This is a genomic window from Paraburkholderia tropica, from assembly GCF_900109265.1.
GTDB classification, from domain to species: Bacteria; Pseudomonadota; Gammaproteobacteria; order Burkholderiales; family Burkholderiaceae; genus Paraburkholderia; species Paraburkholderia tropica.
Genome location: NZ_FNZM01000022.1, coordinates 1 through 57671, shown reverse-complemented (window position 1 = coordinate 57671; position 57671 = coordinate 1). Strand labels below are relative to the sequence as shown.

53 protein-coding genes and 1 pseudogene are annotated in these 57671 nt (G+C 62.4%); 45 read left to right on the top strand and 9 right to left on the bottom strand.

What is annotated here, in order from left to right:
* Window positions 1–706: 706 nt before the first annotated feature.
* Complete coding sequence (locus BMY06_RS40305) at window positions 707–907, bottom strand: hypothetical protein (RefSeq protein ID WP_244144264.1); 201 nt, start codon at window positions 905–907, stop codon at window positions 707–709.
* On the opposite strand from BMY06_RS40305, the gene BMY06_RS30850 reads away from it, so the two are divergent.
* From BMY06_RS30850 to BMY06_RS30815, 9 genes are all read left to right on the top strand, one after another.
* Window positions 885–2510, top strand: a complete 1626-nt coding sequence (locus BMY06_RS30850; protein ID WP_390970704.1) for a phospholipase C — start codon at window positions 885–887, stop codon at window positions 2508–2510. The genes BMY06_RS40305 and BMY06_RS30850 overlap by 23 nt on opposite strands.
* 100 nt (window positions 2511–2610) lie before the next feature.
* Window positions 2611–4041 carry a cytochrome-c peroxidase gene (locus tag BMY06_RS30845; RefSeq protein WP_074986916.1) on the top strand — a complete coding sequence of 477 codons (1431 nt, stop codon included), beginning with the start codon at window positions 2611–2613 and terminating at the stop codon, window positions 4039–4041.
* 47 nt (window positions 4042–4088) lie between these two features.
* On the top strand, window positions 4089–4493 hold the full coding sequence (gspI, locus tag BMY06_RS30840; protein WP_074986915.1) for a type II secretion system minor pseudopilin GspI: 405 nt from the start codon (window positions 4089–4091) through the stop codon (window positions 4491–4493).
* Window positions 4471–5157, top strand: a complete 687-nt coding sequence (locus tag BMY06_RS30835) for a PulJ/GspJ family protein (RefSeq protein WP_074986914.1) — start codon at window positions 4471–4473, stop codon at window positions 5155–5157. The genes gspI and BMY06_RS30835 overlap by 23 nt, the downstream gene beginning before the upstream one ends.
* Before the next feature lie 2 nt (window positions 5158–5159).
* On the top strand, window positions 5160–6254 hold the full coding sequence (gene gspK / locus BMY06_RS30830) for a type II secretion system minor pseudopilin GspK (protein ID WP_074986913.1): 1095 nt from the start codon (window positions 5160–5162) through the stop codon (window positions 6252–6254).
* A 163-nt stretch (window positions 6255–6417) separates the two neighbouring features.
* Window positions 6418–6609 (top strand): hypothetical protein, encoded by a 192-nt coding sequence (locus BMY06_RS39065; protein ID WP_124263269.1) that lies wholly within the window; start codon window positions 6418–6420, stop codon window positions 6607–6609.
* Window positions 6610–6803: 194 nt separating this feature from the next.
* Window positions 6804–7361 (top strand): sugar dehydrogenase complex small subunit, encoded by a 558-nt coding sequence (locus BMY06_RS30825; RefSeq protein WP_074986912.1) that lies wholly within the window; start codon window positions 6804–6806, stop codon window positions 7359–7361.
* A gap of 12 nt (window positions 7362–7373) precedes the next feature.
* Entirely contained in the window at window positions 7374–8975 is a 1602-nt protein-coding gene (locus BMY06_RS30820; protein ID WP_065058816.1) for a GMC family oxidoreductase, read from the top strand.
* 10 nt (window positions 8976–8985) lie between these two features.
* Entirely contained in the window at window positions 8986–10323 is a 1338-nt protein-coding gene (locus BMY06_RS30815; RefSeq protein WP_080180899.1) for a cytochrome c, read from the top strand.
* Between the two features lie 96 nt (window positions 10324–10419).
* On the opposite strand, the gene BMY06_RS30810 is transcribed toward BMY06_RS30815, so the two are convergent.
* Window positions 10420–10917, bottom strand: a complete 498-nt coding sequence (locus tag BMY06_RS30810; protein ID WP_074986911.1) for a GNAT family N-acetyltransferase — start codon at window positions 10915–10917, stop codon at window positions 10420–10422.
* A gap of 116 nt (window positions 10918–11033) precedes the next feature.
* Between BMY06_RS30810 and BMY06_RS30805 the strand changes: the two genes are divergently transcribed.
* Window positions 11034–11984 (top strand): LysR family transcriptional regulator, encoded by a 951-nt coding sequence (locus BMY06_RS30805; RefSeq protein WP_074986910.1) that lies wholly within the window; start codon window positions 11034–11036, stop codon window positions 11982–11984.
* Between the two features lie 140 nt (window positions 11985–12124).
* Here BMY06_RS30805 and gcvA read toward each other — a convergent pair whose 3' ends face one another.
* Window positions 12125–13033 carry a transcriptional regulator GcvA gene (gene gcvA, locus BMY06_RS30800; protein WP_074986909.1) on the bottom strand — a complete coding sequence of 303 codons (909 nt, stop codon included), beginning with the start codon at window positions 13031–13033 and terminating at the stop codon, window positions 12125–12127.
* Between the two features lie 153 nt (window positions 13034–13186).
* On the opposite strand from gcvA, the gene BMY06_RS30795 reads away from it, so the two are divergent.
* The 5 genes from BMY06_RS30795 (at window position 13187) to BMY06_RS30775 (ending at window position 17723) form a co-directional block, all read left to right on the top strand.
* On the top strand, window positions 13187–14029 hold the full coding sequence (locus BMY06_RS30795; RefSeq protein ID WP_065058820.1) for a DMT family transporter: 843 nt from the start codon (window positions 13187–13189) through the stop codon (window positions 14027–14029).
* A gap of 35 nt (window positions 14030–14064) precedes the next feature.
* A complete protein-coding gene (locus tag BMY06_RS30790; RefSeq protein ID WP_244144263.1) occupies window positions 14065–14535 on the top strand; it encodes a GFA family protein in 471 nt (156 codons plus the stop codon).
* Between the two features lie 68 nt (window positions 14536–14603).
* Window positions 14604–15605, top strand: coding sequence for a hypothetical protein (locus BMY06_RS30785; protein ID WP_074986908.1), 1002 nt, complete (start codon window positions 14604–14606; stop codon window positions 15603–15605).
* Between the two features lie 262 nt (window positions 15606–15867).
* Window positions 15868–16176, top strand: a complete 309-nt coding sequence (locus BMY06_RS30780) for a hypothetical protein (protein WP_074986907.1) — start codon at window positions 15868–15870, stop codon at window positions 16174–16176.
* A gap of 272 nt (window positions 16177–16448) precedes the next feature.
* The gene (locus tag BMY06_RS30775; RefSeq protein WP_080180877.1) at window positions 16449–17723 is read left to right on the top strand and encodes a hypothetical protein; all 1275 of its coding nucleotides are present in this window, start codon (window positions 16449–16451) and stop codon (window positions 17721–17723) included.
* 31 nt (window positions 17724–17754) lie between these two features.
* On the opposite strand, the gene BMY06_RS30770 is transcribed toward BMY06_RS30775, so the two are convergent.
* Together BMY06_RS30770 and BMY06_RS30765 are read right to left on the bottom strand one after the other, a co-directional pair.
* Window positions 17755–18369 carry a carboxymuconolactone decarboxylase family protein gene (locus BMY06_RS30770; RefSeq protein WP_074986905.1) on the bottom strand — a complete coding sequence of 205 codons (615 nt, stop codon included), beginning with the start codon at window positions 18367–18369 and terminating at the stop codon, window positions 17755–17757.
* 38 nt (window positions 18370–18407) lie between these two features.
* The gene (locus tag BMY06_RS30765; RefSeq protein WP_074986904.1) at window positions 18408–19754 is read right to left on the bottom strand and encodes an MFS transporter; all 1347 of its coding nucleotides are present in this window, start codon (window positions 19752–19754) and stop codon (window positions 18408–18410) included.
* A 408-nt stretch (window positions 19755–20162) separates the two neighbouring features.
* Between BMY06_RS30765 and BMY06_RS30760 the strand changes: the two genes are divergently transcribed.
* The 4 genes from BMY06_RS30760 to BMY06_RS30750 all read left to right on the top strand — a co-directional run bounded on the left by BMY06_RS30760 (window position 20163) and on the right by BMY06_RS30750 (window position 22301).
* Entirely contained in the window at window positions 20163–20678 is a 516-nt protein-coding gene (locus BMY06_RS30760; protein WP_074986903.1) for a PAAR domain-containing protein, read from the top strand.
* Window positions 20679–20680: 2 nt separating this feature from the next.
* A complete protein-coding gene (locus BMY06_RS38225) occupies window positions 20681–21193 on the top strand; it encodes a PAAR domain-containing protein (RefSeq protein WP_082991773.1) in 513 nt (170 codons plus the stop codon).
* A 114-nt stretch (window positions 21194–21307) separates the two neighbouring features.
* Window positions 21308–21811, top strand: a complete 504-nt coding sequence (locus BMY06_RS30755; RefSeq protein ID WP_074986902.1) for a lysozyme — start codon at window positions 21308–21310, stop codon at window positions 21809–21811.
* Complete coding sequence (locus tag BMY06_RS30750; RefSeq protein ID WP_080180873.1) at window positions 21798–22301, top strand: lysozyme inhibitor LprI family protein; 504 nt, start codon at window positions 21798–21800, stop codon at window positions 22299–22301. Before BMY06_RS30755 ends, BMY06_RS30750 begins: the two co-directional genes overlap by 14 nt.
* Window positions 22302–22649: 348 nt before the next feature.
* On the opposite strand, the gene BMY06_RS30745 is transcribed toward BMY06_RS30750, so the two are convergent.
* A complete protein-coding gene (locus tag BMY06_RS30745; protein WP_074986901.1) occupies window positions 22650–23441 on the bottom strand; it encodes an AraC family transcriptional regulator in 792 nt (263 codons plus the stop codon).
* Between the two features lie 322 nt (window positions 23442–23763).
* Between BMY06_RS30745 and BMY06_RS30740 the strand changes: the two genes are divergently transcribed.
* Genes BMY06_RS30740 through fhuB form a run of 3 tightly spaced genes read left to right on the top strand, consistent with a single transcriptional unit; the run spans window position 23764 to window position 29003 of the window.
* Complete coding sequence (locus BMY06_RS30740; protein WP_244144262.1) at window positions 23764–26013, top strand: TonB-dependent siderophore receptor; 2250 nt, start codon at window positions 23764–23766, stop codon at window positions 26011–26013.
* Between the two features lie 34 nt (window positions 26014–26047).
* Window positions 26048–26986, top strand: a complete 939-nt coding sequence (locus BMY06_RS30735; protein ID WP_161495608.1) for an ABC transporter substrate-binding protein — start codon at window positions 26048–26050, stop codon at window positions 26984–26986.
* Window positions 26979–29003, top strand: coding sequence for a Fe(3+)-hydroxamate ABC transporter permease FhuB (fhuB, locus tag BMY06_RS30730; RefSeq protein ID WP_244144261.1), 2025 nt, complete (start codon window positions 26979–26981; stop codon window positions 29001–29003). The genes BMY06_RS30735 and fhuB overlap by 8 nt, the downstream gene beginning before the upstream one ends.
* A 28-nt stretch (window positions 29004–29031) precedes the next feature.
* Here the strand turns inward: fhuB and BMY06_RS30725 are convergent, their stop codons facing one another.
* On the bottom strand, window positions 29032–29382 hold the full coding sequence (locus BMY06_RS30725) for a VOC family protein (RefSeq protein ID WP_065058830.1): 351 nt from the start codon (window positions 29380–29382) through the stop codon (window positions 29032–29034).
* Window positions 29383–29583: 201 nt separating this feature from the next.
* Here BMY06_RS30725 and BMY06_RS30720 point away from each other — a divergent pair, with 201 nt between their 5' ends.
* Complete coding sequence (locus BMY06_RS30720) at window positions 29584–31650, top strand: M3 family metallopeptidase (RefSeq protein ID WP_074986898.1); 2067 nt, start codon at window positions 29584–29586, stop codon at window positions 31648–31650.
* A gap of 213 nt (window positions 31651–31863) precedes the next feature.
* Complete coding sequence (trpS, locus tag BMY06_RS30715) at window positions 31864–32880, top strand: tryptophan--tRNA ligase (RefSeq protein ID WP_065058832.1); 1017 nt, start codon at window positions 31864–31866, stop codon at window positions 32878–32880.
* Window positions 32881–32944: 64 nt separating this feature from the next.
* Here the strand turns inward: trpS and dinB are convergent, their stop codons facing one another.
* On the bottom strand, window positions 32945–34099 hold the full coding sequence (gene dinB, locus BMY06_RS30710; protein WP_074986897.1) for a DNA polymerase IV: 1155 nt from the start codon (window positions 34097–34099) through the stop codon (window positions 32945–32947).
* Between the two features lie 358 nt (window positions 34100–34457).
* On the opposite strand from dinB, the gene BMY06_RS30705 reads away from it, so the two are divergent.
* The 13 genes from BMY06_RS30705 to BMY06_RS30650 all read left to right on the top strand — a co-directional run bounded on the left by BMY06_RS30705 (window position 34458) and on the right by BMY06_RS30650 (window position 47084).
* Window positions 34458–35912, top strand: a complete 1455-nt coding sequence (locus tag BMY06_RS30705) for an MFS transporter (RefSeq protein ID WP_065058834.1) — start codon at window positions 34458–34460, stop codon at window positions 35910–35912.
* A gap of 16 nt (window positions 35913–35928) precedes the next feature.
* Window positions 35929–36102 (top strand): hypothetical protein, encoded by a 174-nt coding sequence (locus tag BMY06_RS39740; protein WP_156773668.1) that lies wholly within the window; start codon window positions 35929–35931, stop codon window positions 36100–36102.
* 137 nt (window positions 36103–36239) lie between these two features.
* Window positions 36240–36941, top strand: coding sequence for an energy transducer TonB (locus BMY06_RS30700; RefSeq protein ID WP_074986896.1), 702 nt, complete (start codon window positions 36240–36242; stop codon window positions 36939–36941).
* An 88-nt stretch (window positions 36942–37029) separates the two neighbouring features.
* Window positions 37030–37818 carry a MotA/TolQ/ExbB proton channel family protein gene (locus BMY06_RS30695; RefSeq protein ID WP_074986895.1) on the top strand — a complete coding sequence of 263 codons (789 nt, stop codon included), beginning with the start codon at window positions 37030–37032 and terminating at the stop codon, window positions 37816–37818.
* A gap of 19 nt (window positions 37819–37837) precedes the next feature.
* Entirely contained in the window at window positions 37838–38263 is a 426-nt protein-coding gene (locus BMY06_RS30690) for an ExbD/TolR family protein (protein WP_065058837.1), read from the top strand.
* Window positions 38264–38284: 21 nt separating this feature from the next.
* Entirely contained in the window at window positions 38285–38713 is a 429-nt protein-coding gene (locus BMY06_RS30685) for an ExbD/TolR family protein (protein WP_074986894.1), read from the top strand.
* A gap of 259 nt (window positions 38714–38972) precedes the next feature.
* Window positions 38973–39263 carry a co-chaperone GroES gene (gene groES, locus BMY06_RS30680; RefSeq protein WP_065058839.1) on the top strand — a complete coding sequence of 97 codons (291 nt, stop codon included), beginning with the start codon at window positions 38973–38975 and terminating at the stop codon, window positions 39261–39263.
* A 14-nt stretch (window positions 39264–39277) separates the two neighbouring features.
* Window positions 39278–40912, top strand: a complete 1635-nt coding sequence (groL, locus tag BMY06_RS30675; RefSeq protein ID WP_065058840.1) for a chaperonin GroEL — start codon at window positions 39278–39280, stop codon at window positions 40910–40912.
* A gap of 260 nt (window positions 40913–41172) precedes the next feature.
* Window positions 41173–42213, top strand: coding sequence for an ABC transporter substrate-binding protein (locus BMY06_RS30670; RefSeq protein WP_065058841.1), 1041 nt, complete (start codon window positions 41173–41175; stop codon window positions 42211–42213).
* An 89-nt stretch (window positions 42214–42302) separates the two neighbouring features.
* Window positions 42303–43337, top strand: a complete 1035-nt coding sequence (locus tag BMY06_RS30665) for an ABC transporter ATP-binding protein (RefSeq protein WP_244144260.1) — start codon at window positions 42303–42305, stop codon at window positions 43335–43337.
* The gene (locus BMY06_RS30660; RefSeq protein ID WP_074986892.1) at window positions 43334–44224 is read left to right on the top strand and encodes an ABC transporter permease; all 891 of its coding nucleotides are present in this window, start codon (window positions 43334–43336) and stop codon (window positions 44222–44224) included. Before BMY06_RS30665 ends, BMY06_RS30660 begins: the two co-directional genes overlap by 4 nt.
* Before the next feature lie 245 nt (window positions 44225–44469).
* A complete protein-coding gene (locus BMY06_RS30655; protein WP_321869720.1) occupies window positions 44470–45657 on the top strand; it encodes a porin in 1188 nt (395 codons plus the stop codon).
* Between the two features lie 287 nt (window positions 45658–45944).
* Entirely contained in the window at window positions 45945–47084 is a 1140-nt protein-coding gene (locus BMY06_RS30650) for a porin (protein WP_074986890.1), read from the top strand.
* A 66-nt stretch (window positions 47085–47150) separates the two neighbouring features.
* Here the strand turns inward: BMY06_RS30650 and BMY06_RS30645 are convergent, their stop codons facing one another.
* Window positions 47151–48167 carry an ABC transporter substrate-binding protein gene (locus BMY06_RS30645; RefSeq protein ID WP_074986889.1) on the bottom strand — a complete coding sequence of 339 codons (1017 nt, stop codon included), beginning with the start codon at window positions 48165–48167 and terminating at the stop codon, window positions 47151–47153.
* A gap of 326 nt (window positions 48168–48493) precedes the next feature.
* Between BMY06_RS30645 and BMY06_RS30640 the strand changes: the two genes are divergently transcribed.
* The 8 genes and pseudogenes from BMY06_RS30640 to BMY06_RS30605 form a co-directional block, all read left to right on the top strand.
* Complete coding sequence (locus BMY06_RS30640) at window positions 48494–49408, top strand: LysR substrate-binding domain-containing protein (protein ID WP_231957476.1); 915 nt, start codon at window positions 48494–48496, stop codon at window positions 49406–49408.
* A gap of 300 nt (window positions 49409–49708) precedes the next feature.
* On the top strand, window positions 49709–50740 hold the full coding sequence (locus BMY06_RS30635; RefSeq protein ID WP_244144257.1) for a Bug family tripartite tricarboxylate transporter substrate binding protein: 1032 nt from the start codon (window positions 49709–49711) through the stop codon (window positions 50738–50740).
* A gap of 117 nt (window positions 50741–50857) precedes the next feature.
* Window positions 50858–51712 (top strand): amidohydrolase family protein, encoded by an 855-nt coding sequence (locus BMY06_RS30630; RefSeq protein ID WP_065058849.1) that lies wholly within the window; start codon window positions 50858–50860, stop codon window positions 51710–51712.
* Window positions 51713–51856: 144 nt separating this feature from the next.
* Window positions 51857–53836, top strand: coding sequence for a tripartite tricarboxylate transporter permease (locus tag BMY06_RS30625; protein WP_237181539.1), 1980 nt, complete (start codon window positions 51857–51859; stop codon window positions 53834–53836).
* 46 nt (window positions 53837–53882) lie between these two features.
* On the top strand, window positions 53883–54413 hold the full coding sequence (locus tag BMY06_RS30620; protein ID WP_074986886.1) for a carboxymuconolactone decarboxylase family protein: 531 nt from the start codon (window positions 53883–53885) through the stop codon (window positions 54411–54413).
* Between the two features lie 97 nt (window positions 54414–54510).
* Window positions 54511–55482: a LysR substrate-binding domain-containing protein gene (locus tag BMY06_RS30615; RefSeq protein ID WP_074986964.1), complete on the top strand. Its 972-nt coding sequence runs from the start codon at window positions 54511–54513 to the stop codon at window positions 55480–55482.
* Window positions 55483–56314: 832 nt separating this feature from the next.
* Window positions 56315–57286, top strand: a complete 972-nt coding sequence (locus BMY06_RS30610) for an ABC transporter substrate-binding protein (RefSeq protein WP_065058852.1) — start codon at window positions 56315–56317, stop codon at window positions 57284–57286.
* 71 nt (window positions 57287–57357) lie between these two features.
* Window positions 57358–57671: pseudogene (locus BMY06_RS30605) on the top strand (amidohydrolase family protein); the annotation flags it as partial.

Genomic DNA, 57671 nt, shown 5'->3' with positions numbered 1-57671 from the left:
AATCTAATCGGACATGCGCGGCGTAACTGACTGAATTCTCTGGAGCGACGAAGTCTATTTTTTTCGCGTGGCTGAACAGTGACGATTCGTGGGAATGAAAATTAATGAATATTTCTATCCACGATGATTTCGCCCGCTATTTATTACGCGGATGTAGTGAATAGGTGGAAAGCGTAAGCAGGTGTCCAACGCCGACCGGTGCGGTCGGCGTGCGCTTCAATTCGCGCTCTGGTGGCAATCGGGCGGCGGCCCGTTGGGCGGAGGACCATCCGGATGATGCGGCGGCGTGGCGCCGTCGAAATGCGAGTTGGCGTCGTCGGACGGCGGGTGGCCCGGCGGCGGTCCAGGCGGCGGAACACCGCACGGCGGACGCGGCGGCGCACCGTTTGAATCGCCGCCGCCCGGATAGGACTGGGCCATGGCGCTCACGGCGGCACCGCCCAATACAACGCATGCAATCAAGGCTTTGAACTTCACGAGACGCTCCTCCTGATTGATTAACTCGTGTTCTTACGTCGTTGATCGCGCAACGGTTTAAATCTCGTTGCGCGAAGCGCAGTATTGCTTGGAAACATGACAACGCGCAGCACGCTTTTACGCTTTCAAACCCGTATTTTTTTGGAAGGAATGCATCTGGAAAGAATCGTGAATAACCGGTGTTGTACCTGAAATATTCGATACGTTTCGACGTCACATTGGCAATGCATCATTCCCGCGCTGCGAAAAGAGCGAAGCAGTGGTCATTCAAAAACAGTAAATCAACGTAAAAGAAGGGGATTTTGATGCGCCGAAAAGTGACAGCCATCGCACTGGCTGCGATTGCAAGCTGGCTAGCCGCGTGCGGCAGCAGCACGAACAGCACCACCGTCAGCGCGCAAGATGCGTTGACCACCGCGACGCCGATCAAGCATCTCGTGGTGATCTACGGTGAGAACCAGTCATTCGATCATTACTTCGGGACTTATCCGAACGCGGATAATCCGTCGGGCGAGCCGGCCTTCACGGCGGCTTCCGGCACGCCGACGGTCAATGGCCTGACCACCACGCTGCTGACCGACAACCCGAATTCATACAATGCCACGAATCTCACGATTTCGGGCATTACGGCCGCCTATCTCGAGCCGTTCCGTATCGACCGTTCGCAGGCGAATACCGCTTCGCAGAACCACAATTACAGCCCCGAGCAGGAAGCCGAAGACAACGGCGCGATGGACGAATTCCCGTATTACACGGGTAAAGCCACCACGACCGGCTCCGGCGTGTTCGACACGAAGGGCATGGTGATGGGCTATTTCGACGGCAATACCGTCACCGCGATGTGGAACTACGCGCAGCAGTTCGCGATGAACGACAACGCCTATACGGGCACGTTCGGTCCGTCCACGCCGGGCGCGCTTGAAGTCATCTCCGGTCAGACCAACGGTGTGACCTTGACGACGGGCACGAGCACCAACAGCACGACCATTTCGAGCGGCACGTCGCTGAGCACGCAGGCGATTGCCGACGGCGCGGACGGCTTCTCGCTGATTGGCGACCTCGATCCCACCAACGACGCCTGCACGATCTCGAACGACAGCAGCACGACGGTCACGGCCGCGATGTCGTCGTCGAACAAAAATATCGGCGATCTGCTGAATTCGGCGGGCATTACGTGGGGCGGCTTCATGGGCGGCTTCAATCTGGACACCGTCAACGCGAACGGCACGACCGGCTGCACGCGCAGCACGTATTCGTCGGTGCTCAATTCGTCGATTGTCGATTATGTGCCGCACCACGCGTGGTTCCAGTACTACACGACGACCTCGAATCCCGCGCACACGCGCCCGACCTCGACGGCCTATATCGGCTACACCGAACCGAAGGACAGCACGTCCACGCCGGTGCATCACCAGTACGACATCAACGACTTCTACACGGCGGTGAAGGCCGGCAATTTCCCGTCGGTGAGTTTCCTGAAGGCGCCGGCGGTGCAGGACGCGCACGCGGGTAATTCCGATCCGCTCGACGAGCAGGCGTTCGTGACCAACGTCGTGAACTTCCTCGAAGAACAGCCGGACTGGAAGAACACGGCCGTCATCATCGCCTATGACGATTCGGACGGCTGGTACGACCACCAGTACATCACGCCGACGAGTTCCTCGTATTCGAGCAACGACTACCTGAACGGCACGAGCACCTGCGGTACGGGCACGGCGCCGCTGGGCGTGACGGGTTCGCCGGTCAACGGCCGTTGCGGCCCGGGCACGCGCACGCCGTTCATCGTGATTTCGCCGTGGGCGCGCAGCAATTACGTGGATAGCACGGCGATTACGCAGGCGTCGGTCACGCGCTTTATCGAAGACAACTGGCTGGGCGGCACGCGCATCGGCAGCGGTTCGTTCGACGATACGGCGGGCAGTATCACCGCGATGTTCAATTTCAGCGGCAGTGGCAATACCGGCAAGCTGTATCTGGATTCGAACTACGGCACGAAGCTGTCTTCGGCGCCGGCCATATCGGTGACGAACTAGCGGCACGGCCACGCTCGACGCGTGGTCTGAGCAGCGGGTTGGCGCAGGACGCCGACTCGCTTTTCGCACTTTTGCTGTTTATCTTTTCGTTGTTCTCGCCATGAATTCAAGCTCGAATGTTGTTCCGCCGTTGACCGCGCATGGCTCGCAGAATGCGGGCGCGCCGCGCCGATATCGCCTCGTGCTCTGGAGCGCGCTGGCCGTTCTGCTGATGATGACGTGCGCGGCCTACGCGTTCATGCATCCGGAGCGTATGCCGAAAGCCGTCGGCGAAATGCTCGAAAACGAGTTTGGCGTGAATCCCCACCCGGTTCATCTGATGCGGCCGCAGAATGCGCCATTGAGCTTGCTGGCGCAAATCGGCAAACAGATTTTCTACGATCCGTCGCTCTCCGCGTCGGGTACGCAGTCTTGCGCGTCGTGCCATAGCCCTCAGCATGCTTATGGTCCGCCGAACGCGCTCGCCGTGCAGTTGGGCGGCGAGCATCTGACGCTCGAGGGTTACCGGCCGCCGCCGTCGCTGACCTATCTGTATCGTCAGGCGAACTTCAGCATCGGCCCCGATCCCGTGGATATGGACACGACGCCGGTGAGCCTCACCGATACGGCACAGCAGGCGCAAGGCGTGGCGCGCGCGCAGAAGAACGCCGGCGTCGCGCCCGCCGCACCCGCGATGGTGCCGCAAGGCGGGCTGTTCTGGGACGGCCGCGCGGATACCTTGCAGGCGCAGGCAATGGGGCCGCTGTTCAATCCGGTGGAAATGGCGAATACGAGCGAAGCCGAAGTCGCTCAAAAATTATTGCGCGGCGGTTATGCCGAGAAACTGAAGAAGCTCTTTGGACCGGCGATGCTGCATTCGCCGATGATGTTGGTCGATGAAGCGATGTCGGCCGTCAGTCGCTATCAGATCGAAGATGCCTCGTTCCATGAATTCAACAGCAAATACGACGAATGGCTCGAAGGCAAAGCGCGTTTGAGTCCGGCGGAATTGCGCGGTCTGCGTCTGTTCAACAATCAGGACAAGGCGAATTGCGCGGGTTGCCATTTGAGTCAGCCGGGTCGCGATGGATTGCCGCCGCTCTTTACCGATACGCAATACGAGGCATTGGGCGTGCCGCGTAATCCGGCGCTTGCGCAGAACAAGGACGCGAAGTTTTTCGACATGGGCGTTTGCGGTCCCTATCGTCATGATCTCGCCACTCAGACGCAGTATTGCGGCATGTTCCTGACGCCGACGCTGCGCAATGTCTCGACGCGTCAGACGTTCTTCCATAACGGCGTGTATCGCGACCTCAAACAGGTGATGGATTTTTATAATCTGCGCGAGACGAGCCCGGAAAAGATCTATCCGCGCGATGCGGCGGGCAAGGTGGAAAAGTACAACGATATTCCGCCGAAATACGCGGCGAATATCGATGTGGCGGACGCGCCGTTCGATCGTAAATTCGGCGACAAACCCGCGATGTCCGAGCAGGATATCGACGACATCATCGCGTTCCTGAAGACGTTGACGGACGGGTACAAGAATTGAGCGCAGTGTGTTCGAGTGCGGTTTCCGTAAAGGCCACGTCGGGATCCGTGGCCACGCGCGCATCCCGGCGTTTCAATCGACGCGCGCGCGGTTTCACGATGATCGAAGTGCTCGTCGCGCTTGCGATTATTGCCGTGGCGCTCGCGGCTTCGCTGCGCGCGGTCGGCAATCTGGCGTCGAGCGATGCCGAATTACATCGGCGCATGCTCGCGGGCTGGACGGCCGATAACGCCTTGACGGAATTGCGCCTCACGCACGCGTGGCCCGCGCCTGGTGTGCGGCAGTTCGATTGCTCCGAAGGCAATCTCGCGCTGATGTGTACGCAGCGTGTGAGCACGACGCCCAACGCGCAATTCCGGCGCGTGGAAATATCGGTCACGACGCCAGGCCGCAAAGAAACGCTGGCGCAAGTCATGACGATGCTCGACGATGAAAATAACCGCTCGCTCTAGACGCCGCGCCAAACCGCGTGCGCGTACGCGCGGCTTTACGCTGATCGAACTGATGGTGGCTATCGCGATTCTCGCGGTGGTCGCCGTGCTTTCCTGGCGCGGACTCGACGCCATCGCGCGCGGCCGCGATGCGATCTCGCGTTCGATGGACGACGAGCGCGTATTTGCGCAGTTGTTCGATCAGATGCGCATCGACGCGCGGCAAGCGGTCTCCGATGACGAAACCGGCGGCAGTGCGATCGTCGCCGAACGCTCGGGCCTGCAGATCGTGCGCACGTATGCGGTCGGGCAGGATCGCGCGCCGCGTCTTCAAGTGGTGCGTTATGAGGTCGCCAATGGGCTGGTGACGCGTTATGCGTCGCCGCCGCTGCGCAATTTCGGCCAGGTGCGTCGTGCGATGCGCAGCGGCGCGGACAGCACGTGGACGGCGGTGCCGCTCATGAGTGGCGTCGGCGAGATTCAGGTCCGTATGTTCGTGCCGCCAGGCGGCTGGACGATGCAGATGGCAGACGTGCGCAACGCCATCGAAACCAACGACAACAATCTGACGATTCCGCAACTGGCCGCGATGCCGTTGCCGCGCGCCGTGGCCGGGTTCAAGGTCAGTATCCGGTCGTCGTCGCTCGCGCGGCCCATCGACCGCGCGTTTCTGGTGGGAGAGTGACGATGCCGCTAAAGCAGCGCCTGAAAAAGCGGCGCGAACGCGGCGCAGCCATCATCACCGCGCTGCTGGTCATGGCGCTATCGGCGGTCATGGTGTCGGGCATCGTGTGGCGCGAGCAGGTGCAGGTCCGCCGCATCGAGGACCAGCGGCTGATCGTGCAGGCGCAATGGGTCGCGCGCGGCGCGCTCGACTGGACGCGGCTGATCCTGCACACCGAAGCCGACACCATGCCGACCGCAACTTATCTGGGCGGCTTGTGGAGCACGCCCGTGGCGCGCACGCGGTTGAGCCATTTTCTCGGCGGGATGGAGAACGAGGGTAGCGGCCAGGTCGGATCGACCTGGCTGTCGGGCTCGGTCGAAGACGCGCAATCGCGTTTCAATCTGCGCAGCCTCGTGTCGAATCCGTCGCCGGGCGTGCTGCAGGTGAACGTCACGCAACTGGAGGCGTTCCAGCGCTTGCTGCAACTGCTCGGCATCAACCAGCAACTCGCGAACAAGACCGCGTTGGCGGTGCGCTCGGGGCTTTCTCATTCGGCCACGCGCTTCGAAAATGCGAGCACGTCGGGCGGCAGCGCGTCGACGGCGCAATCCTCGCAAACGCAAGGTGACGGCGACAGCTTCACCGATCAACCCGGCATCGACGATGACAACGACGAACACAGCGCAACGGCATCGCTGCTGATGACCGATGTGAACGCGCTGCTCGATATCCCCGGTTTCACGCCGGGTGCGGTGGCGCGGCTGCGTCCGTTCATTACGGTACTGCCGAACGCGACGCCGGTGAACATGAACACCGCGAGCGCCGAGGTGCTGGCCGCGATCGTGCCGGGCATGACGCTGGCGAAAGCGCAGACCTTCGTCGCCGCGCGCCAGACCGTGTTTTTCCGCAACATGAGCGACGTGACGCTCGCGCTCGAGGCGGCGGGCATGGACGGCGTGTCGCTCGATTCGTCGCTGTACGACGTCACCACCAGTTATTTCTTTATTCACGGCAGCGTGCAGCAGGAACGCGCGGAGGTGGACCGGACCACGCTCGTCTGGCGCGATCCGCAGACGCACAAGACGCGCATCGTGCGGGTGCAGGATGCGCCGTGAATCAGATCGGCAGGATAAAGAAAGCTAATTGCAAGCGACGGGAAATGTTTGGTAAGTAGTTTCGTTTCTCGCTTGATGATTGCGATTTCGTCCGCGCGACGCGCGCGTATGCTGAAACTACAAAAAAGGACGTCACGAACTCCCTTTCTAACAGGCTACCCCCGTGTCTCGAACAATCGTCGGTCTACCGCTGCGTAGGCTTCTCCTGCTGCTGCTTATCGCTTCTTCCACTCTGTTTCAGGGTTGCTCGTCGACGCTGGGCAATATCGCGCTCGGCATGGGACTGGGCACCGTCGGCACCGTGAGTGCGCTGGGATGCGCGCTGACCTGCCAGGGCGGCGACCCCGGCTGGTAATGCCATCGCTGATTTACGGCGCCAATGAAATGGGGTTTGGCGCTTTGGTGGAATTGCACTACGCTGTTCTGTAAGCGGGAGTGCGCCAATCCGCCACATCGAGTACACTGCACGCGTTTTTAACTAGTTAGTACAGATTTGACAATTCGGACGAGGCGCCGTGGCGCAGCCGGAATGCACAATCTGGAAACGTGATGACGTCCCCACAGCAACCTCCGTCCCAGCCGTTCGCGCCTTCGCGGCGGCAATTCCTGATCGGCACGACCGTGCTCGCGACGCTGAGCGTGGCCGGCCTCGGTGCGATCGCTTCGATCGGCGCGGCCCACGCGCAAGCCGCCGCCGCGAACGCCGATGCCGACTTCGCCGCTTTCATCAAGCTTTCGCAATACCTGACCGGCAAGACTTCGCTCGACGTCGAAATCGGCCGCGCGATTCTCGCCGGACTCAAGGTCGACGATGCCAACGCGAGTGCGATCATCGCACAGCTCAACGACTTCGTCGTACGCACGAATACCCCTGCAAACGGCCTGCAAACGGTGCTGGACGCCTCGCAGCCCGCGCTCGCCAAACTGCCGAAGAAAGTGATGACCGCGTGGTATCTCGGCGTGGTCGGCAGCGGCAAGAACGCACGCACCGTCGCCTACGAACAGGCGCTCATGTATCCGCCGATCGCGGACGTCATCGTCATGCCGAGCTATGCGCGCGGCGTGCCCGGCTACTGGGCCAAGCCCCCAGTGCTGTCCCATTCCTGATCCCTGCATCCCATGGCAACGAATCAATCCGCCGACGTCGTGATCGTCGGCGCCGGCATCGCGTCCGGTCAGATCGCACAGAAGCTCGCCAAGGCGGGCATCGACGTGCTCATGCTCGAAGCGGGGCCGCGCATCGAGCGCTGGCGCATCGTAGAAAATTACCGGAATAGTCCATTTAAGTCGGATTTCCAGTCGCCGTATCCGCCCACGGAGCACGCGCCGCATCCGCAGTATTCGCCGAGCAACGACTATCTCGTGCAGCGCGGCCCGGAACAGTACAAGGCCGGTTATCTGCGCATGGTCGGCGGCACGACGTGGCATTGGTCCGCGCAGTCGTGGCGTCTGCTGCCCAACGACATGAAGCTGAAAACGCTGTATGGCGTGGGCCGCGACTGGCCGATCAGTTACGACGATCTCGAACCGTATTACTACGAGGCCGAAGTCGAAATGGGCGTGGGCGGTCCCGAGGACCTCGGTTCGCCGCGCTCGAAGCCGTATCCGCATCCGCCGCTGCCGCTCTCGGACTTCGACCAGAAGTTCAAGGACGTGGTCGAGAAGGCGGGCTACAAGCACGTAACCGAACCGGCGGCACGCAATACCGCGCCGTTCGACGGCCGTCCCGCGTGCTGCGGCAACAGCAACTGCATGCCGATCTGCCCGATCGAAGCGCAATACACGGGCGAAACCGCTATCCGCAAGGCCGAAGCGGCGAAGGCGCGTCTGCTGCCGAACGCCGTGGTGTATCGCATCGAGCACGATGAAAACGCGCGCATCGTCGCGGTCCATTACAAGGACCCGGACGGCAATACGCAGCGCGTGACCGGCAAGATTTTCGTGCTGGCGTCGAACGCGATCGAAACGCCCAAGCTCATGCTGATTTCGAAGAGCGACAAATTCCAGAACGGGATTGGCAACAGCTCGGACCAGGTGGGCCGCAATCTGATGGATCACCCGGGCACGACGGTGACGTTCCTGTCCGCGGAACCGATGTGGCCGGGTCGTGGCCCGATGCGTCTCTCGTGCATCAACAATCTGCGCGACGGTGCATTCCGTTCGGAATATTCGGCGATGAAACTCAACGTCGGCAATTATTCGCCGATGCGCGCCGTGAGCGATTATCTGATTTCGAAGGGCGTCTACGGCGCGGAACTCGACGAGAAGATTCGCGACTACGCTTCGCGCTGGGTCGTGGTGAACAGCTTCTTCGACATTCTGCCGGACCCGGAAAACCGCATTACAGCGAGCACGGAATTCAAGGACAAACTGGGCATCGCGCGTCCGGAAGTGCATTACCGCATCGACGATTACATCAATCGGGCGGCGAAGGTCGCGCGCGGTCATTACGCGCATATCGCGGACCTGTTCGGCGGCACGGAAGTGCGTTTCGACGATTCGTACTTCAACAACAATCACATCATGGGCACGCTCATCATGGGCGACGATCCGCGTGATTCGGTGGTCGACAAGGATCTGCGTTCGCACGATCACGAGAATCTCTTCATCGCGTCGAGCGGCACGATGGCGAGCGCGGGCACGGTGAATTGCACGCTGACGCTGTGTGCATTGTCGATGCGTCTCGCCGACAAGCTGATCGACGAAATGAAGCATGCTTGAGGCGCGCGCGATGAAACTGACCCACACAACGACAACCCACACGCGCCGCATCTTCAACGTATTGCGCAAATGGCTGCCCGCCGGCGCGCTGGCCTTGAGCGGTGCGCTGACCGGCACGCTCGCGCACGCGGCCAGCGCGAGCGACGACGCTGCGCTCGTCAAGCGCGGCGAATATCTCGCACGCGCGGCGGACTGCATTGCGTGCCACACGTCGAACAAGGCAAAGCCTTATGCGGGCGGCGTGCCGTTCGATCTGCCGTTCGGCACGATTTATTCGACGAATATCACGCCGGATAAAACCTATGGCATCGGCAATCTGAGCGATGCGGACTTTATCGGCCTGGTGCGCGAAGGTAAATCGAAGGACGGCAAGCGTCTGTATCCGGCCATGCCGTATACGTCTTATACGCAATTGACCGACGACGATATTCTCGCGATCCGCGCGTATCTGCGTACGATTGCGCCGGTCGCGAAGGCCGTGCCTGCGAATACGCTCGGCTTCCCGTTCAACCAGCGCTGGGCGATGGTGTTCTGGAATCTCTTCAATTTCGACTCGGGCCGTTTCCAGCCCGATCCCGCGAAGAGCGCCGAATGGAATCGCGGTGCGTATCTGGTCGGTGCGCTCGCGCATTGCCAGGAGTGCCATACGCCGCGTAATTTCATGCAGGGCTTGTCGAGCCAGTCGCTCGCGGGCGCGCAACTCGGCAACTGGACGGCGTATAACATCACGCCGGACCGCGTCGCCGGGATCGGCGGCTGGACCGACGAGGAGTTGATCGCCTATCTGCGTGACGGCGCGGCGCCCGGCAAGGCGAACGCGGCGGGACCGATGGCGGAAGTCGTCGAGAACAGCACGCGCTTTCTTTCGGACCAGGACCTGCGCGCGATGGCGACGTATCTGCGCACGGTGCCCGCGCAGAACAATGGCATGAGCGCCACGAGCCTGCCGCGTTATGGCTGGGGTTCGCCGGTGCAGAGCGTGACCGCGTTGCGCAATCAACCGCTGACCGTGCTCGGTGGCGGCGCGGCAGCGGACGGCCGCACGCTCTTCAACGCCAATTGCGCGAGCTGTCACGGCTGGCAAGGCACGGGCGTGGGCGGCAAGGATGCGGGCGCGTATCCGTCGCTGCTGCATAACACCAGCGTGGGCGCGTCGAATGCCGACAATCTCACGATGGTCGTGCTGCACGGCGTGAGCCGCCAGACCAACAACGGTCATATGTCGATGCCGGCATTCGCGGGCGAGTTGAGCAATAACGAAGTCGCGACGCTGGTGAATTACGTCACCACGCAATTCGGCAATCCGTCCGCGACGATTACGGCGGATAAAGTCGCGAAGATGCGTTAAGTGCGTACGTATGACGCCAATGCAAAAAGCGGGCTTCGGCCCGCTTTTTTTTCGACCGCTCGGGTCGTCCGCTTAACGCTACAGTTGCATGGCGATCTACGCGGCAATTTCCGGCGACTGCAATGCAAGCGCGCGAATCGCTTCATCCTCGACGCGATAACGAATCCATTCGGCCTGCGGTTTCGCCCCCAGCGATTGATAAAACTCGATTGCCGGCGTATTCCAGTCGAGCACGCTCCATTCAAAACGGCCGCAACCGTTTTCCACCGCGATACCGGCGAGATGCTGCAACAGCCGCTTGCCAGCGCCCTGGCCGCGCGCATCGGGCGAAACGTAGAGGTCTTCCAGATATAAACCGGATTTCGCCTGCCACGTCGAATACGAAAAGAAATACACGGCATAACCCACGGCGCGGCCGTCGAGTTCGCAGATCAACGCTTTAGCGGGCGATTGCGGACCAAACAGCGAGGACGTAATAGTTTCCGTGGTCGCGGCAACCTGATCTTCGGCCTTTTCGTAAATCGCGAGTTCGGTAATGAAATGAAGAATGAGGGCCGCGTCGTCGGCGGTGGCGGGCCGGATGGTCAGTGCCATAAGCGTAATCGGGTTCCAGATGAGCAATAGAACTGCTGAGAACAGCAACGGACTCACGATGGTAGTCGATATCCAACCTGCGTATACTGCATTGTTGTCATCATAGATTGAACGTTATGCATCGTGATCTGCGCCGGCTCGACCTGAACCTGTTGCTGGTTTTCGACGCGCTCGTGCGCCATCGTTCGGTCACGCTGGCGGCGGAAGAACTGGCGATGAGCGCGTCGGCGTTGAGTCACGCGCTCGCGCGTCTGCGCGACGCGATGGCCGACGAACTGTTCGTGCGCATCGGCAATGAAATGCGGCCCACGGCCACTGCCGAAGGCATGATGCGCCCCATCGGCGAGGCGCTCGATCTGCTGCACGCGGGGCTCGCGCCCGCGCGGCAGTTCGATCCCGCCGCGAGCGAGCGCACCTTCATCTTCGCCGCCACGGACTACACGGCGTTCGCCATGCTGCCCGCGTTCATGGCGCGGATGCAGCAGGTCGCGCCCGGACTGCGCTTCAAGGTGGTGTATTCGCGGGGCCGCGAATCCGCAGACGAACTCGCGTCGGGCCGCATCGACTTCGCGCTTGGTTACGACGAGGAAGCGTTGCCGTTGCCTGCGGGCGTCGAAAGCACCGACTGGTTTTCGGACAACTACGTGGTGATCGCGAGCCGCAAGCATCCGGCAATTGGGCGCAAGCTGACGATGACGCAGTATCTCGCCGCGCAACACGTGGTGGTGACGCCGTGGGACGAATCGCGCGGCTCGATCGATCTCGTGCTTGACCGGCTTGGCGTGATGCGTGACGTGGCGTTGCAGTTGCCGAGCGTGCTCGTCGCGCCGTTTATCGTCGCGCGTTCGCATTTGCTGATGACGATCCCCCATCGCGCCGCACTGATCCTGCGCGATGCCGCGCCGGTTGCGATCTATCCGACGCCGTTTGATGCGCCGCGTTATACGCTGAAAATCTATCAGCACACGCGGCATGCGGGCACGCCTGCGCACCGCTGGATTCGCGATCAGTTGCTGCAATCCGTGCCGGATTCGCGCGGATCGACGGCGCGCAAGGGGCGTGATTAAGCGGCCGGAATCACGAATACAGGAACGGGCGCCGTCGACGCCCAATTCGACGATCTCCCAAGTGAGCATGCCGACGTTGGTTTTCGCGGCAGTCTTTCGCCCGCCGAAGCAACCCGCGTCGTAAAGGCACGCGAGCCGCTTCACCCATTGCGTCCCATCGACGACGCCGAGCCTTCGCGTTCGAGCCACGCGCGAAACAGCAGCACGCGCTCGTCGTTGGCCTTTTCATCGGCGACATAGGTGCAATAGCTGCGCGACGGCAGACGCGGACCGGCGAAGGGCGCGACGAGGCGGCCCGCCGCGAGATCGTCGGCGACCAGCGCGGTCGGTCCCATTGCAATGCCGATGCCGTCGATGGCCGCCTGCAAGGTCAGATAGAAGTGATCGAAGGTCAGCGTGGCGGCGGGCGCGAGCGCGGGAATCTGCGCGCTTGCGAGCCAGTCGGGCCAGAGCCGCGGCAGGCTCGACGTGTGCAGCAAGGTGTGCGCGCGCAGGTCGCCGGGCGTGCGCAGCGGCGCGCGCTGCAACAGCGCGGGGCTGCAGACCGGCAGCCGCTCCTCGGTCAGAAAGGGGCGCATGGCGTAACCGTAAAACGTATCCGGGCCGCCGCGAATGATCACGTCGTAACCGTCCTTGAGACTCTCCGGCGGCTCGTTCGAGGTCTCCACCTTCACTTCGATGTCGGGATGCGCGGCGCGGAACTTCGCCAGACGCGGCACCAGCCAGCGCAAGGTGAAAGTCGCGAGCGAACTGACGGTAAGCGTGCGCGGCACCGCGCGCGGCGCGCCGTATTTCGCCGTGGCCTGCGAAAGCTGTTCGAACAGCGGGCCGATTTCGTCGAGATACACCTGCGCCGCCGGTGTGAGCTGCACGCGCCGGTTGAGCCGTTCGAACAGCGGCGCGCCGAGCCATTCCTCGAGCAGCCGCACGTGCTGGCTCACCGCGCCAGGCGTGACGTGCAGCTCCGCTGCCGCTTCCTTGAAGCTGCCGAGCCGTCCCGCCGCCTCGAAGGCGCGCAGGGCATTCAGCGGGGGCAAGACCGGTTTCATTCGAATTAGTCTAACTGGTTCGAAAGCGCAATTTATCTGGTTTGCCGGTCACGGACAAGATAGTTATCCTTCGTGCTTCTCGGCGCGGGTCGTCGCTTCGCTGGCGCCTCGTTCGCTGTCTCACGTCCTTCCGGCCATCGCGCCGCCACGCCCATGCTCAGTTACACCGGCGGTATCGTGCTGCTCGCCGCCATGCTCCACGCGACCTGGAATGCGATGCTGCACGGCAACCGTGACCGTTTTCTGTCGATGACGTGGATGAGCATCGCCATCGCGGCGGTCGCGACGCTCGTCATCGTGGCGAGTCCGCTGCCGGCGCGCGCGTCCTGGCCGTATATCGTCGCCTCGGGGCTCGTGCATGGCTTCTACAACGCGAGCCTGGTGCGCTCGTATCGACGTAACGATCTGGCGCTCGCGTATCCGATCGCGCGCGGATCGTCGCCGCTGCTCGTCACGCTCGGCGCGGCGCTGTTCGCGCATGAAGCGATCGGCCCGGTGCACGCGCTCGGGATCGCGATGATTTCGGGCGGCATTTGCGCGATCGCGCTGCTGGGCCGCCGCGTGTCGCGCTCGGGCGCACTGGCCGCGCTGACGACCGGCGCGACGATTGCGCTCTACACGGTCATCGACGGCATGGGTGTGCGCGTGTCCGATGGCCAGTCGGTGGCCTATACCGCGTGGATGTTCCTGTTCTACTGGCTGACGCCGGTCTATTTCATCGCGCTGCGCGGCGTCGCGCCGCTGCGTGCGTCGTTGCGCGACGAGCCGATGGCGCTCGGTTCATCGCTCATGGGCGGGCTGGTCTCGATTGCGGCGTATGGCATCGTGATCTGGGCGCTTCAGTCGGGCGCGATGGGTACGGTGTCGGCGTTGCGCGAAACCAGTGTGGTGTTCGCGGTGCTGATCGGGCGCGTGTTTCTGCGCGAAACGGTGAGTGTCACGCGCTGGATCGCGTGTTTGATCGTGGCGGCGGGCGCGGTGTGTCTCGGGATTTAATGCTCGGGCTTTGACGCCTGATTCAAGGTTTGCAAATGACTTTCGGCATGAGGTATTTTCATATGATTAGTGATCCGAATAAAATGAAAGGGCAGTGCCATTGCGGTGCGGTGCGTTTCGAAGCGACGCTCAATGACGGCTTCAACGGCATTCGTCGCTGCAATTGCTCGTATTGCCGGATGCGTGGCGCCGCTGTCGTGCCACTCGCCACGAATGGACTGTGTTTTTTACAGGGCGAGGACGTGCTGTCCGCTTATCGCTTCAATACCGGCGTTGCGCAGCACTTCTTTTGCTCGCGATGCGGTATTCACACGCATCTTCAACGCCGCTCGAATCCGCAGCTTTACGCGGTGAATGTGGCGTGTCTCGACGGCGTCAGCCCGTTCGACTTTGCCGAGGTGCCGGTGACGGACGGCATCCATCATCCGGGCGATACCGGCGAGCCCGCGCGTCAGGCGGGCGTGATGTGTTTCATCGCGCAGGAGTCAAGGAGTAACAATCGGTAAATTGCTTGTCGGGGCACTGAAATCGCGGTGCCGTAGAATCGGTCGCGCTCACTTGCCCTTTTTCTACGATGCTCCGCTCTTTCGAATCGACCGCGCGTCGCGCCGCGCGCTGGCTGGCCGTCGCGCTGACGATGCTCACGGGCGCTTATATTCCGCTCGCGCACGCCGATTGCCGTCCCACGGCGCAGCCCGGCGCGGTGGTGCTGCCGCTGTCGCCCGCGCAGCTTTCGGTGCCGCTCAATGCGCCGGTGGGCACGGTGCTCGGTTCGGCGCACGTGGCCGCGCTCAACGACATTCCTTTCACCTGTAGCGGCCCGGACAACGCGCGCGAACTGCGCGTGCTCGCGCCCGCCGACACGGGTTCGGGGCTCGGCAATGTCTACGCGACGAATCTCCCCGGCATCGGCTTTCGCATCGTGACGCGCGGCGGCAGTTTCGCGGGCATCGACGACGGCCCGCGCGATGCGGCTTATCGCGTCACGCTGCCGCCGCACGCGGCGCGGCTCACGGGTTTTACCGCCGATGTCGAGTTCATCACGACGGGCCCGAGTCATGGCGGCGTGCTCGCGCCCGGCAAACTGGCGAGCGTGATGATTGGCGGCACCGATTTTATCGATGTCGTCGTGCCGGAGAATGGCGTCGTGATCGACGCGATGCAATGCGCGCCGGTGTCGGTGAGCGGCGAAATGTCGGCGGGCGTGGGCACGATGGGCTCGTTCACGCAGGAAGCGGCGGTCATCAGCACCGGTTGCGGGCCGGTGGGCGTGAGCCTCGCGATCGGCGTGGGGCAGGGCTACGTGTATGGCGCGCATCCCGCGCTCAATGCGAATGCGCCGCCGGCGCATCACCCGCATGATGCCGGCGGTTTCGCCGCGCTCGACGCGGCGCATGGGCCGAATGCGGCGGGCGTGACGCTCACACGCAATCGCAGTACCGCGCGCGCGACGTCGCTCGACGACAGCCAGTCGGACAGCGCTGAATCGGGCACGACGCAGAGCTCGGGCAGCACCGGCTGGTCGGGCGGCAGCTTCGGCGCCGGTGGCGCAATGGGCGGCGGAATGCGGCGCTGAGCGTTGCGCCGCGGTTTGAATGGCGGCTTCTCCCGCTCGATGGCGTGATCTTCTTGCCGATTATTAACGGCGCTCAGTTTGTGCTCGGGCGCGCTCCGCCGCGTTCAAACGATGCCCGAACGGTGCCTGATCGCCGCGCGATTCGAATCTCTCCGTATCGATATGAAGAATTGACTCGCCGCTGAGATAGAATCGGCGTCGGCCAGGCATGCCGTATGAATCTGGAGACAATGAACCTTGTTGGAAGTGTGAGGGAGAACCTATGAAGAAGGACAGGCTCGTGGCATTCGCGCTGATCGCCGCTGCGTTGGCGCTCGCAGGCTGCACGTCCGTAGCCCAGAAAAATACCGATCAGTGCGTGGATAAAATGCAGGCGTCCGCCGAACCCGCGCTCGTCTCGGTCAGCGACAAGCGGCCCTCGGCGGATGGCCGCTCGATCACCGTCAGCGGCATGATGGAAGACCGCCGCTCGCAATCGCTCGTGCCCGCGCAAGTCGAATGCCAGTTCCAGGGCAAAGTCCTGACCGGTTTCCGCTGGCTCGTCCCGGCGAATTTCGTATCGCAGCACTGAGCATTCGCGCCATTCAAGCGCGCCGCGTGCGCTTTGCGTTGCGTTGCAAAAAAGCCCAGGCCTGATCCGCCTGGGTTTTTTGCTTGTTGGTGCGAGTCGACCCTGACCGCGTTGAACGTGGCCGCGTCAGCCGGTTGAATTCAATTCGTAATCGTCCGTAATGTTGGCTGTAACCTGAGTAAGTTTTACCCGGCCTACACTCCAGCGTTTTAACGCTGGTCTGTCGTCGGATACATTCGGCAACGGGCAATTGAATTCATTACCGAGGTCGCATGAAGCCCGAACCCCAAGCCATTTTCCTGCATACCGGATATCGAACGGCGGGGACGTGGTTATGGTCCTGTTTTCGCAATCTGGATCAGGTGACGGGATATTACGAACCGCTGCATGAAATGCTCGCGACCATCGATCGCGACATGCTCGACAAAAGCACGTCGAGCAGCTGGCGGTCGGGGCATCCGAATCTGGAAAGCCCGTATTTCGCGGAGTTCGCGCATCTGCTCGATGGCGATCAACCGGGGATCGCCGGTTACGACGAAGTGTTTTCGATCGACAGTTTTTCCGGCGATGCACCCGAAGCGGCGCCGCGTATCGTCGATTATCTGAATACGCTCGCGCAGACTTCGCGCGCAAAAGGGCGCGTGCCGGTTTTCAAGTTCTGCCGCTCGCTGGGACGGCTCAAATGGTTTTACGAAACGTTTCCCGACGCGGTGCATATCGTCGTTCTGAAGAATCCGATTACGCAATGGCAATCGTGCTGGGAATTGCTGGCGAAACATCGCAATGCGCATTTCGTCGCCATTCCGTTTGCCGTGCTCGATTTGAACCGGCATGTGCCGCTCGCACGCAAGGTGATGGACGCGCTGCGCATTACGCTGCCGGAGATGCCGGAAAGCGGCGAAGCGATCACGCTTGAAGAGCGCCTCACGTTCTTCAAGGAATACGTGGCGAAGATCGATCCCGCCGACGCTTATCGCGGCTTTCTCGCGCATTGGTTGCTGACGTTGCGCCATGCGTTCACATCGTCGGATGCGGTGTTCGATTGCGATCTCGCCGCGCGTTCGCCCGTGTATGCGCAGGCCGCGGAGCAGTGGATCGCGGAGATGTCGGGCTTGAGCCCGTCGTTCGGCAGCGTGCAGCCCGCCGATGGTCCGCGCCAAAGCGGTTTCGACGCAACGCGCGGTCTGGAGATTCACCTCGACGCGCTGGCGCTGTCGCGCGCGCTCGCCGAATCGGGCGAAATCAGCGGGGAAACGCAATCGTTCTGGACGAGCAAACTCGCGCAGGCGACGCAGGTGCTCGCCTTCGGCCCCGACGTGAACTGGCCGCACGGCGCCGTACCGCTGCATCGCTCGACGCGCGTGGTGGATATCGCGCTGATCGACGGCATCGCCGCGGACGCCGCACTCGTGAACGAACTGGCGGCTACGCGTAGCGCGCTGGAAAGCGCGCGTCGGCAGATGAAGGCGCTCAAGCGCGCGCCCTTGCGTCGGCTTGGCACGAAGGTGCGCAAGCTGTTCGCGTCGAATGGGCGTCGCGCGGTCTGAGCCGCGCAGCTTTATCCGCGTCGCGCGCGGGTCAGGCGTGCTGGTCGCGAAACGCGTCGGTGACGTGCAGCGTGTGAGCGTAGACCGCCCCGGCGCGTAAGACGACGGCGATCGCATACGCCTCGTCCAGTGCTTCGGGAGGCGCATCGGCGGCCAGCGCCTGCTCGTGCAGCGTCTGGCGGCGCGCGTCGTCGGACTGCGCATAGGCGACGGCGGCGGCGGTGATCCACACCAGCGCCGGTGCGATCGCATCGGTGGCGAACACCGCCTGGGCGAACGCGAGGCGCGCCCGCGCGATGGCCGTGTTGCGCACGGCGGTTTCGTCCTCGATCGCGAGCGTGCCGTGCGCGACGCTCAGCGTACCTTCGCCGATCGATTCCAGCGCCGCGCTCACGTAGCTCACCGCCAGCGCTTCGGCTTCGGTCGCGCCGCACTTGCGCGCGAGCGCGGCGTGATGCTCGATGCAGAACGCGCAGCGCGTGATCTGTGCAATCGCCACGGCGACCAGATGCTTGTCCTTCTCCGATAAACGGCCCGCGCGCCAGACCGGCGCGGACAGCGTGCGGAAGGCTTTCGGACCGGCGTGGCTGCGTTCGAGTGCGCCCACGATGCGGGCTTCTTCGTCGTGTGTGCGGAGTTCGCTCATCGAAATTGACTCTTTAAAAATGGGCTCGGCGCGAGCAATCAACGCGGGCTCGCAATGGCGGCGTCACTCGGCGCAGACGCGTTGCGCGCGTCGCGCAACCGGCGCGCGGGGTCGGCCGCCGCCAGCACGGCGATCAGACTCAACACGCCCAACGCGCTGATATACGCGCAGATGTACCACGGCGAACCGTTGCCCAGCACGAGCAGTGCCGCGGCGACGAAAGGCGTCAGGCCGCCGGAAATCAGCGTGCCGATCTGATAACCCAGCGAAATGCCGCTGTAACGCACCTCGACGGGAAACTGCTCCGCGAACCAGGCCGCGCCGGGCGCGTAGATGGCCGCGTCGAACAGCGCGAGTTCGATGGCGAACACCACGGGCAGATAGCGCAGATCGCCGTGATCGAGGAACCAGAAGAACGGCCACACGAGCAGGCTGATGCCGACCACGGCCCACACCGCAGGACGCCTGCGGCCGATGCGGTCGGACAGCGCGGCCCATAGCGGCGTCGCGACGATGGCGAACGCCGAGCCGATGATCACCGCGCTGAGCGCGAACGACGCGCCGCCGCGCTTCAGGTTCAGATAGCTGATCGCGTAGGTGGTGACGATGGCGTACATGGCCGGTTGCAGCAGGCGCAGGCCGATCGTCACGAACAGCGCGCGGCGATGATGGCGGAACACGTCGGCGACCGGCAGGCGGCGGAGCTTGCCTTCGGCTTGCGCGTCGAGAAACGGCGCGGGCTCGTGAATGCGCGCGCGCACGAACACGCCGACGGCCACCAGCACCACGCTGAACAGGAACGGCAGACGCCAGCCCCACGCGGCGAAGTCATCGGCGGACAGCCACTGCCGCACCGTGAGGAAGGTGCCCGACGCGAGCAGCATGCCCGCCGCCGAACCGACCTGGGTGAACGAACCGAGCAGACCGCGGGAGCGCTCGCTCGCGTGCTCGACCGAGAGCAGCGACGCGCCGCCCCATTCCGCGCCGGTCGCGACGCCTTGCAGCAACCGCAGCGTGACGAGCAGCGCAGTCGCCAGCAGACCGGCGGTTGCGTAGGTCGGCAGCAGACCCGTGAGCAGCGTGGCGATGCCCATCAACACCAGCGAAAACACCAGTACGCGTTTGCGCCCGATGCGGTCGCCGAAATGCCCCGCGATCACCGCGCCGAGCGGACGCGCGAAGAAGCCCACGCCATACGCGGCGAACGCGCCGAGGATGCCGGTCAAGCCGTTCGCGCTGGCGGGAAAGAACGCGTGACTGAAGACCAGCGCGGAGGCTGTGCTGTAAATGTAGAAGTCGTACCACTCGATCGTGGTGCCGATGAACGCGGCGAAGCCGGCGCGTGCTGCGCGGTTGCGCGGCGACGAAGAGGAGCGGGTTGACATGATCCGATCAGCATAGGAAAGCCGACCAGTTGATCATTGTTGCTGTCGTTTTCCTAACAACGATTTGTGCTTTGGTTTGAAGTCGGGCGGCTTATAAGGAATGTGGGAATGGTGATTTGGGGTGTTGAGAGACGTGGCGTGGCGGGCTTATTTATTCGGGCGACGTTTGCGCATCTGAATAAATTGCGATATCGGACTCAATTTGTCGAATGTCAAATTGCGTTTCGATCGCGACGCAATACGGATAAATCAAACTCCACTTTAAAGATTGTCTGATGGTCTGCCCCCTTGCGTAATCCGACGATTACCGGTTAGCGGCGGAGGGTCCGTCGTGACTGTGCCGGTCGCGTATCTGCACGGTTTCCATACCTGTAATCGAACGAAGGCACGCACACGAGGCGTTATCTGTTGAGGCTAGGCGATAAATCCACGGCGGGAGGTATTGTCCTGGAGGGCGCAGAAAACTGCACGCACCGCGGCATACCGATTACGTTTATCGGAGCAAAGGTCTGGTGCGAAGGCTGTAAATCGCACGGTTATATCGAGTCGGCGGGGCCGCACCGCAACGCAACGATGCGGGGGAAGCAACAGGCGCTGGAAGACGATATCTGTATCTGCAAGTGTTCACCGCCGCCGGTTTTCAGTGCGTCGCAAGCAAGCGCCTCTCACAGTTGGGAGGACGAATGGGGGGACATGGGTTATGCAGCAAGCCTGGCCGCGTTACTCGACAGGCAGAGCGCCACACACGACGAACGGTTCAAGCTATGCGATCGCGCCGGAAACCCGCTCGCGGATACCTATTACACCGTTCGTTTGCCATCCGGTGCAACGGTGAAAGGCGTAACAGATTCGAACGGCTATACCGCGCGCTATCAAACTGATGGCGAGTGCCGTATTGCCGTGTACATCGGCCACAAGAAGTAGTCGTGCCTACCAGACTTGCACTGAAAGACGATCGCACGACCACGGGCGGGTCCATCCTCGGGCCCGGATCGGACTGGTTTAACGAAGACGGTAGAGCCTTCGCGCTGGCCGAAGACAAGGCAACATGCGGCAACTGCAAAGGCGTGTGGCCCGTTGGTGGCACCGCCCATAGCGTAATGGACCAAGGCCAATCCTTCGTTAAAGACCTTGCGCCGGTCTATTGCCCATGCGGCAAAAATCGCGTGCTTGCGAGCGGTGAATCGCCCTTCTTTTATTCCGAGGATTGCGAAAGCGACTCACAGACCACCGCCGTAGCAATACAACCATTCCACGATGAACAGTTCACGCTGTGCGACGCGCGCGGCACGCCGATGCGCGGAACGTACTACACGGTGCGGCTATCAACTGGTGAGATTGAACACGGCACCACCGACGAGCAAGGCCGTACCGCGCGATATGCAACGGAACACGCTGCTTCGATTCACGTTTATCTTGGGCACAGAGAGGAAATGTAAATGCCTGACGCACTTGGAAGCGCAGTAACGAATACGAACCCGAATTCGTGTGTTAATTTGCAGACCGATCGGTTATGCAAGCCTTGGACTCTCTCGCAGCAAGGCATAACTTTCATGGCCGTCCTTGAAAGTGGAATTCTCAATGGTACGTATCATCAGGTGCTTCACCATCATACAAACAACCTTCCCGTTTCCCAAGGCTTCATCTTGCAGGTATACGACGATGGACACGGAATTCCAACGACCGGTTTAGGACATCGCGTTTGGCCCGCCGACAATCTGCATATGGGACAAACCATCACACTCGAACGCGCAAAAGAACTATTCCGACACGATCGAGAGCCTGCCGAAGGAGCGATCAACAACAGCGTTAACGTGCCGCTATATCAGTACGAATATGATGCACTGGTATCCGTATTGTTCAATACCGGCACTGGTCGCGGACCCCATGACCCGTGGCCTGGAACCAGGGCTCAATACTTGGCAGACTTTCTGAATCATGGCGAATACGAACGGATGCGCGATGTGATACGCGGTTTCATAGCTAACATTGTCTCTGGCCGCCGCCAGAGGGAAGCACGGTTGTTTGATACGGGAGTTTACGATGCGACTCACTAAGTTCTTGCCTGTCTGCGTGTTCGGCATCTCCACTTATATGGTTGTCGCGCCAATTGCGGATGCCGCTACAGTTTATGGGGCCAGCTTTGATTACAGGAAAGCTGAACCAGCCATCGAGCAGTATCCAGGAATGACGCCGGACCAGATCAAGGCGCATTGTAAAAACGAAAACCTGGGAGGTATGGAAATGGCAACGTGCGCGCAATTTAGTTTTGAAGCGGCGAATGCAACTCTCGCTAAGGCAGTAGAAGAAAATGAAAAGGAAATCGCAAAAAACGACATGGAAATTAGAAAGAATCACAACCCCGTCGCGCTGCCGTATTTCAAGCGTGCACAAATAAACTGGCAAAATTATCGCGATAATCAATGCTACGCGAACGTGTATGAAATTGGTGAGGCATCTATACGTTTCATTGATTTTTACGCATGCATGGAGAAAATTACGAATTCGAGAATTGACGAGCTGAGTACCCCGGATGCACGTCAGTAATTCGATTATTTTAACCGCCCCGTTTCGACGGGTCGTTTTTGCGATGCGGCAACCCGAAGTCCTTTGAATTGATTTCTGCAATTCACGCGATTTATGTGTCTTTTAATTGAATGGGGGATCAGGACGATGAACCAGGAACAGAAGGTCAAGACGCAATACATTACGCCCCTGTCGTCGTAGCTTGTCGTGCGAGTATTGAACCCGCTTGGGTAGGCGATTCCCAAATGAGCGGTCCGGCTATCTTCACGTCGCAAATCCTCGCGGCGGTGTACGCATAGGTGCGCAACACGTGCCACGCCGAGGATGATTCAGACAACTGGCGCGTGTTGCCGTTCAAATCACGCCGATTCACGCCGGCTCCGCCCCCGCAGCGCACATCATCGACTGATACTTCAGCGGCGTGATCTGCAGCACGCGCTTGAACATCACGGCGAAGGAGTTCGCGTCGGCGTAACCGAGGCAGCTCGCGACTTCGTCGATGGGCGTATGCGTCGACAGCAGGCACATCGCTTCGGACACGCGCATCTGCTCGCGCCATTTCGCGAACGGCATGCCGGTTTCGCGCTGGAAATGCCGCGCGAGCGTGCGCGAACTCGCGCCGAAACGGTCGCCCCAATGTTCGAGCGAATCGTTGTTGGCGGGCTGCTCGATCAGCGCCTGGCAGATTCGGTGCAAACGCGGATGCTGCGGCAGCGGCAGACGGCCAGGCTGATCGTCGGCGGGCGATGCCGCGGCGAGCAGATTGACGATCAGTTGCGTGAGGATATCGGCGAGACTGCCCGGTTCGCGCGTGCGTGCGGGTTCTTCGACCATCGCGAGAATCGCCTCGCGCAGCAGGCCGTTGACGGGCAGCAGTCGGCCTTCGTCGCCGCCGATCGCCGGGCACGGATCGACGTACAGCGTGCGAAAGCCGACCTTGCCCACCATCTCCAGCTCGTGCTCGACGCGCGGCGGCACCAGCATCGCGCAATCGGGCGTGACGACCCAGCTCGCGGCCGGCGTGCGCACGCGGATCAACCCGCTCGTCGCGTAGAGCAACTGCGCGCGCGCGTGCGTATGCGCGATCTCGCGCGAGCCCGATTCGTACTCGATCGCCTGACCGAACACGGTCGGCAAATCGCTCTTCGCGGGAGGCGGCACAGGCTGCGCGCCGCCTCTCGGCTTCGTACGTGGAGTGTCCGTTTGTGTCGAAAAAGCTTCCATAACGTTCCATCTGGACAAAAGTTGTCCGGCTGATCGAACAAGTCGTCCGCCTCTGCGCGGGGCTAACTTGTATCATCTGACCTCGCCAGCGCGGTCCAGCCCTTTGTTCACGGGCCTCCGTCGCCTGCGCGATCTAACGACATAGTCCCCCAAGTCAGCACAAACGCCTTTGGCCCACGACGTTTATCGCCGTGGGAAGTATAGCTTTTGTGAATGTAATAAGAAGCATTATCATTAACATTCAACTGGTGAATCGACGATGAAGGGACGTAAAAACAACAAGATGACGGGGCTGCACGGGTTGTCCACGAAGCTTTCGCCGATGCGGTGCGCATTACTGGGGATGCCGCTGGCGCTTTCGGTCGTTGCGCACGCACAGACCGCTGACGACGCCAGCGGCGTTCAAAACGGACAAAACGCCGGTTCGGCGCAATCGGCGCAATCGACGAAATCGACCCAGGCGGCGTCGGCGAAAGGCACGCTGCCGGCGGTGAACGTCGACGCGCAGCGCGAGTCGCCGAGGGGCCCGACTTCGGGCATCGTCGCCAAACGCACCATGACGGGCACCAAGACCGACACGCCGATCGTGCGCGTGCCGCAGTCGATTTCGGTCGTCACGCGCGAGCAGATGGATCAGCAGGGCGCGACCACGGTCGATCAGGCGCTGCGCTACACGCCAGGCGTCTACTCGCAGGATTCGACCGATTTCCGCTTCGACCAGTTGCGCGGGCGCGGCTTCGATTATTCGGAATATCTCGATGGCCTCGCGCTGCAGGCGGACCAGTATTACGCCAATCCGCGTATCGATCCTTACTTCCTTGAGCGCATCGATGTGATGCGCGGTCCGTCGTCGGTGTTGTACGGCGCGGGGAGCCCCGCCGGCATCGTCAACATGGTGTCGAAGTTCGCGACCGAGGATCAGGTCAACGAGGTTCAGTTGCAGTTCGGCAATCACAACCGCTATGAAGCCGCGTTCGACGTGGGCGGCAAGCTGGACAACGACGGCACCGTGCTGTGGCGCATCGTGGGTCTGGGTCGCGACGCCGACACGCAGGTGGACGGCGTGAAGGATCAGCGCATTGCCTTTGCGCCGAGCGTCACGATCAAGCCGAACGCCGACACGCGCCTCACGGTCTACGCGCAGTATCAGCGCGATCCGGCGGGCGGTCTGTTCGATTCGCTGCCGGTGCAGGGCACGGCCACGTACAACCCGAACGGCAAGGTCAGCCCGGGCACCTACATCGGCAATCCGGACACCGATTATTTGCACCGCACGCAGTACGCGTTCGGCTATCAGTTCGAGCAGAAGATCAACAACGTCTTCACGTTCCGTTCGAGCGCGCGCTACATGCACGACGACGTGGATTATCGCCAGTCGTATTTCGGCACGTGGAAGGCGGGCACGAACCAGTCGGTGCTCACCATGAGCGCGTTTCTCGATCGCGAGCACCTGAGCCAGTTCGCGATGGATAACCAGTTGCAGGCGAAATTCTCGACGGGCGACGTCAAGCAGACGGTGCTGTTCGGCGTCGATTACCAGCGTCTGCTGAGCGGTACGAATTCGGGCTCGGGCTCGGTCGGCACGCTCAATCCGTTCGATCCGGACTTCTCGACGGTCGGCCAGATCTACACGACCACCAAGCGCGTCGATACCGCCACCGATCAGCTTGGCGTGTATTTGCAGGATCAGATCGAATATCTTCACTGGCTGCTCACGCTCGGCATCCGCAACGACTGGACCTCGACCAACATCCAGACAAGCGGTTCGAGCACGGGCCTGCAAAACCAGACGCCGCACGCGTTCACGTGGCGCGGCGGTCTCTCGTATCTGTTCGATAACGGCATCGCGCCGTACTTCTCGTATGCGAAGTCGTTCCAGCCGACCACGGGCGTGAATTACGCGGGCCAGGCGCTGGTGCCGACCACGGGGCAGGAATACGAGGTGGGCGTGAAGTATCAGCCGAAGAGTTATAACGCGCTCTATTCGGCGGCGATTTTCGATCTCACGCAGCACAACGTCACCACGACCGATCTGAATCATCCGGGCTCGTCGGTGCAGACGGGCGAAGTGCGTTCGCGCGGTCTCGAAATCGAAGGCCATATCCAGCTCACCGACAATCTCACGGTGCTCGGCTCGTACACGTATCTGAACCAGGTCGTGCTGGAATCGAACACGGCGGCGCAGGTGGGCAAGCGCCTGACGATGGCGCCGCGCAACATGGCCAATCTTTGGGCCGATTACACGCTGCATGGCGGCGCGCTGCGCGGTCTGGGCTTTGGCGGCGGCGTGCGTTATATCGGCATGTCGGCGGGCGATACGACGAATACCTTCGACGTCAGCAGCGTCGTGCTGCTCGACGCGGCGGTCCACTACGATCTTCGCAACTGGAAGTTCGCGGTCAACGCGACCAATCTGACGAACCGCACCTATGTCGCGTACTGCTCCGGCGGCGCGTGCTATTACGGCTCGAAGATCGGCGTGCTGGGTACGGCGAAGTATCAATGGTAAGCGCGTTGAGCGAGAAACGATGAAGGGCGCGCGCATGCAACGACGTCAATGGCTCGCGGCCGCCGCCGCGGGTCTCGCATGCGCGCTCGGACCGCGTGCGGTGTGGGCGGGGGCGGACGTGGCGGGGGTGGGAGGAACGTCGGCGCCGAAACGCATCGTCGTGATGGATTTCGGGCTCACCGAAATGCTGCTCACGCTCGGCGTGACGCCGCTCGCCACCTCGGTGCCGGACTGGTATCGGCGCACCAATGTCGCGCCGCCGCTGCCCGCCGGGGTGATCGATATCGGCTTGCTGTATCAGCCGAACGTCGAATTACTCGAACAATTGCGTCCCGATCTGCTGCTGCTCACGCCCGCGCATGCGCCGATGCGTGCGCAACTCGAACGCATCGCGCCGACGCTCACGCTCGCGTTGTCCGCGAACGGCGTGGCGCCGTGGACGCAGATCGCGAACGAGACGCGCCGGCTCGCGCGTGTGCTGCATCGCGAGCCGCAGGCGCAGGCCACGATCGCCGCCGCCGACGCGCAGGTGGGCGCGGCGCGCGCGCGTCTGCCTGCGGGCGGCGAGAGCGCCGCGCCGATTTTCGTCGTGGAGTTTATCGACGACCGGCATCTGCTCGTGTTTGGAACCGGCAGTCTGTTCGGCGACGTGATGACGCGCATGGGGCTGCGCAACGCGTGGACCGGGCCGACCAACGCGCGCGGCTATGCGGTGACCGACTTCACGCGTCTGGCCGATGCCGCCGACACCGCCGATGCGGCCCACGCGCGCCTCGTCCATATCGACCCGCTGCCCGACGCCGCGCGCGCGACGCTCGCGCAGGGCGTGCTCTGGCACAGCCTGCCGTTCGTGCGCGCGGGCCGCGTGGCGGGCATGCCGAAGGTCTCGCAGGGTGGCGCGCTCTACAGCGGCGCGCGCTTCGCGCGTCAACTCGCGGATGTGCTGCTTGCACCGGAGGGCCAACATGCATGATCTGCCGATGACGCGCGCAGCGGGCACAGCTCACGCACGCGCGCCCTTGATCGGATTATTCGGATTGCTGATTATTGCCATCGCGTTGACGTTGCACGGTCTTTCCGCGCATCTGCCCGCAAGCGACTGGATGCGCGCGCTGATCGCGCCGAACGTGGACGACATCCGCGAAATGGTGGTGCACGAAAGCTGGCTGCCGCGCCTCGCGATCTCGCTGCTGTGCGGCGCGGCGCTCGCGCTGGCGGGCGTGGTGTTCCAGCAGGTCTTGCGCAATCCGCTGGCCGAGCCGATGACGGTGGGCGTCTCGGCGGGCGCGTATCTCGCGTTGCTGCTCGCGACGCTGTGGGCGCCTGCGTGGCTGCTGCCGTGGCGCTCGGGCATCGCGCTCGCGGGCGGGGCGCTGGCGATGCTGGTCGTGTTCGCGCTCGCCTGGCGGCGTGGCTTCGCGCCGATCACGCTGGTGCTCGGCGGCATGATCGTCAACCTGTATTGCGGCGCGCTGAGCCTCGCGCTGTCGATCATTTACGAGCGCTCGCTGGCGGCGATGTTCATCTGGGGCGGCGGCGCGCTCGCGCAGCAGGACTGGCAAACGACGCTGTGGCTGCTGCCGCGCGTGCTCGTCTGCGCGGCGCTGTGCGGCGCGCTGGTGCGCCCGCTCACGCTCGCCGGACTCGACGACGCGGGCGCGCGCGGCCTCGGTCTGGCGCTGACGCGCACGCGTTTTCTGGCGCTGGCGGCGGCGGTCGCGTTGACGGCGTTCGTGGTCGCGGCGGTCGGCGTGATCGGCTTCATCGGACTGGCCGCGCCCGCCGTGGCGCGCGCGTGCGGTGCGCGGCGTCTGCGCGATCAACTGACGTGGGCGCCCGCGATCGGCGCGCTGCTGCTCTGGGTCACCGATCAGGCAATCCAGCAACTCGGCGGCCTCGCGGGCGAACTGTTGCCGACGGGGGCCGCGACGGCGCTGTTCGGCGGCCCCTTGCTGCTCTGGCTGGTGCCGCGCCTGAAGACGCGCGCGGCGCCGCCTGGCACGCAGGCGGCTGAATCTGCGCGCGCGGCGAGTGCGCTGCGTTCGCCGCAGGCCACGCGACGTCTGCTCGTGTGCGGCGCGCTGGCGCTGATCGCGGCGGTGATCGTCGCGGCAGCGTTCGGGCGCGGCCTGGACGGCTGGCACTGGGCGAGCGCCGACGAATGGCGCGGCTTGTGGCGATGGCGCGCGCCGCGCATCGAGAGCGCGCTCGCGGCGGGCATGCTGCTCGCGCTGGCGGGCACGCTGCTGCAACGACTCTCCGGCAATCCGATGGCGAGTCCCGAGGTACTCGGCATCAGCGGCGGCGGCATGCTCGGCATGATTCTGCTGCTGTTCGCCGTGCGAGCGCCGGGCGCGCCGCTGATGTTCGCCGCCTGCGGGGCGGGCGCGCTGACGACCTTGCTGGCGATGCTCGCGCTCGCGCGCCGCAGCGGCTTCGCGACCGGGCAACTGCTGCTCGCGGGCATTGCGGTGGGCGCGCTGTCGCAAGCGGTGTTCGGGCTCGTGATCGCGGGCAGCGGCCCGTATGCGCCGCTGCTGCGCAATCTGCTGATGGGCTCGACCTATCTGATCGACGCGTCGCTCGCGTCGGGCGCGCTCGTGCTCGCGGTGGCGCTGCTGGCGCTGACCTTGCTGTGCGCGCGCTGGCTGGACATCTTTCCGCTGGGCACGCCGGCGGCGGCGTCGCTGGGCGTGCCGGTGCGACGCGCGCGGCTCCTGATTCTGCTGCTGGCGGCGCTGCTGAGCGCGGCGGCCGCGATGATCGTCGGACCGCTCTCGTTCATCGGCTTGATGGCGCCGCACGTGGTACGGCGCATGGGCGTTCGGCGCGCGGTGGTCGAACTGCTGGCTTCCGGGCTGCTCGGCGCGCTGCTGATGGTGCTGTCCGACTGGCTGAGCCGCAACGTGCTGTTCCCGCAGCAAATGCCCGCCGGGTTGCTGGCGATGATTGCGGGTGGCGCGTATCTGATGGTGTCGTTGGCGCGCTGAAGCGGCGGCGCGCCAATCGACGCCGCGCTCAGGCGTGGCACATGCACAGTTCGAATTCGTGTCCGTCGGGGCCGCTCAGGACGACGCTTTTCATCGCCTCGATTTTCAGTCCGTCCATGACGACGGACGCGCCGTTCTCAATCGCACGCTTCATGAAGTCGAGCAGCATGGCTTCTTCGAACTCGAAAACGGGCACGGCGCTGCTGCCTTTCAATTCGTCGCCGAAGTCGTTCAGCAGCAAGCCCAAACGGTTCGCGCCGATCATGAATTCGGTCCACTTTGCGGATTGCTTGTGCGGTTCCTGATCGAGAAGCCGTTGCCAGAAAGCGGTCGATATCTGCATGTCGTTGACTTTCAGGTACACCGTACGAAGTTGCATGGCGGGTCTCCGGGTGGGATTGGGGGGATTCTGGCAGAGGCAAAAATACGGCACGACGCTTTCGAAAACCTGACCGCCTGCACGAAACATGGCAACGACTATTCTGGCTTGATAAGCTCGACGACGCGTCGATCGATTCGAACGAATCCGCGCGATGGATCTTCTCCTTGAAACTTCAATTGAAAGGATCGCAAGCACTCTATGACTGCGTCGACGCACAATCCGCTCTTGTCGGACTGGAAAGCGGCGGGTGAATTTCCGCCATTCGCGGCAATCCGCCCAGAGCATTTCGCCCCGGCGATTGTCCGGCTCGCCAAAGAGCGGATCGATCGCGTCGATGCCATCGCTGCGAATCCCGAACCGCCCACATTTACCAACACGGTCGCGGCGTATGAAGCGACGGGCGGACACATCGAAAGAATCGACGCGCTATTCGAAATCCTGCGCCTCACACTGGGGACGCGCGAGGTGTGGGAGGTGGCAGGCGAAGTGGGTGCCTTGCTCGCGAATCACCATGCGGCCTTGCTCAGCCACCAGCCGTTTTTCATTCGTCTCGACGCGGTTTTTCATACGCGGCATACGCTCGAACTCGAAGCGGACGAACTGCGTCTGCTCGAATTGATTCACGCCGATTACGTGCGAAACGGCGTTCACCTCGCGCCGGACGCGTCGATGCGTCTTCACGCAATCAAGGAGCGTCTGGCGCAATGCTACGTCGCGTTCAACAAGAACCTCGTTGCTTCGACCGACGCATTCAAACTGATCCTGACTGACGAAGCCGAACTCGCGGGTCTGCCGGATTTCATTCGACGCGCGGCGCTCACTGAAGATCAGCCGGATCGCGCAAATGAGTATGTGTTCACGCTCGCGTATTCGAGCGTGGTTCCGTTTCTCACCTGGTCGGCGCGGCGCGACTTGCGCGAACGCATCTGGCGCGCCTGGACCAGCCGTTGCACCGAGCCCGATGTGGACAACCGGCCCATCGTTCGTGAAGTGGTTCAATTGCGCGCCGAGCAGGCGAAACTGCTCGGATTCGAGAATTTCGCGCAGTACGCGTTGACGGACCGGATGGCCGGCACGCCGCAAGCCGTGCGCGAATTGCTCGAAAGCATCTGGACGCCCGCCAGAATGTTGTGCGAAGCCGAACTCGCGGCGCTGCGGTCATTCGCATCGGAAACCGGCGAGCCGGCCGAGATCGAACCGTGGGACTGGCGCTATCTGACCGAGCGTCTGCGAACTCGCGAGTTCAATATCGACGCCGAACAGGTCGGTCAATATTTCGAACTGGAATCGTCGATCCGCGCGGCGTTCGATTGCGCGCATCGACTTTTCGGCTTGCAGTTTCGCGAACGTCATGACGTAGCGCTTTACCATCCGGATGTACGGCTATGGGATGTCGAGCAACACGGGCGACTCATTGGGTATTTCGCGGCCGATTACTATGCGCGCGTCGGTAAGGCATCGGGCGCGTGGGAATCGGAATTCCGCATGCGCTGCAACGGGATCGATGCGACCTTGCCATTCGTGATCAATAGCACGTCGTTCCAGGGTGTTCGAGGCAAGCCAACACAACTCGCCTTGCGAGACGTGCAAACGCTTTTCCATGAAATGGGACATGCGTTGCACAGTCTTCTTTCCCGCGTGCGCTTTCGCCGGTTGTCGGGCACGCGCGTGCAACGCGATTTCGTCGAGTTTCCGTCGCATCTGATGGAGAATTGGGTGCTCGATCCCACGCTGCTGGCAACGCATGCGCGACACGTCGAAACAGGAGAAGCCATGCCGGATGCACTCGTTCGCAGTCTGCGCGCGGCGAGCTGCTTTAACGAAGGCTACGAACTCGTTCGCTACATTGCGTCCGCGCTGGCCGATATCGAATTGCATTCGCTCGCGGAATGCGCGGACCTCGATATCGAAACGTTCCAGTCGCGCTATTTCGAGCGGCTCGGCGTGATGCGCGAGGTCGACGTCAATCATCGGCTGCCCTGTTTCCGGCACGCGTTCGGCGGCAGCGAATATGCTGCGGGCTACTACAGTTATTTGTGGGCGCAGGTACTCGAAGCCGACGCGTTCGAGGCATTTGAAGAATCCGGCAACGCCTTCGATGCGCCGCTCGCCGCGCGATTGCACGATTGCCTGTTCGGCATCGGCAACTCGATGGACCCGGCCGCGGCCTATCAGGCATTCAGGCGTCGCTCGCCCGATCCGCTGGCGCTGGCGCGCAAACGGGGATTCGGCGCCGTAGGCGGCAGCGTGCCGGATCCGGCCTGACGCCGCCGAAGCAGCGCTAACCCGCCACCTACGCTATACTCTCCCTCCATGGAAACCAAACCGCTTTCGCTCATGTTGCACGGTTGGTGGCGCGCCTGAATCCGGCGGCCCGTTTCCCCACGCATATCGCAAACGTGATGCCGCCAGTCCTGGCGGCATTGTTGTTTTAGCGCGCCGAAGACTGGTGGCTCGATTAATGTGAGACTCCAGTCCATGACACAAGCAAGCCGCCCCACCATCCTGACCGGCGACCGGACCACCGGCCAGCTGCATCTCGGCCACTACATCGGCTCCTTGCGCGCGCGCGTTCAGCTTCAGAACGAAGCGGACCAGTTCCTTCTGCTCGCCGACGTCCAGGCGCTCACCGACAACGTCGGCCGCCACCAGAAAGTCACCGAAAACGTCATCGAAGTCGCGCTCGACTATCTCGCCGCCGGCATCGATCCCGCGAAATCGACCATCCTGATTCAATCGCAGGTGCCCGAACTCGCGGAACTGTCCCAGTATCTGCTCAATCTCGTGACGGTCGCGCGCCTCGAACGCAATCCGACCATCAAGGAAGAAATTCGTCTGCGCGGATTCGAGCGCGATATTCCGGCGGGTTTCCTGACCTATCCGGTCAGTCAGGCGGCGGACATCACGGCGTTCAAGGCCACGCACGTGCCGGTCGGCGACGATCAGTTGCCGATGATCGAGCAGACCAACGAACTGGTGCGCCGTTTCAACAACACCGTCGATCGCGCCGTGCTGGTCGAATGCGAAGCGGTGCTGTCGAAAGTCACGCGCCTGCCCGGTATCGACGGCAAGGCCAAAATGAGCAAGTCGCTCGGCAATGCGATCACGCTGGGCGCGACGCCCGATGAAATCACCAAGGCGGTGAACAATATGTACACCGACCCGAACCATCTGCGCGTGAGCGATCCGGGCCGCGTGGAAGGCAACGTGGTGTTCTCGTTCCTCGATGCGTTCGAACCCGATGTGGCGAAAGTGGACGAGCTCAAGGCGCATTATCAGCGCGGCGGCCTGGGCGACAGCGTCGTGAAGCGCGTGCTCAACGAGCGCCTGCAAACGCTGATCGAACCGATTCGCACGCGTCGTCGCGAGCTGGAAGAAGATCGCGGCGAAGTCCTCGAAATTCTGCGTCGCGGCACGATGCGCGCGCGCGAAGTGGCGGCGCAGACGCTGTCCGAAGTGAAGGGCGCGCTGGGTCTGAGCTATTTCCAGAACTGAGCATGACGTGCAGCGAGCGCCGCATGAAAAGCGGCGCTCGCTTTATCTTTTCTGCTTGCTCGTTTCAGGGACCGAACGGCAATTCGCCCTGAATAGCGCCGTTAATCGGGTTGTCCGCCGAATAGCGTTCGAGCGCGCTCACGCGCACGCCAATCAGGCGGATGCGCCGATCGAGATCGATCCGTTTCAGACACGCGCCAACCGCGCGGCGAATGGCGGCGGTATCGCGCACGGCCATCGGCAGCGAAATATCGCGGGTGACGATTTTAAAGTCCGCGAATTTGATTTTCACGCCCACCGTGCGGCCGCAATACCCTTTGCGCTCCAGATCCTGCGCAACGCGTTCGCATAGCTGCGTGAGCGCGGGCGTGAGCACGGCACGGTCGCGCCCGACGTGCATGTCGCGCTCGAACGTGGTTTCGCGGCTCATCGATTTCGGTTCCGACGACACCACCACTTCGCGATCGTCCTCGCCATGCGACACGCGCGCGAGCCACGCCGCGTAGGTGCGGCCGAAATGTTCCTGCAAAAGCCCGAGATCCGCTTTCGCCAGATCGCCGATCGTGGCGAAACCCAGCTCCGCGAGCCGCTTGCTCGCGCGCGGCCCGATGCCATTCACTTTCTTCGCTTCGAGCGGCCAGATGCGCGCTTCGAGGTCCGCCATCGTGAGCAGCGTGAGGCCGTCCGGCTTGTCGAGTTCGGAGCCGATCTTGGCGAGCAGCTTGTTGGGCGCAATCGCGATCGAGCAGGTCAGGCCGGTTGCGTCGCGCACCGCGGCTTTAAGACGCGCGCCGATGTCGCGCGGCTCGCCTTCGACGTCGGTGAGATCGATATAGATTTCGTCGATGCCGCGATCTTCGATCTGCTCGGTGAAGGTGCGCACCGCGCTTTTGAACAGCCGTGAATAGTGGCGATAGGACTCGAAGTCGGTGGGCAGCAGAATGGCGTCGGGCGCGAGTTGCGCGGCCTTCATCATGCCCATTGCGGAAAACACGCCGAATTTGCGCGCTTCGTAGGTGGATGTGGTGACGACGCCGCGCCCCACGTAGTCACGCAGGCGCGCGAAGCGGCGCGTGCCGTCGGGCAGCGTCTCGGGCACGGCATTGCGCCCGCCGCCGATGACGACGGCCTTGCCGCGCAGTTCCGGATAGCGCAGCAATTCCACGGAAGCGTAGAACGCGTCCATGTCGAGGTGCGCGATGCGCCTTTCGTCTGGCATGCCTGGTGTGTGAGAAATGGCGTTCGAACAGTGAGGCCGCGAACGCAACGTGTTTCGAGCTAACGCCGCGCCGCGTCGGGCCGTGCGTTGCCCGTAACTGTACATTCATACAGTGTTTTTGTCACCTTGTTGGCGACTCCGCCAATGCAGCGGCAGCGCAGACAAACCGCGCGCAATGAGGTGGAGACGTCGCGACGCAGCCTGCCCGATATTCCTTTTATTCACCGCGCGTTTAATCACGCTCGCCGCTTTGCATTCCTCGCGCCCCGGGTAAGCATTCGCTAACTCGTTCGTTGTGCTGCACCCATGGGCCTCCTATAACTACGCGCTGTCATGGCCGTCATTCAAGGGGATTCCATTGAGCACGCTCGATATTGATTCAACTGTGTCGTCGCCGATTCGCTCAGCCAGCGACGTTTCGCGCCTCATCAACACCAGCACCGCGCGCGCAAGTCATGCACGCGTGATCGTGCTGCTCGCGCTCGGCGGCGTATTTCTCGACGCTTACGATCTCACCACGCTGTCGTACGGCATTCAGGATGTCGTGCGCGAATTCAACCTGACGCCTTCGCTGACCGGCATCGTCACGTCGTCGATCATGATCGGGACCATACTGGGCAGTCTCGTCGGCGGCTGGTTTACCGATCGTATCGGCCGCTATCAGGTCTTCATGGCCGACATGCTCTTCTTCGTCGTCGCGGCGATCGCCGCCGGGCTCGCGCCCAACGTCTGGGTGCTGATCGCCGCGCGTTTCGTGATGGGTCTTGGCGTGGGTATCGATTTGCCCGTAGCGATGGCGTTTCTTTCCGAGTTTTCGAAATTCCAGGGCAGCGGCAATAAAGCTTCGCGGCTCGCCGCGTGGTGCCCGATGTGGTACGCGGCTTCATCGGTGTGCTTTCTGATCGTGTTCGGTCTGTATTTCTTTTTACCGCAGGAGCACGCGGGCTGGCTGTGGCGCGCCTCGCTGATCTTCGGCGCGGTGCCCGCGCTCATCATCATTGCCGTGCGCAGCCGCTTCATGAACGAGTCGCCGCTGTGGGCCGCGAATCAGGGCAAGCTCGACGACGCCGTGCGCATTCTGCGCGAGTCGTACGGCATTCACGCGCATAAGGCCGACGAAGCGCCGCCCGCGAATCCTCAGCCGCCCGTGAGTTTTCGCGTGCTGTTCCAGCGCCCGTATCTGGCGCGCACGATTGTCGCGAGCGTGATGAATCTGTGCATTCCGTTCGAGTACACGGCCATTGCGTTTTTCCTGCCGTCGATTCTTTCGCAGTTTCTCGGCGCGGGCGTGTTCGAAACCATTTCGGCTTCGCTCGCGCTCAATGTGCTGTTCGCGCTCACGGGCGGCTTGCTCGGCATGCGGCTCGCGCATACGCGGCCTTCGCGGCATGTTGCGCTCGCGGGTTTCGCGTTGCAGTTCGTCGCGCTCGTGGCGCTTGCGTTGCTCGGGCATCCGCAGACGGCGCTGGGCATCGGCATTGCACTGGCCATGCTCGGCGCGTGGCTGTTCGCGGAAGGATTCGGCCCCGGGGCGCAGATGATGATTTATCCGGCGCTTTCGTATCCGACGTCGATTCGCGGCACGGGGCTCGGTTTTGGCCGTGCGCTCACGGGGATCGGCAGCGCGGTGGCGCTGTTCGTGTTGCCGATCCTCAACGCAAAGCTCGGCACGGATATGTTCTGGGTCGTGGCGCTCGCGGCGGTCATTCCCATCGGCTTTCTAGCGCTCGTGAAGTACGAACCGACCGAGCACGATATCGACGATGAGACGGTGCTCGCGCGCGATCACGCGGAGCATGCCGAGCACGCGTAAGCACGTGCCGGGGCTAATGGAGCGCTCTGATAGCGTTCAGGTGCTCACGCGCACCCGAGCCGAGATTGTCGTTGCCGAAGTTGATTGCGTCGTCATCACGCACAAGCGTATCGATCGCCGCCATAGCGCCTGGATTTGCCGCTATCGCAGCCACGCCGTCGCGGCGATCACATTAAAAACCGATCGATGATTCAACAACCATAACGTTATTCGAATTGCTTGGTTAAGCGCGGCGCGATGGGCGGGTAACCTCCTGAGCGTCGGCTGCACGAAAGCCGCAGGCGTATTGACGAATTGAATGACTCAGGTAAGCGAACGGAGTGGTGTATGTCGCAGGGAACAGCCGCAGCAGACCGCTGGTCGGGGCGGCCGAAACAATACGGCGCGAAGCAGCGAAGCCCGGCGCGCCGCTATGGCGGTATCGCAGCAGTCCTGCTGCTGCATGTCGTGCTGATCTGGGCGCTGCTCAACGGTCTCGCGACGAAGGTGGTGCAGATCGTCCAGAAGCCGGTGGAGACGCGCATCATCATGCCGGTCAAGCCGCCGACGCCCGCGCCCACGCCGCCCGCGCAACCGGTCGTCAAGCAGCCGCCGCCGAAGATCAAGCGTCCGCCGCCGTTCGTGCCGCCGCCCGAGGTGCACGTGGCCGCGCCGCCCGCGCCGACCATCGAGCATCAGGCCGCGCCCGCGCCGACAGCGGTGATTCCGGCGCCCACGCCGCCCGCGCCCGTCGCGCCGCCCGCACCGCCCAAACCGGTGAGTCATGAAGCGGGCGTGGTGTGTCCGAACTCGGACAAGGTGCGCGCCAGCATGACGTATCCGGAGGAAGCGCAGGAGAACAACATCACGGGCGACGTGCTGATTTCGTTTGTGGTCGATCCGCAAGGTCACGTGACCGACGAGAAGGTCGAAAAGTCGGCGGACCCGTTGCTCGATCGCGCGGCGTTCAATGCGGTCAAGCGGTTCAACTGCATTTCGCAAGGTCAGCCGGTGCGCGTGCAGGTGCCGTTCTCGTTCAATCTGAACTGAATTTACGGTGGGCTGGCGAGGAAGATTCAGGCGCGTTCAAGACGATCGCGCCACGCCGGCCTCCGCTGTCTTTAATGTTGGAGTCCTGATGAACAAGCAATCGAAGTTTGCCGCGCGTGCGGCCCTGTCTGTCGTCGCCGTGGCGGCGGCGATTCCCGTCGCCGCGTGGGCGCAGGCCGCCGGCGTGGAGACCGCGAACCCCTATGGCCTCGACGCGTTGTGGAAGAACGGCGACTTCGTCGCGCGTTTCGTGCTGCTCGTGCTGGTCGCCATGTCGATGGGTAGCTGGTACATCATGGTCACCAAGTTCGTCGAACAGGCGCGCGCCAATCGCCGCGCGAAGTCGGCGGATCAGCAGCTCTGGGAAGCGCCGTCGCTCGCGGCAGGCGCGGCGCAACTCGACGAACGCTCGCCGTTTCGCTTCATCGCCGAAACCGGCATCGACGCCGCCGAGCATCACGACGAAGTACTGCTCGAAGAAGTGGATCGCAATACGTGGATTCAGGTGAGCATCGACCGCTCGATCAACAACGTCGGCAATCGCCTGCAGGACGGTCTCGCGTTTCTCGCGACGGTCGGTTCGACCGCGCCGTTCGTCGGCCTGTTCGGCACCGTGTGGGGCATTTATCACGCGCTCACGGCGATCGGCATCGCGGGTCAGGCCTCGATCGACAAAGTGGCGGGTCCGGTGGGCGAGGCGCTCATCATGACCGCCATCGGCCTCGCGGTCGCCGTGCCGGCCGTGCTCGGCTACAACTTCCTCGTGCGCCGCAACAAGTCGCTGATGGAGCGCGTGCGCACGTTCGGCGCGCAACTGCATACGGTGCTGCTGTCGGGCCGCAAGCGCAACGTGCGCGCCGTCGCCAACGCGGGCTGAGCGCGCGAAGAGAGTCATCATGGCCATGAACGTAGCTCAGGACGGCGGCGAAGACGAGGTGATCGCCACCATCAACACGACGCCGCTCGTCGACGTCATGCTGGTCCTGCTGATCATCTTTCTCATCACGATTCCGGTGGTCACGCATACGGTGCCCGTGCAATTGCCGAAGGAAACCGTGAGTCCGCTGCAGACTAAACCGGACGCGATTGAAATTGCCGTCGACAAGGACGGCAACGTGTTCTGGAACGAGCGGCGTATCGATTCGCCCACGCTGCTCGCGCAACTGAAGACGGTCTCGCAGCGCGATCCGCAGCCCGAAGTGCATGTGCGCGGCGATCAGTCCACGCGCTACGAGTTCATCGGCCGCGTGGTGACCGATTGTGAGCGCGCGGGTATCACGAAGGTGTCGTTCATCACGCAGCCGCCCGCGCGCGGCGGTTGAGCGCGAGCGAAGGAAAAAGCTATGGGAATGCAGGTGAACCAGGGTTCCGGCGACGAACCGGACGTGATGGTGGACATCAACACCACGCCGCTGATCGACGTGATGCTCGTGCTGTTGATCATGCTGATCATCACGATTCCGATCCAGATGCACTCGGTGAAAATGAATCTGCCCGTGGGCGATCCGCCGCCGCCCGCCGCGCCGCCGCCGGTCGTGCAGGTGGATATCGATGCAAGCGGCGCGCTCGCCTGGAATGGCGCGCATCTTCAGGATCACGCCGATCTCGAACGGCATATGGCCGACGTGGCGGCGCAAGCCGATCAATCGGAGATTCATCTGCTGCCGGATAAAGCCGCGCCGTATCGCGCCGTGGCCGAAGTGCTGGCGGCCGCGCAGCGCGAAGGCGCGACGAAGATCGGCTTGATTGGAAACGAGCAATACATGCAATAAAACTGGGGATGGCCCTCGTTCGATCCGAACGAGAGGACTTCGTTAAAGCGAACGGTGCGCCGTTCGCTTTTTTTTCGCGCCTTCGATTCGTCTTCGATTCAACACACGCATCGCCATATCGATTGCAGGATTCACGCGATATCGAATTGCCAATCCATTATTGGAGCGCGGCGAAGGCGTTTTCTATACTCGGTTTTCCATCAGCACTCGCCTTGAACGAGTGCCAGCCCATCGCCGATAACGTTAAAGGACTACGCCCATGAGCCTGCGCCCATTGCACGATCGCGTGATCGTCAAGCGACTCGATCAGGAAACCAAAACCGCGTCGGGCATCGTGATTCCCGATAGCGCCGCCGAAAAGCCGGACCAGGGCGAAGTGCTTGCCGTCGGTCCGGGCCGGCGCGACAACGACGGGCGCCGCATCGCGCCCGATCTCAACGTGGGCGACCGCGTGCTGTTCGGCAAATACGCCGGTCAGACCGTGAAAGTCGACGGCAACGAACTGCTCGTGCTGCGCGAAGAAGACATCGTCGCAGTCGTTCAATCCTGAGGGAAGCATCGATCATGGCAGCGAAAGACATCGTATTCGGCGACATCGCCCGTAGCAAACTCATCGAAGGCGTGAACATTCTCGCCGACGCCGTGAAGGTCACGCTCGGTCCCAAGGGACGCAACGTCGTGCTCGAACGCAGCTTCGGCTCGCCCGTCGTGACGAAGGACGGCGTGTCGGTGGCGAAGGAAGTGGAACTCGCGGACAAGGTGCAGAACATCGGCGCGCAGATCGTCAAGGAAGTCGCGTCGAAAACCAGCGACGCCGCCGGCGACGGCACCACGACGGCCACCGTGCTGGCGCAGGCGATCGTGCGCGAAGGGCAGAAATACGTGGCGGCCGGTCTCAATCCGCTCGATCTGAAACGCGGCATCGACAAGGCCGTGAGCGCCGCGATCGAGGAGCTGAAGAAGATCAGCAAGCCGACCACCACGAGCAAGGAAATCGCGCAGGTCGCGACCATCTCGGCCAACGGCGAAGAGTCGATCGGCCAGCGCATTGCGGAAGCGCTCGATCGCGTCGGCAAGGAAGGCGTGATCACGGTGGAAGACGGCAAGTCGCTCGACGACGAACTCGACGTGGTCGAAGGTCTGCAATTCGATCGCGGCTATCTTTCGCCGTACTTCATCAACAACGCCGACAAGCAGATTGCCGAACTCGACAATCCGTTCATTCTCCTGCACGACAAGAAGATTTCGAATATCCGCGATCTGCTGCCGGTGCTCGAACAGGTCGCGAAGGCCGGGCGTCCGCTGCTGCTGATCGCGGAAGATATCGAGGGCGAGGCGCTCGCGACGCTCGTCGTCAACAATATTCGCGGCGTGCTCAAGACGGTCGCGGTGAAGGCACCGGGTTTCGGCGACCGCCGCAAGGCGCTGCTCGAAGATATCGCGATCCTCACGGGCGGTCAGGTGATCGCCGAGGAAACCGGCTTGGGTCTCGACAAGGCCACGCTTGCCGAACTCGGTCAGGCCAAGCGCGTGGAGATCGGCAAGGAGAACACGACGGTGATCGATGGCGCGGGCGAAGCGGCGGCGATCGAAGCCCGCGTGAAGCAGATTCGCGTGCAGATCGAAGAAGCGACTTCCGATTACGATCGCGAGAAGTTGCAGGAACGCGTGGCGAAACTCGCGGGCGGCGTGGCCGTGATCAAGGTGGGCGGCGCGACCGAAATCGAAGTGAAGGAAAAGAAGGATCGCGTGGACGACGCGCTGCACGCGACGCGCGCGGCGGTGGAAGAGGGCATTGTGCCGGGCGGCGGCGTGGCGCTGATTCGCGTGCGCCAGGCGATTCTCAATCTGCAGGGCAACAACCCCGATCAGACCGCCGGCGTGAAGATCGTGCTGCGCGCGCTCGAAGAACCGCTGCGCCAGATCGTGACCAATGCGGGCGAGGAGGCGAGCGTGGTGGCGGCGCGCGTGGCGGAGGGCTCGGGCAATTTCGGTTACGACGCGGCCACGGGCCAGTATGGCGATCTTGTCGAAAAGGGCGTGCTCGATCCGACCAAGGTCACGCGCACGGCGCTGCAAAACGCGGCGTCCGTGGCCGGGCTGCTGCTGACGACCGATGCGACCGTGCACGAAGCGCCCAAGGCGGCGTCCGCGCCTGCGCCGGGCGGCGTGCCTGGCGGCGGCGATCTGGGCTTCTGACCGGCAGCCACGCACGCGATATTCACGCGTATAGCAATGAAAAAGCCACGGCATTCGTCGTGGCTTTTTTATTGTGGCGCGATGCGGACGCTCATAGGTTCGCGCCCTTGTATGCGTTAGCAGCGGCTTTATGACTCGACTGGATAAACGTATCGGATTTGCTTCGTTGTCAGGTGCAGCGGGCGCATTTAGATTGGCCTCTATCGGCAAGTTACATGCGCCTTTCAAACTCACTCAGACAACTATCACGGGGTACTCCTATGCCGTTCCTGTCTCGCGCCGCGCACGCCTTGCGCCGCGCGTTCGCGCCTTCTCTCTCCGTGGCGCTCGCCGCCGGCACGCTGGCCGCGACGCAACCGGCACGCGCCGAGGGCACGATTCGCGTCGCCGAGCAGTTCGGCGTGGTGTATCTGATGCTCAACGTCGCGCGCGATCAGCACTTCATCGAGCAGGAAGGGCACAAGGCCGGCGTCGACATCAAGGTCGACTGGGTGCGCCTCTCGGGCGGCGCGGCCGTCAACGATGCGCTGCTCTCGGGCGCGGTGGATATCGCGGGCGCGGGCGTCGGCCCGCTGCTAACCGTCTGGGATCGCACGCACGGCCGCCAGAACGTGAAGGGCGTGGCCTCGCTCGGCAACCTGCCGTACTACCTCGTGAGCACCGATCCGAACGTCAAGACCGTGGCCGACTTCACCGACAAGGATCGCATTGCGGTGCCCGCCGTGGGCGTTTCCGTGCAGTCGCGCGTGCTGCAATATGCGGCGGCGAAGCAGTGGGGCGACAAGCAGTTCGACCGGCTCGACAAGCTCACGCAGGCCATTCCGCATCCGGATGCAGCCGCCGCGCTGATCGCGAACAGCAACGTCATCACGGCCCATTTCGGCAATCCGCCGTTCCAGCAGCAGGAGCTGGCCGGGAACCCGAAGGCGCATATCGTGCTGAATTCCTATGACGTGCTCGGCGGCCCGAGTTCGGCGACGGTGCTCTACACCACGCAGAAGTTTCGCGACGAGAATCCGAAGACCTATCACGCCTTCGTGGCGGCGCTCGCCGACGCAGCCCATCTGATTTCGACCGATCCCGAGAAAGCCGCCGATATCTACATCCGCGTGAACGGTTCGAAGATCGACCGCAATCTGCTGCTGAAGATCCTGCGCGATCCGCAGGTGCAGTTCAAGACGGCGCCGCAGAACACGCTGCCGCTCGCGCAATTCATGTATCGCACGGGCGCGATCCGCAACGAGCCGAAAAGCTGGCGCGATTATTTCTTCGACGATCCGGCGACGGCGGGTGGTAGTTGATTTGCGTGTTGATTCCGCATGCCGGTTTCGCCTGCTGAAGCGCCGTAACCGGCGTTTATGCGTCGCCGTGTTTTGGATATGGCGATTCCTTGGTTGGGATGTGCGGCGACTGCCCGTATGTTGACGTTTTCTCTGCTGGAGTTCCGATCGTGACAGTCACACCCTCCCGACTCGGGGCCCACGCGCCGCTGGCGCGCCGTGGCCTGGAAGGCGCCGCGCCGATCGCGGGCGACGCCGATGCGGCCTTCGGCCAGCGCACGCCGCGCGCCGTGCCGGGCTATGCGTCCAATGTCGCCGATGCTGGCGGTCCGCTGCTCGCCATCGACGGCGTCAGTCTCGAATACCGCAGTCGCGAGCGCATCGTGCGCGCCACGCACGATGTGAGCTTCGACGTCTACGGCAGCGACCGCTTCGTGCTGCTGGGGCCATCGGGCTGCGGCAAGTCCACCTTGCTCAAGGCAATCGCGGGCTTTATCGAACCCGTCGGCGGCACGATCGCGCTGGACGGTCAGCGCGTGCGCGGCCCCGGTCCGGATCGCGTGGTCGTGTTCCAGGAGTTCGATCAGTTGCCGCCGTGGAAGACCGTGGTGGAGAACGTCGCGTTTCCCTTGCGTGTGGCCCGCAAGTTGCCGCGCGCCGAGGCGAAGGCGCGTGCGCTGCATTATCTCGACAAGGTCGGTCTCGCGCCATTTGCCGATGCGTATCCGCACACGCTTTCGGGCGGCATGAAGCAGCGCGTGGCGATTGCACGCGCGCTCGCGATGCAGCCGCGCGTGCTGCTGATGGACGAACCGTTCGCCGCGCTCGACGCGCTCACGCGCCGCAAGATGCAGGAGGAATTGCTACGCCTCTGGGACGACGAACGCTTCACGCTGCTGTTCGTCACGCATTCGATCGAAGAAGCGTTGGTGGTGGGCAATCGCATTTTGCTGCTTTCGGCGCATCCCGGACGCGTGCGCGCGGAGCTGAACAGTCACGCGTGGTCGCACGCCAGCCTCGACGATGAGGGCTTTCGCGCGAACGTCGCGCGCATTCACGGCCTGTTGTTCGAGACGGAAATGAACGCAGAAGCGAACGCAGAAGCGAACAGAGAAGAAAAGATAAACGCGGAGGCACACGCATGAGCACGCCGAATCGCGCGGCCCTGCCGCCGCTGCCGCCCGTGCGCGAGGAATACGAACGCACGCTGCAACCCGTGCCGCCCGGCGGCGATTCGGTGCCGCTGCCGCTCGCCAGGCGTCTTGCCGATGCAAGCTGGTTGAGGCGCACGCTGATCGCGCTGCTGTTGATCGCAGCGTGGGAGATCACCGCGCGCATCGTGAACAACGATCTGCTGGTGCCAACTTTCGGCGCGACATTCATGGCGTTCGTGCAAGGCATCCTGAGCGGCGAGTTGCTGGAGAAGACCGCGATTTCGCTGTCCGTGTTATTGCGCGGCTATGCCATCGGCGTGGTGCTCGCGTTCGCGCTCACGGCGCTGGCCGTGTCCACGCGCGCGGGCCGCGATCTGCTTTCCATGTTGACCGCGATGTTCAATCCTTTGCCTTCGATTGCGCTATTGCCCATCGCGCTGCTCTGGTTCGGACTCGGCACGGGCAGTCTGCTGTTCGTGCTCGTGCATGCGGTGCTGTGGCCGCTTGCGCTCAACATGTACACGGGGTTTCTCGGCGTGCCCGCCACCTTGCGCATGGCGGGACGCAATTACGGACTGAGCGGGCTGCGTCACGTCGCGCTCATTCTGGTGCCGGCGGCGTTGCCGTCGATTATCGCGGGCCTGCGTGTGGGCTGGGCGTTTGCCTGGCGCACGCTGATCGCGGCGGAACTCGTGTTCGGCGCGAGCGCGGGACAGGGCGGCCTGGGCTGGTACATCTTCCAGAATCGAAACGAGCTGTATACCGATCGCGTGTTCGCCGGGCTCGCGGCGGTGATCCTCATTGGCCTGCTCGTCGAGCATCTGGTTTTCGATACGCTCGAACGGCTGACCGTGCGGCGCTGGGGCGTGCAGCATTGAACGCAGAATTAACCGAAAGCGCCGGATGACGCGACAGGGCGCATCCGGCGTTTTGATTTAGCCGCATTAATTCCACTCCGCAGATCCTCAATTCCGCACGGTCGTTCAGCGCGCCGTGCGTCTTTGCGCGTTAACCATTCGCTCAAGCGAGCGGCAAGTTTTCTCAATCGACCGGCGCGGCCGCGCTGGCAAAATCCTCACACAAACGGAGACAACGCAATGCATCGGCGACACACGTCGCACGGATGCGTTGCGTGCACTATTACATGAGGATAAAGACGGCCATGAGGTACAGGTCCGCGATTTTTATCTGTGCGTCGCTTATTGGAGCATGCATTGGAACATGCATCGACTCATCGCCGGCATGGGCGACGGAATCACCGCCGTGGGTGTTGGGCGGCGAGAATACCGTGACGCTTTACGGCTCGGTCGACGAAGGCGTCGAATACATTACCGGGCAGGCGGTGGGCAAAGGCACGGCCAGCAGCCTGCGAACCGGCTGGGGAACGGACACTTCGTTCTTCGGCATTCGCGGCAACGAAGCGCTGGGCGGCAGCCTGCGCGCCATCTGGGATCTCGAAGGCGGGTTTCAGGCGAGCAACGGCACGGCGAGCCAGGGCGGGCGCCTGTTCGGGCGGCAATCGTATGTGGGCGTGGCGGGCGACTTCGGCAGCCTGACATTCGGCCGCCAATATACGATGCGCGCTTATGCGATCAAGCCGATCAATCCGTTCGGATTCGGCGCGCAAGGCCTGACGACACTCGATAACGGCATTGCGAATCCGCGCGCGGATAACTCGATCAGCTACCGCTACCATATCGACGGATTCGAAACCGGCGTGAATTACAGTTTCGGTCGCGATGCCGTGGACGGCGACAGCGTCGTCGCCACCAATTGCCCGGGCGAGACGTCGCCGTCGAACGAATGCCGCGAATGGTCGGCGCTGCTCAAATACGAAAGCCGCATCTGGGGCGTTGTCAGCGCATACGAGCGCAATTACGGCGGCACGTCGGCGACATGGGGCGGCCTCACATCGCCGAAACTCACGGACAGCCGCTTCATTCTGGGCGCGTATTTCAATGTTCGCAGCGCGCGTTTTGGCGCGGGATGGATCCGTCGCGACGACGAAGGTATTTCGACGCCGAAAAGCAATCTCGTGTGGGTAACCGGCACTGTGCCGGTGAGTCCGGCGCTCTCGTTCGACAGCGAAGTGGCGGAACTCAAATACGATCACACGCCCGATAAAGCCGTGATATTCGTATTGCGCGCGGTCTATACGCTGTCGAGAAACACGGCGCTTTATGTGACGGGCGAGCATATCAAGAATAGCGGCGCGCTCGCATTGTCGGCCAGTACGATCATTCCGGTCGTGGGGCCGCCCGAAGGCGGCTCTCAGACGTCGGTTATCGCGGGCATCCGGCATCGGTTTTAATTCAGGCCGGGCGCGACTCGCGCGCGTTCATTCTTCAATCAAGCGTACCTGGCGCACAGGCATGACTGTGCGCCGGGTGGTTTCCACTTTCCGTTTTCCGCGACACGCGCGCCTTAACCATTTGCTCACATGACCGGCCGTTTTTCTCAATAGACCGGTGGCGCTGCACAGGCAAAATTTCAGGGCATTACAAACAAAGCGATTACATGAGTCACGGCGGCGCTCAGATGGGCGCCGATGAGCCGCAAAGGCCTGCGATGACTCGAATCCTGGAGACAGCGACGATCATGAAGTGTAGATCCGCACTATGCGCGGGCGCGGCGTTGATGAGCATGACGCCCGTTTGTGCTCTGGCCGACGGCAGTAGCGCGGCCCAGTTTCAACCTTTCGGTACCAGCTCGGTCACGATGTACGGCCTGATCGATCAAGGTCTGGAATACGTCAACAACGTGGCCAAGGGCAAGAACGCCACCACCAGTGCGTTTCGTGAAGGCGACGGTACCGCCACCTCGTATTTCGGCATTCGCGGCAATGAAGATCTGGGCGGCGGTACGCGCGCCATATTCGATTTGCAGGGCGGCTTTCAGCCGAATAACGGCGCGTCGCGGCAGGGCGGACGCCTGTTCGGCCGCCAGTCCTATGTCGGCCTCGACGGCCCGTTCGGGCGCATCACGTTCGGTCGCCAATACACGATGCGCTTCTTCGCGACGTCGTTCATCAACCCGTTCGGCACGGGCGCGCAAGGCCTCACGACGCTCGATAACGGCATTGCCAACGCACGCGCCGACAATTCCATGAGTTACCGCTTTTTTTCCGGTGCGCTCGAAGGCGGTGTGAATTACAGCTTTGGCCGCGACGCGGAATCGGGTAACAGCTCGGTCGCCACTAATTGCCCCGGTGAAACGTCGCCGTCGAATCAATGCCGCGAATATTCGGCGATGATGAAATACGACGGCGGTTATTGGGGCGTCGCGAGTTCGTATGAGCGCAATTACGGCGGCACATCGGCCACGTGGGGCGGTTTGACGTCGCCGAAACTCACCGACAGCCGCTTTACGCTGGGCGGTTATTTCAAGTTCAAGGGTGCGAAATTCGGCGTGGGCTGGATTCGCCGCGACGACGAAGGCATTGCCACGCCCAAGAGCAATCTGTTTTGGGTGACCGGCACGGTGCCGATTACGCCGTTCCTGTACGTCGACGGCATGGTCGCGCATCTACAGTACGATCACTCCGAAAACAAGGCGCTGGTCTTCGTGCTGCGCGGCGAATATCTGCTTTCGAAAGCCACCTTCCTCTATGTGACCGCCGAGCATATTCACAATGACGGCAATCTCGCGCTCTCGGCCACGACCATTTCGCCCACGGCGACGCCGCCGGCCGGCGGCTCGCAACTCTCCGTGATTGCGGGTATCCGGCACACGTTCTAGGTGGGCTGCGTGGCGCAGCCCGGAGATTGCCGCGTCGCGTGATCTCCGGGCATTGAATCGCTCAAGTCAGCCGAGAAGTTTCGCCGCTTCACGCGCCGCCGACATATCGGCGACCTCCGCGAAAGCCTGTTTGCGATCGAGGCTGCCGAGACCGATATACATATCCTGCAGATAGCCGATATCGGCTTCGGTCAGCGCGAGATCTTTTGAATACGGACGCTGCGTTTCGTTGAAATGCCAGATCGCTTGCGCCGATTCCGCGTCGAAGCGTTTCTGCGCGTGTTTGCGCGCGGCGAAAAAGGCGTCGCGCGAATCCGGCGACATCAGGAATTCATAGAGCGCGCCATAGGCGGCCATGACGGCGACCATGTCGTCGTGCTTGTTGCGGATCGCGTCGTCCGAGGCGTAGGCGGTCTGGAAAATGCAGTGCGGCAGCGCCTGCCACATATTGCCGTCGTTAATCACCACGAGTCCATCCCGATCGTTCAAATGCGAAATGCTCGAACAACTCGCGTCGACTTCGCCTTTGACCACGGCCGCGTGACAATCGTCGTTGCTGCCTTTATCGACGAAACGAACCTGCGAATAGTCGATGCCGCGTGCCTTCAAAAGCTGCACCATCAGCGAATGGAGCAAGCCGCGCTCGGGCCCGACGGCGACCGTTTTGTGCTTCAGGTCCGCGAGCGTTGTTGCGCCGTCTGGCCGCGCGAATACCGTCAAGGCGCATCGCTTCATGCCTGCGCCGACGATCTTCACTCGCGCGCCTTGCGCAATGCGCGACAGCACGAGGTTGTAGCCCGACACCATGCAGACGTCGCCCGAGCCCGCCGCCATGGCGTCGAGCGGGCCATGAACGCCGGGAATCTCGACGATCTGCGCATTCACGCCGAAGCGTTTGAAATAACCGAGTTCGTCCATCAACGCATTGAGCGTCGCGTTCTCCAGCCCCGGATTGCTGACGATCCGGATCGGCGCGCTCGCGCCGCGTGCGAGGTAAGGCGCGGCCAGACCGCTCGCCGCCACGCTCGCGCCCAGCAGGCCCACACCGCGCAGAAAGCGCCGGCGGCTGAATGATGGTGTCATCGGATGTCTCCGCATGCCGGTGGGCCGGCGTATCGTGGTTGAGTCAGCGAATCGAATTCGCCAGGGATAACCCTTGCGCGCCGCCTGGCGTGTCGTGACGCGGCGAGGGCGCAAAGCCCCGCCGGGCGCGTGTTCAAGCGGCCTGCGAGCGGCAACGACGGGCAACGGGGACGGGGCCACGGCGCGCAGCGCGATCGTGCCAGCGAACTGTCCCCTGAGGCAATTGAGTAAAATGGCTCGAGACTTAACGAAGTTGTAAAACCGGCAGAGGTGGAGACTTGTCAGAGCTTGACTGGTACTTGCAGATCAACTTGAAGGCGCGGCATTTGCATCTTCTGGTGGCGATCGATACGTACCGAAACCTGACCCAGGTGGCCGACGTCACCCATGTCACGGTGCCCGCGGTGTCGAAGGCGCTGGCGGAACTCGAAAAGGGGATGGGACTGACGCTGTTTTCGCGCACCGCGCAAGGCCTCGTGCCCACGGCTTATGGCGAGTGCCTGATTCGCCACGCGCGCGACATGCTCACCATCCTGCATCAGGCGCGCGACGAATTGAAGGCCTTGAGTTCGGGCGCGGAAGGCAAGGTGCATATTGGCATGCTGCCGGCGTCGGCTTCGGTCTTGCTGCCGCAAGCGCTGAGCCTGCTGAAACAGCGCTCGCCGGGCACTAACGTGGTGGTGATCGAAGGCACGACCGGTTCGCTGCTGCCCGAGCTTTGGCAAGGCCGCCTCGATCTCGTGGTGGGCCGCCTGCCGCCGCCCGACACGCTCGGCAGTTTCGAAGAAAAAGAATTGCTCGAAGATCCGGTCACACTGGTGACGGGTCGGCATCATCCGCTCGCGCGTAAAAAGAATCTGAAATGGGCCGATCTGCATCCTTATCCGTGGATCTTGCCGCCGCCCGGTTCGATATTGCGCGACCCGCTCGAACGCGCGCTCGAAGTGAATGGCGTGCCGCTCTCGAATAATTACATCGAAACGCTCTCGATTCACGTCGTGCGTGCGCATTTGCAGGTGTCGGATTTCATCGCCGTGATGGCCGACACGCCGGCTAACGATCCCACTCAACCGCTCCATACGCTTCCGTTAAGCCTGCCGCGACTGCTGCGTCCCGCGGGCGTGCTGTGGAATCGCAATCGCGGCCTGACGCCCAGCGCGCAATTGATGGTGGCATGCCTGGAAGAAGCCGCGCAACGGCTCGCCGACAAAAGCCCGAATACGCGCGAAGCGGCGGCCTGACGCCCGTTTTTCGCGGGTTTTCCGCCGTTTTACCGCTTGTTTATCCTGCCGCCCGCCGTTCGAGCGGGCTCGCCTTTGCGCGTCCGCGCTCGTGTATCGATCCGCTTTGCGTGCCCTGTTGATTCCCGTTTTGCCTTAACCGTTTGCTCAAACCCGGGGCCGATTTTCTCAATTGACCCCTGTCCGTGGGCTGGCAGAATTTGAATGCGTTCACTAATTCGATGAACGCAGACAAAGCGATGCAGGCCGCTAACGGCGAATCGCGGACTATGAGCGGAGACAGGTACGAGCATGAAGTGGATGACCGCAATACGTGCGTGCGCGGCGCTTCTGGGCATTGCCGCGATGGCGATTACCGGACCCGCATTTGGCCAGTCGGTCGAAGACTTTTATCACGGCAAGATTCTGACGATCGTCGTCAGCGCCGACGCGGGCACGCCCACCGACATCATCGCTCGCCAGTTCGCGCGCTTCTTCGTCAATTACATTCCCGGCAAACCGCGCGCGGTGGTGATGAACGTCGTGGGCGCGGGCGGCATGGTGGCCGCCGCGTCGTTGCAAACCCGGCAGCCGGACGACGGCTCGGTGATCGGCTTCCTCCAGCGTAATAACCTCTATATTCCGCTGCTCGATCCGCGCCAGAACCGTTTCGATCCGCGCAAGGTGCGCTGGCTCGGCAGTTTGAACAAGGTCGAATACTGCATCGTCTCGATGTCGCGCTCGGGCGTGACGTCCATGAACGATCTCACGAAGAAGACGATGTATGTGGGCGCAACGGGTTTTGCGAACGAAGACCGCACGCTGCCCGCGCTGCTCGACGAATATCTCGGCGCGAAAATGCGCATCGTGCCCGGTTATACCGGACGCGGCGAGGTGTATCTCGCGATGCAGCGTGGTGAAGTGGACGGCTGGGCCTCGACGCTCGATGGCTTGCAGCAGGGCGAACCGGTGCGCCTGCTCGCGAACGGCAAGATGAAAGTGCTGCTGCATCTGGGCTGGACCAGTCCCGCGCCGTTTGGCGACGCGCCCAATCTGAGCAGCTATATCACCGATCCCAATGTGAAGGCGCTGTTCAATCTGTTCCTGATGCCGTTCGATGCGGGGCGCCCGATTGCCGTGCCGGAAGGCGTGCCGCAAGACCGTTTGAATGCGCTGCGCACGGCATTTGCCAAAACGATCGTCGACACCGATTTTATCGACGCGATGAAGAAATCGGGTTATCCGATCGATCCGATTAACGGCAATGCGGTCGAGCAGATCGTCAGCAAACTCTACGCCACACCCGCGCCGCAAATCGAGAGCGCCCGCAAGCTGATATTCAGCGCCCATTAATTACGGCACGGCCGCGCGCCTGTTACGCACCGCGCGTGGCCGTGACCCGAATTTGAATCGCGTACGTCATGAGCCTCCTCGGGGTGAATGACCGTCAATCACCGAGAGGTTCATCGCATGACACACGAAATCATCGACATTCATCCGCATATCATTTCGACCGATACGGTTCGTTATCCGATTGCGCCGCAAAGCGGTCATCGCTCGAAATGGTCGGCGACGCGTCCGGTCACGTTCGAGCAGATGATCGCCGAAATGGATGAAGCGGGCGTGGCCAAGGCCGCTATCGTGCATTCGTCGACCACGTACGGCCACAACAACGCCTATGTGGCCGACAGCGTGGCGCAAGACCCGAAGCGTTTTACCGGCGTGTATTCGTTCGATCTGCTCGCGCCGGATGCGCTCAAGACCTTCGATCATTGGCTCGCGAACGGCATGGGCGGCATTCGCCTGTTCACGGGCGGCGCGACGCATCAAAGCGACGGTAGCTGGCTCGTGAATCCGGCGACGTTTCCGATCTGGGAGCGCTGCGCGGAAATCGGCATGACGATGGTCGTGCAGACGACGCCCGAGGGTTTGTCGATGGTGGCGCAACTGGCGCAGCGCTTTCCGTCCGTGAAGATCGCGCTCGATCATTGCGGCCGTCCCGATCTCGAAGACGGTCCGCCGTATGCGCGTTGCACCGATCTGTTCGCGCTCGCGAAATACGACAACGTGTATTTGAAAATCACGCCGCGCACGTTCGATATCGCGCAGAATTCGCCGGGCGGCGCTGACGCGTTTTTCCCGCATCTGGTGAAGGTGTTTGGCGCGGACCATCTGGCGTTCGGCTCGAATTACCCCGCTTCGGCGGGTCCGCTGAAGACGCTGATCGAGCAGGGCAATGCGTGTTTCGCGGCGCTGAGCGACGAGGAGCGCGCGTGGGTCTGGGGCCGCACGGCGAAGGTGCTGTATCCGCAGCTGGCTGGCTGAATTCGTCGTGATCTCGACGGTCGAGGCGGCTATCCGCGCTTCGATTTGCTCGATCTTCACAGCGCGGCCTGGGCGTGAATCACGCGGGCCGTGCGGGCTCTTTCATCGGGATGACGCATGGAATTTTTCAACGACGCAACGTTAATGGCAGCAGGCCATGCGCTGTCGACGATACTGCAATTCAACCGACTGATCTTTCTCGTCTTTGGCGTGATGGTCGGCCTCGCGATTGGTTTGCTGCCCGGCATCGGCGGCTTGACGGGCTTTGCCTTGCTCGTGCCGTTCACGTACACGATGGACCCGTACGCCGCCTTCGCGATGCTGCTCGGTATGGCGTCGGTCATCACGACATCGGACGTGATTCCGGCCGTGCTGTTCGGCGTGCCGGGTCACGCGGCCTCGCAGGCGACGGTGCTCGACGGCCTGCCGATGACGAAACGCGGCGAAGCCTCGCGCGCGTTGAGTGCGTGCTATACGTCCTCGCTGCTTGGCGGTTTGATCGGCGCGCTCATGCTGGCGGTGTCGCTGCCGCTGGTGCGTCCGTTCGTGCTGTCGATCGGCACGCCGGAAATGTTGGGGCTGACGATCTTCGGCGTATCGATGGTCGCGGCGCTCTCGGGCAACGCGCCGTTGCGCGGCGTGGTGGCGGCATGCTTCGGCATTCTGGTCGGCATGATCGGCACGAATGTCGAAACGGGACAAATGCGCTGGACCGGCGGCATTCTGTATCTGCAAGATGGCATTCCGCTGGTGCCGATCATTCTCGGCATTTTCGCGCTGCCGGAATTGTGCGAACTCGCGATTCGACGCACGGCGATTGCGGAGAACGTGCAATTCAGCTCGCGCGAAGGCATGCGCCAGGGCGTGATCGACAGTCTGCGAAACTGGTTTCTGGTCCTGCGTTGCGGCGGTCTGGGCGCGCTACTCGGCGTGGTGCCGGGCATTACCGGCGCGGTGACGGACTGGATTGCGTACGGCCATGCGCTGCAGACTTCGAAGAACGCGAAGCTGACCTTCACCACCGGCGACGTGCGTGGCGTGATCGCCCCCGAAGCGGCCAATAACGCACGCGAAGGCGGCAGCCTCGTGCCGATGCTGTCGTTCGGCGTACCGGGCGGCGCGGCGCAGGCCATTCTGCTCGGCGCGATGATGGTGCACGGCTTCATTCCCGGCCCCGACATGCTGACCAAGCACCTCGACTTCACCTATTCGATGGTGTGGTCGATTGCGCTCGCGAATATCTTCGGCGCAGGGCTGTGCTTTTTGCTAAGCGGCCAGTTCGCACGCATTTCGACGCTGCGCTACACGCTGATTCTGCCCGTCATCATGCCGATCATTTACGTGGGCGCGTTTCAGGGCTCGCGTAGCTGGGGCGATCTCTTTGTGCTGCTGATCGCGGGTGTGATCGGCTGGACGATGAAGCGCTTGAAGTGGGCGCGTCCGCCGGTGATTCTCGGCCTTGTGCTGGGCGTGCTGATGGAGCGCTATATGACCATCTCCTTCGTGCGCTACGGCACTGACTGGGTGACGCGACCGGTCGTGATGGTGCTGCTCGCGCTGGCCGCGCTGGTGTTCTTCCGGCCGCTATTCAACGCGCTGCGCAGCGGCGAACTCGCACGCATGCGCCCGAGCGGAAAGATCGCATTCAAGCTCGAGGATCTCGCTTACGTGTTCTTTATCGGCATTGGCGCGTACATGCTGGTGACGTCGCAAAGCTGGCTGCTGATGGCGCGTATCGGCCCGACGGTGATCGCGAGCATTCTCGTGATCGCGGGATCGACGAGCCTGCTTTACAAGGTCTTTTTCGTGCCGGCGAAGACGGGCGCGGCAGGCGCGGGCGGCGGCATTCACATGGATGTCTCGGGCGATCACGGTGAAATATTGCCGAACAGTGTGACGCTGAGGCGCGCGGCGAAATTCTTCGGCTGGTTCGTGGCGTTTCTCGTCTGCATGTCGCTGATCGGCATGATTCCCACGGTGCCGATCGTGATCGTGGCGTATATGCGTCTCGAAGGACGCGAGTCGTGGAAGCTGAGTTTGATACTCGCAGCCTGCGTGACGGCGCTTATTTACGGCGTGTTCGATCAGATCATCCATATTCCCTGGCCGAGCAGCCTTTTCTGAATTCGCGCGCTCTTGGCAAGCGCGACGCATAGTGCAAGGACATACCATGACGAAAAACCGACTCGAATGCATCGACCCGGAGCAGGCGTCGGACGAGCAGAAGAAAGTGATTGCGCGTCTGGGCGAAGGGCGCGGACGCATTCCCACGCCGTTCAACATCTGGCTGCATAACCCGAATCTCGCGGCGGGCATGGAGATTATCGGCACGCACGTCGACCGCTCGCCGGTGTTGAGCGAAGCGGAAAGCGAAGTGGCCATTCTCGCGACGGCGGTCTTCTGGAATTCGCCTTATGTGATTGCGAATCATCGGCGGCATGCGTTGAAATCGGGCGTGCCGGAAGCGGTGGTCAATGCGATCGTGGAGAAACGCCGTCCGAAAGTCGGCGAAGACCGCTTTGGACTCGTCTGCGACGCGGTGAGTGACATTCTTGCAGGCGCACAGATCGACGACGCGCGTTTTGCGCGCTACGACTCAGTGCTGGGCCGTGCCGTGATCGCAGAGCTGCTGGTGACGGTGGGCTATTTCACGTCGATTTCTCTGGGCATGACGCTGCACGCGCTCGAACCCAAGGAATGATTGATACGAAGGCCTGTGCAGCGGCGTGCAGAGATGACTGCGCCGCTGCCTGTGCATATTGCCCGCAAGCGATGGTGAAACCGCGGAGGACCGCTACGTGTCCGCACTCGACTGGTACCTGCAGATCAACCTGAAGGCGCGGCATCTGCGCCTGCTGGTGACGATCGACACTTACCGCAATCTGACTCAGGTGGCTGACGTTACGCACGTGACGGTGCCGGCTGTGTCGAAGTCTCTGGCCGAACTCGAACGCGGCATAGGATTGACGCTCTTCTCGCGCACGGCGCAAGGGCTCGTGCCGACGCAATATGGCGATTGCCTGATTCGCCACGCGCGCGAAATGCTGACGATTCTGCATCAGGCGCGCGATGAATTGAAGGCGCTGAGTTCGGGAACCGAAGGGAAGATTCATATCGGCATGTTGCCGGCTTCGGCCTCGGTGTTATTGCCGCAGGCGCTCATTTTGTTGAAGCAGCGTTCGCCTGGCACGAATGTGATGGTGACGGAGGGCACGACGGCGTCGCTGCTGCCCGAGCTTTGGCAGGGACGGCTCGATCTGGTGGTGGGGCGTTTGCCGCCGCCGGATACGCTTGGCAGTTTCGAAGAGAAGGAACTGATCGAGGAGCCGGTTACGTTGATGACCGGGCGGCATCATCCGCTTGCACGGCGCAAGACGGTGACGTGGGCCGATTTGCGGCCGTTTCCGTGGATATTGCCGCCGCTTGGGTCGATATTGCGGGATCCTTTGGAGCGGGCGCTCGAAGCGCATGATGTGCCGTTGACCAATAACTACATCGAGACGCTTTCAGTGCATGTGGCGCGGGCGCATTTGCAGATTTCCGACTTTATCGCGGTGATGGCCGGGACGCCGGCTGGGGATTCGGCGCAGCCTTTGCATACGTTGCCGTTGAGTTTGCCCAGGTTGTTGCGGCCCGCCGGGGTGTTGTGGAATCGGAATCGGGGGCTTACGCCTAGTGCGATGTTGATGGTGGATTGTTTGGGGGAGGTGGCTGAGAGGCTTAAGGGGGAGGGGAGTCGGGGGCTTGTTCGGGCGCATGCTGGTGTCTGATTTTTGGGTTTGTTTTTTTTTGGTTGTTGAATCCTGTTTTCGTGGCGGTATGCAGGCGTTGCCCCTGTGCGGGGCGGCACCTACTTTTCTTTGCAGCGGCAAAGAAAAGTAGGCAAAAGAAAGCCGCTCAAACCGCCAGTGTGACGCCGTTCACCCCGCACCTTCGCAGGTAGTGGTTCCGGAGCATCCGGCACCTCGCACCACTTAACTCAGTGACAAAGCCGTCATTCATCCGGGGGCGCTTCGCGCCCCGTCGGGCATGGCAGCAAACCGGAGGTTTGCGAGTGCCCCGAAAAATCAATGAGTACCCTTGGTTTCCCATGCATACCCGGCCGTTGCGCGCTTTGCGCGCAACGGGATGTGAGAGAGCCTTGTCACTTCGTGTGAGGGCGCGGGGTGACGGATGCTCCTGCACCACTCCGAGGGAGGGCGAGTGAAACACGGCGAAGCATTAGCGGTGTGAGCGGCTTTCTTTTGCCTACTTTTCTTTGCCGCTGCAAAGAAAAGTAGGTGCCGCCCCGCACAGGGGCAACGCGAGCATACCGCCACGAAAACAGGATTCAACGCAAAGCGCAAAAACCCCACCAAGAGCCAGCCCCAAAAAAGCGCCCTATAACCAAACCCTCAACCCACCCAAAAAAACCCAAAAAAGCCCCCCCAAAAACACCAGCCCAGCTGGGCCTTTACCAAACAGTTAACCCCCCCGCAGGTTAATTCAATAGACGTAACCGCCGCATAGCAAGATGATTCCACCAACGCAGGATCGCGCAAAAAGGGCAAGCGAACCAAACCAGCACGCGCAGCCCGACACCTAACTCCAACGGAGACTCAATTGACCAAGAAAGTCCACCTGACGCTCGCCATCGCCGACCACCCGCACACGGCTGCAATCCGCGACGGCTCGATCCCCATCGAAGGCGTCGACGCTGAGTTCATCACCGTCCAGCCGCAGATCGGCGCTTTCCGCCGCATGGTCCGCGACGTGGAATTCGATGTCTGCGAACTGGCACCCACCACCTACATCATCGCGCGCGCCTATGGCGCTCCCTTCGTCGCGCTGCCGATCTTCGTGGTGCGCCGCTTCCATCACGAGGGCCTGCTGGTGCGCCCTGACGCGGGCATCAAGACGCCGAAGGATCTCGAAGGCAAGAAGGTCGGCGTGCGCGCCTACTCGGTGACGACGGGCGTGTGGACGCGCCAGGTGCTGATCGACGAATTCGGCCTCGACACCTCGAAGGTCACCTGGGTCGTCGACGACGAAGAACACGTCACGCAACTGAAGCTGCCCTCGAACGTCATCCACACGCCGGCCGGCACCTCGCTCGCCGAGATGATGGCCAAGGGCGAACTCGTCGCAGGCTTCCACGGCAACGCAGGCATCGGCCGCACCGGCGACCCGACGGGCGGCTGGAAGGAAGTCGAAGCCGATTACCCGGATCTGCTGCCGAACGCCACCGAACTCGAAGCCGAATACTACGCACGCACGGGCGTCTATCCGATGCACGGCACGATCGTCGTGAAGGATTCGGTGCTCGCCGAACATCCGTGGGTCGCCAAGTCGATCTACGACGCTTTCGACAAGGCGAAGAAGGACTGGCTCGCGAAGCTCGACGCGGGTGAACTGAACGACAAGAAGAACAAGAAGTATCTGGAACTGCGCAAGATCGTCGGTCACGACCCGCTGCCGTACGGCATCGAGGAAAACCGCAAGACCATCGAGGCGCTCGAAGCCACGGCGTTCAAGCAGGGCCTCACGCCGCGCCGCATGGCCATGGACGAGCTGTTCGTCGATCCGCGCGTGTAAGCCTCGCGCCTGATGCTAGCTGAGTACGCGCTCCACGCGCGTACGCCCCAGATTTCCGGACGGAACCCAACATGATCATCGATTGCCACGGTCACTTCACGACCGTTCCCGCTTCGTTCCGCGACTGGCGCGCGAAGCAGATCGCCGCCGCCAACGACCCGGCCAACGCGCCGCCGCTTTCGGGCGCGCACGTGAGCGACGACGAAATCCGCGAAGGCGTCGGCAACGGCCAGTTGCGCCTGCAAAAAGAGCGCGGCGGCGACCTCACGCTGTTCTCGCCGATCGCCGGCCTGATGAGCCATCACCTCGGCAACGAGCGCACCAGCCTCGAATGGGCCGAAGTGTCGAACAACCTCGTGCGCCGCGTCTGCGATATCTATCCGGA

Bases quoted from the DNA above. Each gene is read 5' to 3' on its own strand.
- BMY06_RS30845 (WP_074986916.1), top strand. From the start codon at position 2,611: ATGAATTCAAGCTCGAATGTTGTTCCGCCGTTGACCGCGCATGGCTCG.
- BMY06_RS30835 (WP_074986914.1), top strand. From the start codon at position 4,471: ATGAAAATAACCGCTCGCTCTAGACGCCGCGCCAAACCGCGTGCGCGT.
- gspK (WP_074986913.1), top strand. From the start codon at position 5,160: ATGCCGCTAAAGCAGCGCCTGAAAAAGCGGCGCGAACGCGGCGCAGCC.
- BMY06_RS30825 (WP_074986912.1), top strand. From the start codon at position 6,804: ATGACGTCCCCACAGCAACCTCCGTCCCAGCCGTTCGCGCCTTCGCGG.
- BMY06_RS30820 (WP_065058816.1), top strand. From the start codon at position 7,374: ATGGCAACGAATCAATCCGCCGACGTCGTGATCGTCGGCGCCGGCATC.
- BMY06_RS30815 (WP_080180899.1), top strand. From the start codon at position 8,986: ATGAAACTGACCCACACAACGACAACCCACACGCGCCGCATCTTCAAC.
- BMY06_RS30810 (WP_074986911.1), bottom strand. From the start codon at position 10,917: ATGGCACTGACCATCCGGCCCGCCACCGCCGACGACGCGGCCCTCATT.
- BMY06_RS30805 (WP_074986910.1), top strand. From the start codon at position 11,034: ATGCATCGTGATCTGCGCCGGCTCGACCTGAACCTGTTGCTGGTTTTC.
- gcvA (WP_074986909.1), bottom strand. From the start codon at position 13,033: ATGAAACCGGTCTTGCCCCCGCTGAATGCCCTGCGCGCCTTCGAGGCG.
- BMY06_RS30795 (WP_065058820.1), top strand. From the start codon at position 13,187: ATGCTCAGTTACACCGGCGGTATCGTGCTGCTCGCCGCCATGCTCCAC.
- BMY06_RS30790 (WP_244144263.1), top strand. From the start codon at position 14,065: ATGACTTTCGGCATGAGGTATTTTCATATGATTAGTGATCCGAATAAA.
- BMY06_RS30785 (WP_074986908.1), top strand. From the start codon at position 14,604: ATGCTCCGCTCTTTCGAATCGACCGCGCGTCGCGCCGCGCGCTGGCTG.
- BMY06_RS30780 (WP_074986907.1), top strand. From the start codon at position 15,868: ATGAAGAAGGACAGGCTCGTGGCATTCGCGCTGATCGCCGCTGCGTTG.
- BMY06_RS30775 (WP_080180877.1), top strand. From the start codon at position 16,449: ATGAAGCCCGAACCCCAAGCCATTTTCCTGCATACCGGATATCGAACG.
- BMY06_RS30770 (WP_074986905.1), bottom strand. From the start codon at position 18,369: ATGAGCGAACTCCGCACACACGACGAAGAAGCCCGCATCGTGGGCGCA.
- BMY06_RS30765 (WP_074986904.1), bottom strand. From the start codon at position 19,754: ATGTCAACCCGCTCCTCTTCGTCGCCGCGCAACCGCGCAGCACGCGCC.
- BMY06_RS30755 (WP_074986902.1), top strand. From the start codon at position 21,308: ATGGCCGTCCTTGAAAGTGGAATTCTCAATGGTACGTATCATCAGGTG.
- BMY06_RS30750 (WP_080180873.1), top strand. From the start codon at position 21,798: ATGCGACTCACTAAGTTCTTGCCTGTCTGCGTGTTCGGCATCTCCACT.
- BMY06_RS30740 (WP_244144262.1), top strand. From the start codon at position 23,764: ATGAAGGGACGTAAAAACAACAAGATGACGGGGCTGCACGGGTTGTCC.
- BMY06_RS30735 (WP_161495608.1), top strand. From the start codon at position 26,048: ATGCAACGACGTCAATGGCTCGCGGCCGCCGCCGCGGGTCTCGCATGC.
- fhuB (WP_244144261.1), top strand. From the start codon at position 26,979: ATGCATGATCTGCCGATGACGCGCGCAGCGGGCACAGCTCACGCACGC.
- BMY06_RS30725 (WP_065058830.1), bottom strand. From the start codon at position 29,382: ATGCAACTTCGTACGGTGTACCTGAAAGTCAACGACATGCAGATATCG.
- BMY06_RS30720 (WP_074986898.1), top strand. From the start codon at position 29,584: ATGACTGCGTCGACGCACAATCCGCTCTTGTCGGACTGGAAAGCGGCG.
- trpS (WP_065058832.1), top strand. From the start codon at position 31,864: ATGACACAAGCAAGCCGCCCCACCATCCTGACCGGCGACCGGACCACC.
- dinB (WP_074986897.1), bottom strand. From the start codon at position 34,099: ATGCCAGACGAAAGGCGCATCGCGCACCTCGACATGGACGCGTTCTAC.
- BMY06_RS39740 (WP_156773668.1), top strand. From the start codon at position 35,929: ATGGAGCGCTCTGATAGCGTTCAGGTGCTCACGCGCACCCGAGCCGAG.
- BMY06_RS30700 (WP_074986896.1), top strand. From the start codon at position 36,240: ATGTCGCAGGGAACAGCCGCAGCAGACCGCTGGTCGGGGCGGCCGAAA.
- BMY06_RS30695 (WP_074986895.1), top strand. From the start codon at position 37,030: ATGAACAAGCAATCGAAGTTTGCCGCGCGTGCGGCCCTGTCTGTCGTC.
- BMY06_RS30690 (WP_065058837.1), top strand. From the start codon at position 37,838: ATGGCCATGAACGTAGCTCAGGACGGCGGCGAAGACGAGGTGATCGCC.
- BMY06_RS30685 (WP_074986894.1), top strand. From the start codon at position 38,285: ATGGGAATGCAGGTGAACCAGGGTTCCGGCGACGAACCGGACGTGATG.
- groES (WP_065058839.1), top strand. From the start codon at position 38,973: ATGAGCCTGCGCCCATTGCACGATCGCGTGATCGTCAAGCGACTCGAT.
- groL (WP_065058840.1), top strand. From the start codon at position 39,278: ATGGCAGCGAAAGACATCGTATTCGGCGACATCGCCCGTAGCAAACTC.
- BMY06_RS30670 (WP_065058841.1), top strand. From the start codon at position 41,173: ATGCCGTTCCTGTCTCGCGCCGCGCACGCCTTGCGCCGCGCGTTCGCG.
- BMY06_RS30660 (WP_074986892.1), top strand. From the start codon at position 43,334: ATGAGCACGCCGAATCGCGCGGCCCTGCCGCCGCTGCCGCCCGTGCGC.
- BMY06_RS30655 (WP_321869720.1), top strand. From the start codon at position 44,470: ATGCGTTGCGTGCACTATTACATGAGGATAAAGACGGCCATGAGGTAC.
- BMY06_RS30650 (WP_074986890.1), top strand. From the start codon at position 45,945: ATGAAGTGTAGATCCGCACTATGCGCGGGCGCGGCGTTGATGAGCATG.
- BMY06_RS30645 (WP_074986889.1), bottom strand. From the start codon at position 48,167: ATGACACCATCATTCAGCCGCCGGCGCTTTCTGCGCGGTGTGGGCCTG.
- BMY06_RS30635 (WP_244144257.1), top strand. From the start codon at position 49,709: ATGACCGCAATACGTGCGTGCGCGGCGCTTCTGGGCATTGCCGCGATG.
- BMY06_RS30630 (WP_065058849.1), top strand. From the start codon at position 50,858: ATGACACACGAAATCATCGACATTCATCCGCATATCATTTCGACCGAT.
- BMY06_RS30625 (WP_237181539.1), top strand. From the start codon at position 51,857: ATGGCAGCAGGCCATGCGCTGTCGACGATACTGCAATTCAACCGACTG.
- BMY06_RS30620 (WP_074986886.1), top strand. From the start codon at position 53,883: ATGACGAAAAACCGACTCGAATGCATCGACCCGGAGCAGGCGTCGGAC.